The organism is Pseudomaricurvus sp., from assembly GCF_965662505.1.
GTDB lineage: Bacteria > Pseudomonadota > Gammaproteobacteria > Pseudomonadales > Cellvibrionaceae > Pseudomaricurvus.
In genome coordinates, this window is record NZ_CBFIHX010000011.1 from 1 (window position 1) to 48,700 (window position 48,700).

Below are 48,700 nucleotides of genomic sequence, written 5' to 3' on the forward strand. Positions count from 1 at the left end.
TGAACCAACCAGGCTTTTGGAACCCCGTCTTTATTTAACACCTCTCTGCCAGGCTCAGCTTGCCTGGACACCAGATCTGGCGAGGGCTTTGGATCAGGTTCAGCTTTTGGTTTTGGCTCTACCGCAGCAACAGTCTCGGCAGGAACGCTCTGCTCCCGAGCTTCGTCTTCGGGAAGCAGTTGGTATTGTTGGTCGGCCTGTTTTATCGGCTGAATATCGGGATTTCGAACAGGTTCGTTCACCTGCATCGGTTCAATTTGCGGAGCCGCTGGAATTTGAGAGGTGCGATCCACGGTCGGGCGATTCTCCGGCTCGAACAAAATGGGCACAAACAGAACCCCCAGCGCCAGCAATACCAGCGCCCCGACCAATCGTTGCTTTAAACCATCGTCCACGAATCAACCTTTCCCTTGTTAAGAATCAGCATTAGAATCTAGGTCTAACTGCCTTATTTTATTACAAATCCAAAACCTATTAATCAGCCACAGACAACACAGCAACTTTACGCGCCACCCGCCAGTACAGACAATGCCTCAGCCACCGTAAAAAAGGAACCCATAATCACCACCCGATCAGTCGGCCCGATTCTGGAGGCCAACTGAGTCAAGGCCGCCGTAACGCTGGGATGAACCTCTGCATCACAACCCAACTGCCTCAAGTCATCTTGTAATAAGGCACTGCTTGCCGCTCGGGGATTATCACTCAAATCGGTCACATGCCACTGCCAGACCTCTGATGTTAAGGCCGAGAATACCCCCAGGCGATCTTTATCCTTCATCATGGCAACCAAACCGTAGGTCACGCCTTCACAAGGATTTGCCGCCAGCCGCCCGGCCAGCAACTCTGCCGCTGCCGGATTGTGAGCAACATCCAGCAGATAGTGCCCGCCGTTATAAACAACTTTCTGAGCCCTTCCTGACAAGCGAAGGCTGGTTAACAATGAGGATAAGCTGCCGGGTATCCTCTCGCCTAGCAACACAAACCCTTGCAGAGCCGCAGCGACACTGGGCAGAGGTAACTGGGGCAACGGCAGCTCTGAGCAGTGCAGCAATTCACCCTCTTCTGTGACGCCTTGCCAATCCCATTGTTCCCCACTGTCTGCGACTGTGACATTCAATGACATCCCCATAGACACCCAATAAGCACCTATGTCATGAGCATAATCAGCAACGGTAGCTGGAGCCTGCGGGTCCGCGCAAATGGCCCAACGGTCAGAACGGTAAATACCGGCTTTTTCATGCCCAATAACACCGATATCGGAACCCAGCCAATCCTGATGATCCAGTGCGATGGATGTCACAATGGCTACATCCGCATCCATAATGTTCACCGCATCCAAACGACCACCCAAACCGACTTCCAGCGCCATCACATCGACGCCTTTCTGTTGGAAAATATCAATGGCTGCGAGGGTGCCGAATTCAAAATAGGTCAATGAGATCCCCCCTCGAGCTTGGTCTATACGCTCAAAGGATTCACAAATACATGAATCTGCAACTTCCTGGCCGTTTACCCGGATGCGTTCGTTATAGCGCAACAGATGGGGGGAGGTAAAAGCGCCGACAGTCAAACCCTGAGACAGGCACAAAGCCTCCAGAGTGGCGACACAAGATCCTTTACCATTGGTTCCTGCGACCGAGATCACTCTGGCTTTGGGCTGAAGCAGCCCCATTTTCTCTGCCACAGCACGGACCCGCTCCAGCCCCATATCAATTTCGGAGCTATGCAAGCCTTCTTGCCAGCGCAACCAATCACTTAATTCTGTGTATCTCATTAAACCTTCCGTACCCGGTGCAACCCAAACATAAAAATCGAGGCCAATAAAAAAGCCCCTGGGAAGGGGCTAGTTTAATACGTTTCACGAAGAATTAACGCCTTCTTGCTCAACAGACCTGTCTGAAGAAACCGGGGCTGTTGAGCTTTCAGCTTATGCTGCAGGGACAAGTTTATGCCGCAGGACGCTGCATAAACTTGGCCAGCAGACCACCCACCTTTTCACGCATATCGTGACGTGAAATGATCATATCGATAGCGCCATGCTCCAACAGGAACTCGCTGCGCTGAAACCCTTTGGGTAATTTCTGGCGAATGGTTTGCTCAATGATGTTAGGGCCAGCAAACCCCGCACGGGCACCGGGTTCAGCAGCATTGATATCACCCAGCAGAGCCAGGCTGGCAGAAACACCACCATACACAGGATCGGTCATGATGGAGATATAAGGTGTTCCCTGCTGCTTGAGGCGTTCAATTACGGCACTGGTTTTGGCCATCTGCATCAGAGAAATCAAAGCTTCCTGCATGCGCGCCCCACCCGTTGCAGAAAAGCAAACCAGTGGAATATCTTCAGTCAGAGCCAATTGAGCCGCGCGGGTAAATTTCTCACCCACCGCGTACCCCATAGAACCGCCGTGAAAGGCAAATTCGAAGGCTACTGCCACCACAGGCTGACCATTCAACTCACCGCGCATAGCGACCAGAGCATCTTTTTCGCCGGTAGTCTTCTGAGCAGCCGTCAGTCGATCTTTGTACTTTTTAATGTCTTTAAATTTCAGACGATCAATGGGCTCAACATCCACTGCCAGCTCTTCACGATTTTCCTCGTCCAGGAAAATATCCAGACGCTTACGAGCACCGATACGCATGTGGTGATCACATTTCGGGCAGACGTCCAGATTGCGCTCAAGCTCAGGACGATACAGGACCGAACTGCATTTAACGCACTTTTTCCACAAGCCTTCAGGTACTTTACTTTGACCGCGTGAACGCGATGAGCGCACTACATTAGGAACAATCTTATCTAACCAACTCATAATGTCGGGTCCCTTAATTTTAGATAATCTTAGGTGTGTGTTCTTATTTAGCTAACAGTGTCTTGAGCCTAAACCAGTGTCTTGGGCCTAAACCAGTCTTGAACTAAACTAGCGTCATCAGCCCAATCCGTTAAGACAACTCATCCAGCCCTGCACGAATCGGTGCAATCAATTCGACAACAGCTGCGGCTATATTTTCAGGTGACTCATCAGCCATGGCGCCCATTTGTTCCACTAACAAGCTCCCAACCACAGCGCCATCGGCGTACTGACCGATCAGTTTTGCTGTCGCCGCATCTTTAATGCCAAAACCAACACAGATGGGCAGATCGGTTAATTCACGCAACTCTGTCAGCTTGGACTCAACAGACGCAACATCTAAATGCCCTGCGCCCGTCACGCCTTTCAGTGACACGTAATACAAAAAGCCACTGGCCAAATCAATAATGCTCTGGGCTCTTTCGCGATTTGTGGTCGGCGCCAGTAAAAAGATATTTTCAATGCCACACTTTTTCAGTTCTATATTGAGTGTTGCCGCTTCTTCCGGGGGTAAATCCACCGTCAGCAAGCCATCAACACCGGCTTCACTAGCCTGTATAGCGAAGGACTCATAGCCCATCCGTTCTACCGGATTGGCGTACCCCATCAATACCACTGGCGTGTCATTATTCGTTTCGCGAAACGCCTTGACCACGGCCATTGTAGACTTCAGTGAGGTCTTATTAGCCAGAGCCCGCTCGTGCCCGAGCGCAATAACCGGACCTTCCGCCATGGGGTCCGAAAACGGCACACCCAACTCAATAATATCAACACCTGCAGCAACCATGGCGTGCATAGTTGTCAGTGTAGCATCCGGCACCGGATCACCATTGACAATATAAGTCACGAGCGCTTTGCGCCCCTTTTGCTTGGCTTCAGCCAAACGCGCTGTTATACGATTCATCAATTTTTACACCTTAATGCCGTCGATCGCTGCAACCGTCAAAATATCCTTATCACCACGTCCAGACAGATTCACCACAATCACCTGATCTTTATCCATGGTAGGAGCCAATTTAGCCGCGTACGCCAGCGCATGACTGGTTTCCAGAGCAGGCATGATACCTTCAACACGGGTCAACTCACGGAAAGCTGCCATCGCCTCACCATCATTGATCGCCACATAGTTCGCGCGACCAATATCTTTTAACCATGCATGCTCAGGCCCCACGCCCGGATAATCCAAACCTGCAGATACCGAATGCGTCTCAATAATCTGACCGTTCTCGTCTTCCATCAAATACGTTCGATTACCGTGCAGAACACCTGGTATACCATCATTTAATGGCGCAGCATGCTTACCTGTTTCGACGCCATGGCCACCGGCTTCAACACCGTATATTTTGACATCTTCGTCCTCCAGGAAGGGGTGAAACAAACCAATCGCGTTGGAACCTCCACCGACACAGGCCACCAGAGCATCGGGCAACTTGCCAGCCTGAGCCAAACACTGTTCGCGCGCCTCACGTCCAATCACACACTGAAAATCACGTACTAATTTCGGGTAAGGATGAGGTCCGGCAACAGTGCCAATAATGTAAAAGGTATCGTCAACATTGGTCACCCAGTCACGCATGGCTTCGTTCATCGCGTCTTTCAGTGTACGAGAGCCAGACTCCACGGGATGAACAGTAGCGCCCAACAGCTTCATACGGTAAACGTTCAACGATTGACGCTGAACATCCTCTGCGCCCATATACACTTCGCATTTCAAACCCAGACGGGCAGCTACCGTCGCAGACGCTACGCCATGCTGTCCCGCGCCAGTCTCAGCAATAATACGGCTCTTACCGCTGTATTTTGCCAACAAAGCCTGACCGATGGTGTTATTGACCTTGTGAGCACCGGTGTGGTTTAAATCCTCACGCTTAAGGTAAATTTGTGCACCACCCAACCGATTACTCCAACGCTCAGCGTGATACAGCGGGGATGGACGTCCAACATAGTGGGCCAAATCTTTATCAAACTCGGCCTGAAAGTCCGGATCGTCTTTTAAGTGGTTGTACATTTTCTCCAGCTCATCCAGAGCAGGCATCAATGTCTCAGACACAAAGCGTCCACCGTATACGCCAAAGTGCCCTTTTGAATCTGGAAATTGGGAATAGTTTACAGCCGATTTTTTCTCTACATCACTCACTGCTTATCTCCGCTTCGCATGGCGAACAAACGCCAACATTTTTTCGGTGTCTTTTTTGCCCGGCGACGCTTCTACGCCACCGCTGACATCGACACCATAGACCTGTGTGGACTCAACAGCTGTTGCAACATTCTCCGGGTTGAGCCCTCCCGCGAGCACCACCGGCATAGAGCTCTGAGTGGGTACACGCTGCCAATCAAAGGTTTCCCCTGTTCCTCCGGGAACACCTGGGCGGTAAGCATCCAGTAAAACACCTACCGCAGAAGTGAACTTCGCCATCGCTTTTGGTACATCAAGATCATCCTTCATACGTAATGCTTTTAAATACGGACGTTGAAACTGCTGACAATATTCTTCACTTTCATCGCCGTGGAATTGCAACACATGGAGCGGTACGTGGTTAAGTACATCGGTGACAAATTCAGTCTCTGCATTCACAAACAGCCCCACAACCGTGACGAAAGGCCCGACCTCACGGGCAATTTCCGCTGCCTGCTCCACGGTGACCGCTCTCGGACTCTTGCGGTAAAAAACCAGGCCAATAGCATCCGCACCCGCACTAACAGCTGCCTCGGCATCGGCTGTCGAAGTGATGCCACAAATTTTGACACGAACCTGAGAATGCATAGTCTACCTTACGTCTCCGTGTTCAGCAGCGCTGTTGAACACCGGGTATACAAGCCTGCCAGCTGAGCTTTCAACTCGCTAATGCCTTTAAATAACAACTCGCTACCGCTTTTAAACAAAGAGGTGGATATTACCAGATGCGGCCTGAAAATACTGTATTCAAGCCTCTTGAGCCCGAAATTCACCGAGCCTTTCACCAAAGAAACAAGGTCCCGGCAAGGTCACCGGCAAATCAAAATGCCCTGGATAGTCGATGTCCACCAAGTGCAGGCCATTGGGCTTCGCTGTCACGCCAGCCTTGCGACGATCACGAGCAGCTAACACCTCTGCCGCCCACTCTACCGGCTGATCGCCCACACCAATCGACAACAACACACCCATGATGTTCCGAACCATATGATGCAGAAACGCATTGGCCTGAATCTCCACCACGATCAGATCTCCCCTGCGGGCGATATCCAGGTAGTGAATATGACGGACCGGACTGTGAGCCTGGCATTGAGAAGCCCGGTATGAGGTAAAATCATGCTTCCCCACCAAAGCCTGTGCCGCTCGCCACATCGATAATTCATCGACAGCTTCACGCACCCAGGTCATTTGCTCATACCCTAGAGCCGGGCGTGAAGGTGTGTTGGCAATGATGTAGCGATAAGTGCGAAAACGGGCACTGAAGCGGGCATGGAAATAAGGAGTCACTTTTTGCGCCCACTTTACACTGACACTGTTTGGCAGAAGTGCATTTACTCCACGAGTCCAGGCCTTTAAAGGTCGAACAGCGACCGTATCGAAGTGCACTACCTGATTGGTGCCGTGCACTCCTGTATCAGTGCGCCCGGCGCACACCAGCGTAACAATCTCATCAGCGACCTGTGATAAGGCGGCCTCAAGCCTGGCTTGCACCGTATCCACACCAGTCGGTTGCTTTTGAAAACCATGGAACGACGCTCCATTATATTCAATGCACAACGCTACCCGCTGCATACCTTCCGGAAACACCCCTTCTTCCAGAATTTCTGCATTGCGCGAATAAGGTTTTTGTCGAGGAGGGTAGATTTCTGACATTCTTGGAAAACACAACCAATGAGTAAACAACAGTTATAAAGGGCGCAATTTAAGCCCTTACCAATCAAAAAGGTTAAACCCCTGACAATGAAAAAGGCCTTGTGTACATTGTACACAAGGCCTGACTGTCATCGATAATTACTACAAGATATTATTACGAGGTAATTAGCCGATACGGGTCAAAAGCTCTTCAGCTTCTTTTTTCTGCACATCATTACCTTCAACAACTACCTCACCCAAGATATCTTTGGCGCCATCCTGATCACCCATATCGATATAGGCACGGGCTAAATCAAGCTTGGTTGCCGCTTCATCGGTGTCGGCCAGGAAATCCAGCTCAGCATCAAAGTCTTCATCGCTCATGTCGCCATCCATCACATCTTCAGGCGTTGGCAAATCAGACATAGCTTCGGTGAATACATCGTCTTCAGAGGCATCTGACTCTGCGAAATCATCCGCATCAAGCCCGAGGTCAGCCGCCAAATCGAACTCTTCACTTTCATTGGCATCTTCAGAAACAGCCGCCGACTCTACAGCCTCGTCTTCGAGGGTGGGAACATCGTCCAGAGAGAGCTCAGAGGCATCATCTTCAGAAGATACCAGCTCATCGGTAACGGCTTCCGAATCCAGGCTTTCCAGCTCAGAATCCAACCCTTCCAACTGCAGATCAAAGTCGCTATCCGCTCCCTTGCCGCCATCTTCCAGATCGGCATCAAAATCCAGGGTATCTAAAGTCAGCTCTGAATCTTCGGTACTGCTAGCACCAGCCAAGCTCTCGGTCTCTTCCAGCTTCCCGGAATCATCCAGCCCTTCGATATCCCCTAACTCCAGAGAAAGCTCGTCACCCTCTGCACTATCAAACTCCAGGGTGCTGGCATCAAAGTCACTGCTTTCAACATCTTCAAGGCTTAGCTCATCACCTTCAAGGTTCAGGGCATCGCCCTCCCCTGAAGCATCATCAGAACCAAACTCTTCTCCGGCAAAATCCATATTCTCTGAGAGAGCACTAACCTCTTCATCCAAAGCCGCGAGATCCATATCGTCCATATCCAGATCAAACGCGTCTCCATCATCATCAGAAGAATCCAATTCCAGATCCAGCTCATCAGCTGCCAACTCATCGTCGCCTTCCGGCAAGTCCAGAGTCAAAGGCTCGGAATCGTCTTCCGCCAGATCAAAAGTCAGCTCTTCGCTGTCAGCATCTTCATTAGTGGAGTCTGCTGTAGAATCGGATAGGAAATTGGTACCCTCTGGCGCATCAGACAACTCAAGCTCAAGAGAGTCCTCTCCTGACGCCCCTTCGTCTAACTCCAGATCAAAACTCTCGTCACTCAGAGACTCGGTATCATCAAAGTCCAACACAAACTCATCGTCGGACTCATCGGACTCATCGGACATAGTGTCACGATCTGTTGAGGTCAGTTCTGACTCAAAGCTCAGACTAAAGTCCTCTCCAATCGAGAACTCTGAATCGCCAGTTTCGCTCTCTAGAGGATTTTCAGCCTCATCTGACAAGCTAAGAAGTTCCTCATCAGATCCAACCTCGGAATCACCGACTTCCGCATCATTGAGGTCCAACTCAAACTCTTCGTTGCCCAGCGAGAAATCATTACCGGTATCTTCAGTGTACGCCGGAGCGTCCGCAAACTGCTCTCTCAGGTCGTCAGCTCTCGCAATAGCTGAGGCATCCCCCAGCGCACTGACTTCACTATATTGCTGATCAAATTTATCAAGATCCTGAGTCTCGAGATAAACCTCCATCAACTTCAGACGAGCCGCGGTATTATTCGAATCTTGCTCCAGAGCGTTTTGCAACATCTCTTCAGCCTGATCGAACTTGCCATAAGCGATATAAATGTCTGCCTCACCCACAGCATCCCCAGTTTGGGATTCCGTAGGGGCAGCCGTCATCAGCTCATCCTCTTCAGACAGGTCAACGTCTTCGTTGTCCATATCAAAGTCGTCTGCAACACCGGATTCAATTGCCGCATCAATATCAGCTTCGGGCTCTTCTGGTTGAGCGACAGGCGCTGACGGGGTATAACCTTCGGCCTCTTCATCTTCGTTGCTACGACGACGCAAGAGCAAGAACAAACCAGCCAGAATTGCAACAATAGCGCCGCCGATATACAGGATATTGTCCATGACCATATCCATAAACGAAGGCTCTTTCGGCTTAGCTGAACGAACAACCTTCGAAGAATCTACCGGCTTAGTGGCCTGCGGCTTAGTTTCTGCGGCTGGAGCTTTACTTTGCTCTACCGATTGCGGTGCCGCAGCCTGGGAATCGGCAGACTGTTGAGCAATATCTTGCTGGTCTTCAGACGAACTGGACGCGGCCTGCTGCTGTAAAGCCTGGAGCTCTTCACTGGAAACTTCCAGCAAGCGCTCCATGGTCTCAATCTGATCTTCCATTTCCGCCACGCGATCTTTCAATTCCGCGTTTTCACGACGAGAACGGTCCAATTCTTCCTGGGAGATGGCCAGCTCATTTTGAAGGGAGGCAGTGTCACCACCCACTTCACCCGCAGCTCGTCCAGCCTGCATGGATTCAGAAGTATCCGCACCGGCAACCGTCAAACGGCCGGAGACACCTTCCTGCTGACTGCCTGAGGTAGATTGTTGACGCTTGCTGCCTTCCAGTTGCGGCCCACCGGCATAACCGGACCACTCGGAATTTTGCTGAGCAACTTCGCTGACAGCTTGTCGAGCCTGGATATTATCAATATCGTTGCCAGTAGGAACTCGCAGCACCTGACCTTTGCGCAAAAGATTAATATTGCCGTTGATAAAAGCTTCGGGGTTTAAGCGCTGAATGGCCAACATGGTCTGCTGAACCGAATACTGCCGATTGGGGCGAACCTTTAAAGCGATCTCCCACAAGGTGTCACTTGAACCTACCGGACCATAGACATCTCCCTGATAGGCGGGAGCGCTGCTGCGGGACGATGCTCCGGAGGAAGGTTGCTGCCCAGCTGGCGGTGTATTCCGAGCTGGTGTCGAACGGCTTGAAGTAGTACCGGAGGAAGAACGCGCACTCTGAACCGGAGCAGCCTTCTGGTCAGAAAACGTTGGCAAATCCATCAACAGGGTATATTCCCTGAGGATACGCCCGTTTGGCCACTGGCTCTCTAACAGGAAATTCAAATAGGGTTCTTTAACCGGCTTTTTGCTGGTCACCCGGATAACAGGCCCCGATGGCGAATTAAGATCAATTTCAAAACGCAGATCGGTCAGAAAAAAGACCCGGTCAATTCCGGCTCGCTGAAAGTCATCGTTAGAGGCAAGATCGACCAGAATCTCACTTTTTGTCAGATCACGAACCTGTAACAGCTTAATTTCTGCAGTCAGAGGTTCATTCAGTCTGGACTGTAACCTTATTTCACCCAAACCAAGTGCGCTGGCCAATTGGGCACCCATAGTACCTGCAAGACCTACTGCTAACGCCAGCTTACGAAGACGCATAGAACGTTCCTTTTATTATCTCCCTGGCCCCCAAGTGCCACCCCATTATTTGTTCCGATATCCGTATCGGCATGGCTCAGGTGAACCCGACTACGACTCTGTTGACGATTTCTTGAGACTCAGGCAACACCCAAACCTCGAACAGATCTTCACTAATGGTCGTAAGTATTCATTATAAATAGCTTTTTATCAACAACACGCCCAGCCTCCCGCCATTCATGGCTAGCGCTTTGCACTCATAACTTGACGCACACCTCATTTTTCCAAGCAGGCATCTTGACAGCAAGCAGGGGGAATTGATCACAAATAGCACTTTCAGCGTCAGGATAAAACAAAAGCACTGCCGGGCAAAGGGCTTTATGACGAACGGGACACAGAAGAAGAGCAGGAGAGGAAACAGCGAATATCAACGACCAGAGGGCAGGATGTAACAGTACTCCGCAGGGCAAAACACCCTGCCGGAGTAAAGATCAGACAAGCTTAAGCTTCGATCAGGATACGCAACATACGGCGCAGAGGCTCTGCGGCCCCCCAAAGCAGCTGATCACCAACGGTAAAGGCATTCAGGTACTCAGGACCCATATTCATTTTACGCAAACGACCAACGGGTACAGACAAAGTGCCTGTAACCTTGGTAGGCGTCAGCTCACGCAGAGTAGCATCGCGGTCATTGGGTACAAACTTGGCCCATTCATTACCTTCCGACAGGATCGACTCAACCTCAATCAAAGGAACGTCTTGCTTCAGCTTGATAGTCAGAGCCTGGCTGTGGCAGCGCATGGCACCAATACGCACACACGTGCCATCGATAGGAATTATGGAGTCACTGCGCCCCAGAATCTTGTTGGTTTCAGCCTGCGCCTTCCACTCTTCACGACTCTGGCCATTATCCAGCTGAGTGTCGATAAATGGCAGCAAACTGCCGGCGAGCGGATGACCAAACTGATCTGTGGGGAAACCGTCACTGCGCATGGTGTCCGCAATTTTACGATCGATCTCCAGAATAGCGCTGGCTGGATCAGCCAATTCAGGTGCCACTGAGTCACGCAAAGCACCCATCTGCGAGATCAACTCACGCATATTCTGAGCACCGGCACCACTGGCAGCCTGATACGTCATAGCGGAAACCCACTCGATCATATCGGCTTTAAACAAACCACCCAGCCCCATCAGCATCAAGCTGACGGTACAGTTTCCGCCAATGAAGTTTTTTACCCCGTTGGTCAGTCCGTCTTTAATCACGTTCTGATTGACTGGATCCAGAACAATGATGGCATCATTGGCCATCCGCAGACTGGAGGCCGCGTCAATCCAGTAACCCTTCCAGCCACTGGCACGCAGATCTGCAAAAACAGATTTGGTGTAATCGCCCCCCTGACAGGACACAATCGCATCCATGGCAGCCAATTCTTTAATGTCGCGCGCGTCTTTCAGAGCAGGAATATCCTTACCAATGGCAGGCCCCTGCCCTCCTACATTAGAAGTCGTAAAGAATATTGGCTCGATATCAGCAAAATCGTTTTCTGCCAACATCCGCTCCATCAATACGGAGCCAACCATGCCACGCCAACCTACAAAACCTACACGCATCGTACCCTCTCAATTACGTCTGAAAGTGGAAAAATAAGAAGTAAAATAATAACACACCTGAGAAAAGAATGCCGGAGCAGCCTGGATCCGACCCTGGCAAGACAGCCAAAGCCTCGGCCACTCCGACTTCCGGAGTTGATTTAAAGTTGTCGCTCTCATGAAGCAACTACCGAAAAATCAACTCTCTGCCAGCAATGCCTTAACCACGGCGTCACCCATTTCAGCGGTAGAGACCTGTGTCATGCCTTCCGACATAATATCTCCGGTGCGCAACCCCTGATCCAGCACCTGGGACACAGCAGCTTCCACACGATTAGCCGACTCACCCGCTCCAATTGAGTATCGCAACAACATGGCCGCGGACATGATGGTGGCTAACGGGTTAGCGACACCCTGCCCGGCAATATCCGGTGCGGAGCCATGGGATGGCTCATAAAAGCCCTGACTGCCTTCATTCAGAGAAGCTGATGGCAGCATGCCTATCGAGCCGGTCAGCATGGAAGCTTCATCCGACAGGATGTCCCCAAACAGGTTGCCAGTTACCATAACGTCGAACTGCTTGGGATTCACAACCAACTGCATGGCCGCGTTATCCACATACATGTGACTCAACTCGACATCCGGATAATCTTTGGCCACCTCTTCCATGATTTCGCGCCACAACACTGACACTTCCATGACGTTGGCTTTATCAACAGAGCAAACCTTCTTGCCACGTTTCTGCGCCGCATCGAACGCGACCTTACCAATTCGACGAATTTCAGATTCGCTGTAAACATCGGTATTGAAACCCTGACGCTCACCATTTTCCAGAGTGCGGACACCGCGCGGGCCACCGAAATAGATACCGCCCGTCAGCTCACGCACGATAAGGATATCCAAACCGGCAACCAGCTCAGGTTTCAGTGGCGACGCATCCGCCAACTGCTCAAACGTAATGGCCGGACGCAGATTGGCGAACAGATCCAGATCGGAACGAATGTCCAGCAAGCCAGCCTCGGGACGCAGATGACGCTCAGTTTTGCCATCCCACTGAGGACCACCGACAGAACCAAACAGAATCGCGTCTGCTGCGCGCGCTTTTTCACGGGTCTCCTCGGGGTAAGGATGGCCATGCTTGTCGTATGCGCGGCCACCCAGCATGCCCTCCACAAAATCCAGACCCAGTCCGTCTTTGTCATTCACCGCTTCCAGCACTTTGCGGGCTTCAGCGATAATCTCAGGGCCGATACCGTCCCCTTCCATGATCAGTACATTCTTACTCATCTCAATTCCTCTTATGCGGGCTTGATGGCCCCAAACAGCCATGGAGCTTGCTGCTTGCGTTTTACTTCATAGGCGCGTATCGCATCGGCGTCTTCTAACGTCAAACCGATATCATCCAGACCATTTAACAGGCAGTGCTTGCGGAACTCGTCAATTTCAAAACTGAAAGTTTCACCAGACGGGGTTTTCACCACTTGCTCGGCCAAATCAATGGATAATTCGTAACCTTCGGTGGCGTACATTTCCTGAAACAACTGCTCAACCACTTCGGCGGGCAAAATGATCGGCAACAACCCGTTTTTGAAGGAGTTATTAAAGAAAATATCCGCGAAACTCGGCGCAATAATCGCTCGGAAACCATAGTCATCCAGAGCCCAGGGCGCGTGCTCGCGACTGGAACCACAGCCAAAATTTTCACGAGCCAACAGGACTTTTGCCCCTTGATAGCGCGGAAAGTTCAGCGGAAACTCTTCATTCAGCGGACGACCGCTGCAATCCTGATCCGGCAAACCTTCATCCAGATAGCGCAACTCATCAAACAGGTTTTTACCAAAACCGGTACGCTTGATGGACTTCAAAAAGTTCTTCGGAATAATCATGTCCGTGTCGACATTGGCGCGATCCATAGGAGCGGCAACGCCAGTGACCTGAGTAAAGCTTTTCATCAGTTTGCTCCTTATGCCTGAGCCGTGAGATCACGGACATCGATAAAGTGACCGGCAACCGCCGCAGCCGCAGCCATGGCCGGGCTCACCAAGTGGGTACGACCGCCGTAGCCCTGACGACCTTCAAAGTTACGGTTCGACGTGGACGCACAGTGTTCACCATTGCCCAGTTTATCGGCATTCATGGCCAAACACATGGAACATCCCGGCTCACGCCATTCAAAACCGGCCTCCACCAGAATTTTATCCAGCCCTTCCGCCTCTGCCTGAGCTTTTACCTGGCCTGAACCGGGCACCACCATGGCCTGAATCACTGAACTGGCAACCTGACGGCCTTTGGCCACTTCCGCAGCTGCACGAATGTCTTCAATGCGGGAGTTAGTGCAGGAACCGATAAATACGCGATCCACGGAGATGTCAGTAATTTTCTGACCCGCCGTTAATCCCATGTATTGCAGCGCACGCTCGATACCGGACTTTTTCACGGGATCCGCTTCTTTAACCGGATCTGGAACACAGGCATCCACTGGCAACACCATCTCCGGCGACGTACCCCAGCTGACTTGTGGCTTTATGCTGGCGCCATCGATCTCAACAACCTTATCGAATTCAGCATCGGCATCGCTGACCAATTCTTTCCAGTTGGCGATGGCCTCTTCCCACTGAGCTTCGTTAGGCGCAAAGGTACGACCCTTGACGTAATCAATGGTCGTATCATCCACGGCCACCATGCCGGCGCGGGCGCCAGCCTCAATGGCCATATTACAAACGGTCATGCGACCTTCCATCGACATGTCGCGGAACACCTGACCACCAAACTCCATGGCGTAGCCGGTACCGCCTGCGGTACCAATTTCAGCAATAATAGCCAACACCACGTCTTTGGAAGTAACGCCCGGAGCCAACTGACCATCAACCTTGATCAGCAGGTTTTTCATTTTCTTGGCCACCAAACACTGGGTTGCCATCACATGCTCTACTTCGGAGGTCCCAATACCGTGGGCCAAAGCTCCTAAAGCACCATTGGTGGCAGTGTGAGAATCGCCACAAACAACGGTCATACCCGGCAAACAGGCACCACTTTCAGGTCCGATCACGTGCACGATACCCTGACGGTTGTCGTTGATTTTGAACTCAACAATCCCGAATTCATCACAGTTATCATCGAGGGTCTGAACCTGAATGCGGGACACAGGATCTTCAATTCCCTCCACCCCGGAGGCGCGCTCAACGATGGTGGTGGGCACGTTGTGATCCGGAGTCGCCAGGATGCTGTCCACACGCCACGGTTTGCGACCAGCCAGACGCAGACCTTCAAATGCCTGAGGTGTCGTCACTTCGTGAATAATGTGGCGATCGATATAAATTAACGCCGAGCCATCATCCCGTTCTTTCACGAGATGGGCATCCCAAAGCATGTCGTAGAGGGTTTTACCCGCCATTGGAAACCTCACTTGTACTATCAACGATTGTTTTGAACTGAATTAACTGTTTTGAGCCGAATCAACGGCTGTATTGGACCGGTACTTTTTGGCTTGAGCCAAACATCCGGCCTCGTATTCATACTGTCCTGGACATTTTACTAACCAGTCTCAAATAAGACAAATTCATCTTTTTTATAAATTGCATTCCTTAAAGGAATGACTTTAAATGCCATCTATGGAGACCCAACACCTGAAAGCCTTTATCACAGTTGCTCGTCTGGAGTCCTTTACGGAAGCCGCTGAACAGCTACACCTGACTCAGCCAGCCATCAGCAAACGCATCTCGTCACTGGAGCAGCAATTGAACTGTCGCCTGTTTGACCGCATCGGCCGGAAGATTGCTCTCACTGAGGCTGGTCGAGCCCTGTATCCGAAGGCCGATAAAATCCTGCAGGACGTCAGTGATACCGAACTGGCACTGTCTAACCTGTCTGGGAGTGTAAGCGGAAGTCTAAGGTTAGCCACCAGCCACCACATTGGCCTGCATTACCTGCCGCAGGTGTTAAAACCCTACACGCAACGCTATCCGGAGGTCTTGCTGGAGCTGGATTTTATGGATTCGGAAAAGGCTTACGCGGCAATCAATCGCGGAGAAATCGAACTGGCTATCATCACACTATCTTACGACCAGCCAATGAATATTGAAGCCATACCGTTGTGGGAAGACCCGCTGTCGTGTGTGGTTGCGCCCGATCATCCTCTGGCATCTGCCGTCGCGCCGACATTAACGCAACTAAGCCAATATCCAGCCATTCTTCCGGATCCGACCACACACACTACACAGCTGGTAAAACAAATTTTTGAGCGCAACCATTGTGAACTCAGAATTAGCATGCCAACCAACTACCTGGAAACCATCAAAATGATGGTGTCCATTGGACTCGGCTGGAGCGCCCTGCCCAACACCATGGTCGATGATCAACTTTGCCCCGTCGTCGTCGAGCAGGTGTCACTGACCCGACAGCTGGGCTGTATTCATCACAAAGACAGAACTTTAAGCAATGCCGCCAACGCGTTTTTGCAGGCATTGCGATAGAGCCAGAAAGACATAGTTAACGTAAAAAAGACAGACGAAACGAATTATTTACCGGCCAACCACAGGGCTTCCGACTGTTTTCGAGCCAACTGGGCTGCCTCCTCATCATCATCCATCAGAGCCATCAACCCGGCCTGATACCATCGAGCCGCTGCTCTCTGACGGTAAAACGCCAATACCTTGTCACTGCTTCCGCCCTCTCGCTTCCACTGCAACAGTTTTGAAGAATATTCCGCTGACAATCGCCACAGCTCCGCCGACAATTCAGTGTCATTATTTCGGCGCTCAGCATCCGCAGATAAAGCCTGACTGTCACTGGCATTTCGCAACAATTTCTGAGCCAAGGCCCGCTTAACGGCTAACTGATCTTCCGGAGTGTCCGCTAAGGACTGCCATAAGCTTTCTGCTTCCGCAGCAGACTTTTTCGCATCTTCAATATCGCGATCAACCAGTGATTTATAGAGCGCCTCTCGCCTCTTATCATCTGCACGAGCATCGTAATAATCACTCAAACTGGCCGCCAACTGATAGAGCTGATGCCGCCCTTTAGCTTCACGTTTACGCTGTGACAGAGCCCCAAGCCAATCACCTTTATCCTGCAGAGACTTCGCCAGAGTATTCGCTTCCCTTACAGCCCAGGACAACAACTGACCCCTTTCGATGGTAGATTTTTCGTCAGCAATGGGCTGATCGTCCATCTTGCCCAGCAGTAACTCCACCGATCCGACATTGATACCGGACACTCGACAAACCCCGACTCCGGCACCATCTGCACACGATTTTTTGAGCTGCTGCTCTTCTTTGCGACACTCGTTGGACCAGGCTTTATCCGGGATGGATTCACAGTTGCAAGATATTTGAGGGCAGGATGTTTCTGCTCCAGCCGTTAAAGACCAGACACACAACAAACCGCCAATAAGACTCCTTGACACAGACACTCTCCTGAAAACTTCTTTTATTTTTAGAATTTATCTATTTTATACAGCGTGCTTTTATAGAACGTGAATCGTTATTTTTATAGTTTAATACGGATACATTGATTACGACTCACACTCTTCCAGTCAGCGGCATTGATTAACAACCAATCTGGAAAACGGCAATTCACCTATCACTGTGAGGCTATTCCGTACGTATTGAAAGTAATTTTTACATTCTTCTCAAACACTTTTCAACTGTATCGCCTCTAACACCCCAGAACACCAGAGCAAACGCGAGTACCGCAGACAATGTACTAAAAGCAAATGAGGCTACCGGACTGGCGCTCCAGACCCATCCACTTAACAAGGCTCCCACGGCTCCACCAGCCCCAAAACTCACCGCGCTGTACAAAGCCTGCCCTTGCCCTTGATTCCCACCTTGAAAAAAGCGCCTGATAAATTCAATAGACACCGCATGCGCCGTACCAAAAGCAAAAGCGTGCAGTAATTGTGCAAAAATCAACACGCCAGGATTATCAGGGTAACAACCTATTAGCCACCAGCGTACTGCCGTAGCAAACAGGGTCAACAACATAATCTGCCGCAGACCAAAGCGATTCATAAAGTGATGCATAAACCAGAACACCACCACTTCAGCTACTACCCCCAACCCCCACAACAAACCAATAGCCGTGCGGCTGTAATGCAGCCCCTCGAGGTACACACTGTAAAAAGTGTAATAACTGCCGAAACTGACTTGCAGCAAAAAGGAAGCTAGCAGGAAACTGAGAACCGACTTTGACAAACAAATCTGCCAAAAGCCCTTTTCTAAATGATGCTCGGCTAAAGGCGTTTTCTGCTCACGAACGGTCAGTGAGCTGATCCAGATGAAAAACAGAAACGCCAAAGCGGCAACCGGCATATACGCTACGGACAAACTGTCGAATACATACCCAAGCACCACAACGGCAACGATAAACCCAACTGAACCCCACAGCCTGATACGACCATAGTAATGAGTCATGCCGTCGAGAAAGTTCAAAGTCACCACTTCAAACTGGGCAAGCACCGCATTCCAGAAAAAACTGTAGGCAGCGATGATTGCGGCTATCCACAGGAAACCCTGTTTCCATAACATAAAAGAAAAACTGGCACACGCCAGGAAGGAGCCCAATCGGATAATGGATAGCCGGCGCCCGGTATGGTCAGCCAGCCACCCCCAGATATTGGGAGCCACAATACGGGTGGCCATCATCACGGCAAAGATTTGACCGATTTCGGTCGGAGAATAATCGAGGGACTGCAGATACAGCCCCAGAAAAGGCACTATGGTGCCCAGCAGAGCAAAATAGAAAAAGTAAAAACCGGAAAGACGCCAATAGGGAATCTTCCGGCCTGATATGCCTTTAAAAGACACCAACTTGACTAGGATTCGCTCTCGGGCGCAGCCGCGGGAATTACCGGAAAATTATGCTCCACACCGCCGTTCTGACCGCGATGACGCAACAGGTGATCCATAATCACTAATGCCATCATGGCTTCAGCAATAGGCGTTGCGCGAATACCGACACAGGGGTCGTGGCGCCCTTTGGTGACTACCTCAACTGACTCACCGTGCACATTGACACTGCGGCCAGGCAAATGCAGGCTGGAAGTTGGCTTCAACGCGAGGCTGGCCAACAGATCCTGACCGGTGGAAATCCCACCCAGAACACCGCCCGCCTGATTCGACAAAAAGCCTTCCGGGGTGATTTCATCGCGATGCTCGGTCCCTTTCTGCTCAACACAATCAAAGCCCGCACCGATCTCAACCCCTTTCACTGCATTAATGCTCATCAGAGCGTGGGCCAGATCCGCATCGAGACGATCAAAAATCGGCTCACCCAACCCCGGAGGCATACCGGTGGCAGCTACCGAGATCTTGGCACCCACAGAATTACCCTCTTTATTGAGGGCCTGCATATAGGTTTCCATCTCCGCGACCTTACTGGCATCAGGACAGAAAAACGGGTTGTTGTGGATTTCATTCCAATCAACCGTGTCGATTTTAATCGGTCCCAGTTGAGACAGATAACCCTTCACTTCAATACCGTGAAACTCTTTCAGGTATTTCTTCGCAATCGCGCCAGCAGCTACCCGCATGGCAGTCTCACGAGCGGAGGAGCGGCCACCGCCGCGATAATCCCGCACACCGTATTTCTGCATGTAGGGATAATCCGCGTGGGCAGGACGGTACTGATCTTTAATATTGGAATAGTCCTTGGAACGCTGATCGGTATTTTCAATCAACAAACCAATGGGGGTTCCTGTCGTTTTCCCCTCGAACACACCGGACAGGATTTTGACCTGATCCGCCTCGCGACGTTGAGTGGTGTAACGGGACTGCCCGGGTTTGCGACGATCAAGATCGTGCTGCAGGTCTTCTGCTGTCAGTGACAGGCCCGGAGGGCAACCATCAACAATGCAGCCCAAAGCCAGGCCGTGGCTCTCGCCAAAGGAGGTCACTGTGAATAGCTTGCCAAAGGTATTACCGGACATATCAAACTCGTTCTTTTGGTCGTTTTAGGTAATCGACTGTTTTGTTTACATCGAAAACTTGGATAAATGGGGCGTTTATAACGCAGAGCATGGATTATACGCACTTTCTGTGAAAGCTGCTCACTCGGGAGATCCAGCTCATACAAGCGTGAATAGTCGCCAGAGGAACAGACGCTAGAATTCTGTCTGAAACTGATCCAATTGCTCCGCGGTCAACACAAAGATACCGTGCCCGCCCTGCTCAAATTCCAACCAGGTAAAAGGTACACCTGGGAACTCAGCTTCCAGAGTCGGCCAACTGTTACCCACTTCCACCACCAGCAACCCCTGATCCGACAAATAAGTTCGGGCTTCTTTCAGCAGACGGCGAGTAAAATCCAGACCATCGTCACCACTGCCCAGCGCAATTTCCGGCTCGGCTTGAAACTCTGCAGGCATCGCCGACAGATCTTCAGAGTTCACATACGGAGGGTTGGTGACAATCAAATCAAACTCCTGTCCCTGCAGTCCAGAGAACAGATCAGACTCCACTGCGGTCACTTGATCCTCCAGACGGTGTAGCTGGATATTGGACCGGGCAACCTCAATAGCATCGGGCGAAATATCACTCAGCACAACCTCAGCATCCGTAAAGGTGTCCGCGCAAGCGATACCAATACAGCCGCTGCCTGTACACAGATCCAGAATCCTCGCTGGGTACACGCTCAACCAGGGCTCAAAACCCTGCGCAATACTTTCCGCCAGCGGGGATCTTGGTACCAACACCCGCTCATCCACATTGAATTCCAGCCCCGCAAACCAGGCTTTCCCAGTTAAGTAAGCTGCCGGAATGCGCTCTTCGATGCGCCGCTCAATCAAATCAATCAGCAGGCGTCGCTCCGCCAGCGTCAATCGAGCATGAAGCAGATGTGGCGGACTGTCCCACGACAGATGCAGACTGGGCATAATCAACTGAACAGCTTCATCCCAGGCGTTATCAGTCCCATGCCCAAAAAACAGCCCGGCGGCGTTAAAGCGGCTGGTTGCCCAGCGTAAATAGTCGCGAATGGACAACAGCTCCTGAATGGGAGATTCACGTTTTTCAATCAAGGTATCAGCCTCTGAAAATAGTCAATAAACACGCGGGTTAGCCATGTGCTTTTAGCGATGCAGCACTGATGCGGCACTGATGCAACACTACAGGCAGTCAACATAGAACCCGGTACGCCTAGAAGCCCAGTGCTTAGAAATACAGCGCTTAGAAATACAGTGTCTCGAAATACAGCGTCTAGAAATACAGGGCTGCTGCACTGGCGCATAGTGTCATTACAAACAAGAACCACTTAAGCGCCTTCTGGCTGATATTCAAAGCCATGCCAACGCCCAGCTGTGCCCCAGTCATGGTTCCGACCGCCAGAATCAAGCCTGGAACCCAAGCCACCTGCCCCTGCCAAATAAACACAGCCAATGCGACGGCCGTGAACGCTGCTGAGCAGAGAAGCTTTAACGCATTGGCTCGAACCAGATCATAACGCAGTACGCCCGCTAGCGCGGCAATTAACACAAACCCCACGCCGGCCTGTACAAAACCGCCATAAAAACCGGCCAGCAGCAAGGCTACCCAGGCTTTGGGGTTTCCTTTCACCTGGCCAGCCAGCTCCTCCGCACTTGGCATCACGGAAGACGGCTTCAACAAAATCAGCAGTGCCATAACGACCATGGTCCCCAGCAACACGGGCTTCAGCAAGGATACCGGTAAAAATGACGCCGACAGACCTCCCAGCAGCCCACCCAAGAGCGTTGGAATCAGAATGCCTTTGAGGTCTGTACGCTCCAGCTTGCCATGGCGATCAAAGCCTTTGAGGCCCACGACACACTGGCAAAAAACACCCACGCGGTTAGTGGCGTTGGCCACATCGGCTGGCAACCCCATCATCATCAGAGCCGGCAAAGTCAGATTCGAACCACCGCCTGCCAGGGTATTTATCACACCAGCAATCAAGTCCGTCCCCAGAAGCAGAGCAACAAAGCCCGGCGTCAATTCAAACATGGACTATTCCACAACACATAAACTGCTCCAAAGCATATGACCGACTACCGCTCTACACCATAAATTGCACTTCTGAGGCGAGAACGAGGCGAGAATAAGGACACCATTCGCCTATTGCCCCAGTAAAAACCGGCACAGTCTACCCTTTTTCTCTAAAATCACCAGAGAACGGCCTGCAAAGGCCGATTGAAGCCATTTTCGAAGGAGTTTGGCGCATGAATCAATATGAAAAAATACTTTACCGTCGCATAGGCTTCACGTAGGGTACAGCCCCCACAAGGCTCGCCAGAGCACCACACCCCTGCCGCTCTTCCGGTAAACACCTACCGGACGGGATGACACCCGTTGAGACTATATTAAGGGGGGATATATGAACAAAAGATCCCTTGAGGAATCCCGATGAAAGAGCAATACGCCAACATCATTCGTGCCATAGGTGAAGACCTCAATCGCCCAGGTCTACAGGACACGCCCAAACGCGCCGCCAAGGCCATGAAGTTTCTGACTCAGGGCTATCAACAGTCGATCGATGAGGTCGTGAATGGCGCCCTGTTCCCATCCGACTCGAGCGAGATGATCATCGTGAAGGATATTGAGCTGTATTCCATGTGCGAACACCACATGCTGCCCTTTATTGGCAAAGCTCATGTGGGCTATATTCCTACCGGAAAAGTGGTGGGGCTGTCTAAAATAGCGCGCATCGTGGATATGTTTGCCCGTCGCCTGCAGATCCAGGAACAACTGACAGTTCAGATCGCTGAAACCATTCAGGATGTGACCGAAGCGGCGGGTGTCGGTGTCATTATTGAAGCCAAGCACATGTGCATGATGATGCGTGGGGTTGAGAAGCAGAACTCATCCATGAAAACCTCATCCATGCTGGGCTGTTTCAGAGACGATGCGGCTACCCGTACGGAGTTTCTCTCCCTTATCCGATAACTGAATACCAGCTCTTCAACTCTCCCCAAAGGCAAGGCTCTGGCGACCGCTACCCTTGCCTTTTACCCTTTTGTTTTCAGGTATTAGCCCTCAGGTACTATCTTCACCAGGTTCACACTGGTTTCCCGGTCATCGGGGATGGAGTTGGGAGCCAGACCGCCAACACCGTAAGCACGTAACTTATCCTCTGAAATACCACCCTCAACCAGCTGTTTGAGAACCCTTGTGGCAGATTCCAGAGATCGCGCCTGCTGCTGCTCAATTGTCCCAGCCGCGACATCAAGTCCGACAATGCCGATATACCAGCTGCGCTGGACTCTCAGAGCATTAACCACAGCCTCAAGTTGTTCCGGTTCAAGTTGACCGTCCGTCAACTCAGGCAACCTGAACTCCCGTCCGCCGCGCAACCGCTCAGTGACCACCTCTGAACTACTGAACAGGTTGATTCGATTTGACGTGGTCAGAATATCCACCTGCACATAACTGCGACCCGTGCCTCGGCGCACAGCGTAGAGAGCGATGTATGCCTGCTGACCGTCCTTAAGATTAATAGCCAACGCTGAGTAATGTTGGTACTGATCCAGACCGTAGAGCTGTTTGATATCAAATCGCTGATTCGCCCAGGTACCACTGCTGCCGCAGCGACGGGATTCACACAGGAACAACTCCTGGCCGCCCATTTTCAGCGCCTGATCACGATAGAATTCAAAAGCCTCCTCCTCTGAGCGTCTCTCCTCCAACTCTTGTGTCAAACGACTGAGCTGACCGCTTAAACGCTGTTCACGTTCTGCACGCCAACGGCCATCCACCTTTTTTAGGGTCCCCAGCGTCAGAATATAATCTGTTACCTCACTCTGACTCTCAAACATCACAGAGGCCCGCTCAAAATGCGCAAGAGAAAATGCAGAAACGCTCGCCCCCCAGAGGGTGAATAAAGACGTAATACATAGCAAAGGCAAAAACTTCATAGGCATTGGTATTCTTCTGTATTATTTGTTGTGTGCATTCAATATCGCTATTTGTCGTATACAGTCTAGCAACCCAGGAATCGGTTGAGTATCCCTGCAATGTCTTCAGCCTGCTCCTCCATGTGGAAGTGATGATTGCCCGGCAAGTTTTCTATCGACCAATTCTCGGGCACCGAAAGCACTTGCGCAAAACGGGTCAATAGCCCTTTTTCAGCCAGTAAGAGCTTGGCCGGCGCCTGAACACGCCCCACAAACGCTGCAATCTGCTCAGTAGAAAGCTTCAATGCAGAAGCCGTACTCAGACGAGGATCACTTCGCCAGCAGTAACCGCCTTCCACTTCCTGAACACCCCGTTCAACCAGAGCCGAAGCAGCCTCTGGAGATAAAGCCCACAAGCCAATCATTCGGGCTCGCTCCATCAATTTTCGCTCTTTATACACCCCGTGAGCCTTAACCTGCTGGTTCTCAATGATGGATTGCGCCAACTGCTCCGGAGCTTTTTCCAGCGCTATTGGCTGAGGCATAAAGCCATCCAGCAATCCCAGATGAGTGATTCGCTCTGGGAAGGTACCTGCACACAACGTGCTGATGATGGCTCCCCGTGAATGTCCCAACAGCGCAAAACGCTCCCACCCCAGCTCGTCGGCAATAGCAAACACCTCACCCACATCCTGCCAGATATTGTACGGCCCCTGATGCTGACGATGATCACTGAAACCGTGCCCCGCGGTGTCGAGGGCTACCACATAATGGTCACTCAGAAAGGGCGCCAAGCGATAGAAGCTCGCACTGTTATCCAGCCAGCCATGCAATGCGAGAACCGGTGGATTTAAAGGATCACCCCAGGCTTGAGCGGCAAAGGTCATACCCTGCGCACTGATACTGAGTTGGTTAGGCTGTGTGGCTGTGTGAGGCTGTGTATCGGGGGTAGTGGTAGTCATATTATTGAAAAGCCCTTAACGACTAAAAACGCTGCCTTTGAAAGAACAGCAGTCATAGAGAGAACAGCAGTCATAGAAAGAAAGCGGCCATTGAGAGGAAACCGGTTAATGAAAAATAGACGGTCGTTGAACAAGACAGTCACTGGGACATGCCAGGCTGCCTAAGTGATAGCAAAGAACCACAAGCACCAGCAACGATTTCGGCTTCCACATGAGCCAATGCACTGGTACCCATTACTTGACGACCTGGTGACAAACCACAGAGCCAATTAACCAGCTCACCAACCAATGGCTGATGGCTGACCAATAACGGAATATCGTGATTCACAGAATCCAACAACTGGGCGACCTGAGGCAAACGGCCCTCCGGAACCAGCAGATCCGAGGTTTCTACCGGTAAAGACAACAGCTTTGAGGCCAAAGACGCTGTTTGCTGTGCCCGCACATAGGGACTGGCAATGATGCGGGTCACGGCCTTTAATTCGGCCTGTGACTCCGACAAAATGTCCAAGGTTTGCTGATAGCCGACGGAGGTGAGTGCCCTCTCCGGGTCACTGTCGGCAAACAATTGGGCTTCACCGTGCCGCAGGATAAAGGCTTGCATGTTACTGCTCCAGCTTGCTCTCCAGAGGTGAATGTTTGGCGTGTAGAAAGGCCTGGCCCTTCATGCCCTGCGATCTACCGCAGGTGGTAGTTCTGGTAGTTCTGGTAGCTCTAGTAGTTCTAGTAGCTCTGGTAGTTCGACTGCACTTCTGTCACTTCGACTCCGGCCAGTCCTGAAACGGGTAAGGCTTCTCTTCGCTGTTATAACTCAGGAACTGCCATGTCTGGAAAATAAAGACGGAGAGAGAATGTCCCAACCTTCTAAGGTTGTCATTATTCTGCCCGGTAAAAAGGGAAAACAGGAATTGCAGAATCACCACAACCCACATCACCGCAGCCGCCACTTGCAAAATCACAGCAAACAGCACCATAAACACCAGCCGTAACCAGTGCGTACTGGACAACAGGTTAGACTTCATTTTTTCGTCCATTCAATTACCCTTACAACTTGAAAACTCATCAACCGCTTCAAATTTTGGCTTAACTCTTACCAGAGTATTCCACATCATCGTTCTGCTCACCCATCATCAGACCTTGAGCCACTTCAGCCAGAGGACGCTGTTCAAATAAAATATCATACATGCCACTCACCAGCGGCATGTAAACACCTAATTCGTCAGCTTTGTGCTTAACGATCCGAACTGTATTGACCCCTTCGGCCACCTGTCCGATTTCCTCAATAGCCTTCTCCAGGGTTTTTCCCTGCCCCAAGGCCTGACCGATTCGGTAATTACGACTCAAATCCGACGTACAGGTTAAAATCAGATCGCCAACCCCGGCCAACCCCAAAAAGGTCATCGGGTCTGCGCCCATTTCATGGGCGAAACGGCCCATTTCAGCCAGGCTGCGAGTCAGTAACATGGCCTGAGTGTTTTTCCCTGACCCCACGGCCACTGCCAATCCTGAAACGATCGCATAAATATTCTTCAGGGCTCCGCCCAACTCAACGCCATAGCGGTCTTTGTTGGCATAGACTCTGAACGTGGGTGAACAGAGAATATCCTGAATACATTTGATAACACTGTCGTCGTCACTCGCGATCACTGAGCCAGTCTGTTGCTGCTGGACAATTTCCTTGGCAAAGTTTGGCCCGCTTAATACACCGATATGAGCATTCGGCAATTCTTGCTCAAGAATCTGACTCATCAAGGTGAAGTTTTCTGATTCAATCCCCTTGGTAGTACTGATGACAATAGCTTCAGACTTCAGAAGAGGCGCTACCTGCCGAGTCACATCACGAAAGGACTGGCTGGGTACAGAAATAAAAACCACATCACTGTTGGTTACAGCCTGCGTCAAATCGGCTGTCATGGTGAGATTGTCATCCAGCGGATAACCCGGCAGATATTCGGGGTTTTCCCGTGATGCCTGACTGCGAGCAGCTCGTTCTGCATCGCGCATCCAAAGATAAGTGTGATGACCATTGACCGCGATAATGTTGGCGATCGCGGTGCCAAAACTGCCACCACCCAGTACCGCAATGGTTAATTCATTCGACATTAATGATTCTGCCCGATTGTGTGACGCACGTTTTGCTTGGTAACGAATGATGTTTAACAGCAATCACCGTTAACCATGTGCAGAGAAAAGAACACATGGAGGGAAGCTTCCAGCTCAGAAACGACCAACCATAGCGCTATTATAGAGAAGCAAGCCTGTATTACACAAAGATAGTTGTATTACACAAAGAATAAGACCCGACGCCATGCTCTCAAAGTGCCAAGCACAAGAGAATACGGCGCCAAATATGGCGCCGTATATCTCTGCGTTGCTTAAGCGGTAAAGCGAATGTCAGATCAACCGAATCAGTTGCTCAGTTCGAGCAGCAACTTGTTCAGCTTCGCGACATAAGCCGCTGGATCTTCCAAAGTGCCGCCTTCCGCCAGACACGCCTGATCAAACAGGACATTGGCTAAATCAGCAAAGCGATCCTCATCAGATTCGTGATCCAGCTTGTCCACCAATGGATGTTCCGGATTGATTTCAAAAATCGGCTTGGAATCCGGCACAGCCTGACCCGCCTGCTCCAGCAGACGACGCATCTGTGCGCCCATATCGTGCTCACCGACGACCAGACAACCCGGGGATCCTGTCAGACGGTTCGTGACACGCACATCGTCAACACGACTTTCCAGCACATCTTTCACACGTTTAACCAGATCTTCGTGTTGTTTGGCGCTCTCTTCCTGAGCCTTTTTATCTTCTTCAGTATCCAGTTCACCCAGATCCAGCTGGCCTTTACCAACATCCTGGAAGTGCTTCTCTTTGTACTCCATCAGGTGGCCCATGAGCCACTCATCGACACGGTCAGATAGCAGCAACACTTCGATATTCTTTTTACGCAGCGCTTCAAGGTGTGGGCTGTTCTTGGCAGTATTAAAGTTTTCTGCAGCGACGTAGTAGATCTTGTCCTGCCCTTCTTTCATGCGCTCAATGTACTGATCCAGCGACTGATCCTGCTCAGACTTGTCCGTGTGCGTCGTGGAGAAGCGCAGCAGAGAAGCGATCTTTTCACGATTAGTGAAATCTTCAGCAGGGCCTTCTTTCAGAACATCACCAAAGGCGTTCCAGAAAGTGGTGTAGTCCTCAGGCTTGTTTTTAGCCATCTTGGTCAACATATCCAGTACACGTTTGGTCAGTGCACTGCGCATGGCATCAATATTGGGATCTTTCTGCAGGATCTCACGAGACACGTTCAGGGAGAGATCGTTGGAGTCCACCACACCTTTGATAAAACGCAGGTACATGGGCAGAAACTGCTCTGCGTCGTCCATGATAAACGTGCGCTGTACGTAGAGTTTCAGTCCACGAGAGGCTTCACGATTGTACAGGTCATAAGGAGCAGTTGCCGGGATATACAGCAGGCTGGTGTAATCCAGCTTGCCTTCAACGCGGTTGTGGCTCCAGCTCAGAGGATCCTGAAAGTCATGAGACACATGCTTGTAAAACTCTTTATATTCATCATCACTGACATCTGAACGGGAGCGAGTCCACAGTGCCGTCGCACTGTTGATGGTTTCATCTTCTGGCTCCTGCTTTTCCTCTTCTTCGCCCACGGCTTCTTTCTGCATGATCACCGGCAGAGAGATATGGTCAGAGTACTTTTTGATGATGGAGCGCAGACGCCAGCCATCGGCAAACTCTTCCGCATCCTTCTTCAAGTGCAGAACAATCTTGGTACCGCGAGACGCTTTCTCAACGGTTTCAACGGTAAATTCTGCCTCACCGGTACACTCCCAATGAACACCTTCAGCAGTAGGCGTGCCGGCACGACGAGTAAAGACCTCAACCCGGTCGGCAACAATGAATGCAGAATAGAAACCCACCCCGAACTGACCAATCAACTGGGAGTCTTTCTTCTCATCGCCGGAAAGGTTTTCCAGAAATTGTGCTGTACCGGATTTGGCAATGGTACCCAGATGCTCAACCACATCATCCCGGGTCATACCAATACCGTTATCGCTGATGGTAACGGTTTTAGCGTCTTTATCGAATTCGATGCGGATGGCTAGTTCCGAGTCATTTTCATACAGGCTGTCATCCGTAAGGGCTTTAAAACGCAGCTTGTCTGCGGCGTCCGAAGCATTAGACACCAGTTCCCGCAGGAAAATCTCTTTGTTGGAGTAAAGAGAGTGAATCATCAAATGCAGTAATTGCTACGCTTCGGTCTGAAAACCGCGAGTTTCTTTTTGCGCTTCCACAGTCATTTTTCAAAGGCTCCTGAACGTCTGTGTTTGGGAATAAATTGTATGACTGTTGAGATGGGGGTTGGTGATGGGATTTCAAGGGGGAAATGGAGATTGTCGGTAGATTAGCCAATAAGCTGAAAAAGGACCTATTGGCTAACAGGCAGGATCTAGTCAATCAAAAATTGTGCTCTGGCTCTAGCCACCAGATTCTCGGTATCGTCCTGCCAGCAATCGATACCCACATTGACCAATTTACGGCCAAAACGAACAATCTCACATCGCGCATAGGTGTCTTTGAAATGCCCGGGGCGTAAATAATCGATGCTGAAATCCACCACTTTCGGCACTTTGAGCACCTCCATCGACATCATCAGGTGCAAAATGGCCGACATCTCCATAAAGCCTCCCAGGGCTCCGCCGTGAAGCGCAGGCAGTGTTGGATTACCGATATTACTGGCTTTGGGGGGCAGGCAGAAAACACCAGCCTCCTCTCCCAGTTTAATTCCCAGCAGTTTGGCGTATGGGATTGCGTCAACGCACTCGCTCCAGTCGCCGGTTTCCTGAGCTCGCTGAACCAGCTGTGCAATCTGACTCATGCTTTGCCTCCTACTATCTCATCATAAGCCGCCAACATGGTGTCTCGAAACTCCGTAAACGTTCCTGTCTCCATACGGGTGAAGTTGCCCACAGCCTGGGCAACGGGTCGGTTTACATCGCCCTGATGGGCAATGGCACGGGTAAAAATCACGTAGCGCGACAACCTATACACCTCACCGACGGCATAAATCGGTTTGTGCGGCTCTGCTGGCCCCAAGTGATCGATACGCAAATCGATGGTGGGCGTCAGGGCCAGCTCTTCTAGCACCGTACTGGCCGAGAACCCGCAGCAGCTGTCCAGCAAGGCAGTCAGTACACCGCCATGAATGACACCCGTCTCCGGATTGCCAACAATCTCTTCTGAATAGCCAATCTCCATGGTGACACTGCCCCGCTGAATATCCGTAACCTTGATACCCAGAGCGTGAAAGTGATCCCCCTGATTCGCAATCATCAGCAGTTCGCACATCTTGCGAACCTCATCCAAATCTACAGCCATAGCGTCGTCCAACTTGTTATACTCACTGCCATCCGGCAAGACGCAGTATTATAGACCAATTGCTCTGGTCAACAGTGGCCAAATCCACCGAGCTTGGTAGCCGCTCCGTTCTGCAATAACCTGTTAAACAGGCTACAAGTACGTAAAATAGCCCGAATCGGCCAAGCCTGTGCTAATCTTCTTTTATCACGTTTTAATCTATAAACAAGGACGCTGACTATGCTAAAGCCCTATCACTTTTTCCCCTTTGCGGCTGCTCTTCTCGCTGGATGCGGTATGCAGAGCGCCGAAGAAACCGCTGTTGCCAAAATGTCACAGTGTGAAAAAGTCATGGCCCTGGTAGATGCTCACCCAGGCAAGTTCGAAAACATTCGGAAAAACCTGCAATCGACCCGTAAAATTACCGTCTGGGATGCCCGCTATCATCTGGTCGGAAAGAACTGTCAAGTTTGGGCCTGGGGAAGCGGTAAAACAGATTACATGTGCAGCCTGACGGCTCCCAACAAGGAAACCGCTCAAGAGAGCTTTAACAAGGCTAAAGACTTGACCCAGTCCTGCCTGGGAAGTAACTGGCAACTGTCTGAAGCTCCCCGCAAAGTCGGCAACGGGATCAAGGCCACCTTCACACGCCCCAACAGCGATACGGTAGTCGCATTACACGCGGTTGAAACCCGTGGCGTCATCAAAGATGAGTGGACCACCTACTTCTTTGTCGGTGATGCCAGCGACGAACTCTAAGCGACACTAACTGGCCTGTAGTAAAACGGGCCTGTATGTAGCAAACGGGCAAACTGAGATGTGGCTAACTGAGATATAACTAACCCATCGCTGCAAATTAAAAACAATCGTCCACAAAAAAAGGCTGCATTAATTGCAGCCTTTTTTTGAACTGATGCCCTTTTACGGGCATAGACCAGAACTTACCAGCCAGTCAGTTCCTTCAGTGCATCACCGATACCCGCCAAAGAGCGAACGGTTTTAACACCTGCATCTTCCAATGCTGCAAACTTCTCGTCAGCAGTACCTTTACCACCAGAGATAATCGCACCGGCGTGGCCCATGCGCTTACCAGCAGGAGCAGTAACACCCGCAATGTAAGAAACAACAGGCTTGGTTACGTTAGCTTTGATGTATGCAGCAGCTTCTTCTTCAGCAGACCCACCGATTTCACCGATCATAACGATGGCTTCAGTCTTAGGATCGTTCTCGAACATTTCCAGAACGTCGATGAAGTTAGTGCCTGGGATTGGGTCACCACCAATACCTACACAAGTGGACTGGCCAAAACCAGCATCTGTGGTTTGCTTAACCGCTTCGTAGGTCAAAGTACCTGAACGGGAAACAATACCCACTTTACCCGGCAAGTGAATGTGGCCTGGCATGATACCAATCTTACACTCGCCCGGAGTGATCACACCTGGGCAGTTAGGACCGATCAGACGAACACCCAGCTCATCACACTTCACTTTACATTCCAGCATATCCATCACAGGAATGTGCTCAGTGATACAAACAACCAGCTTGATACCAGCATTAGCTGCTTCCAGGATAGAATCCTTACAGAATGGCGCTGGTACGTAAATAACGGAAGCGTCCGCACCGGTAGCCTCAACAGCTTCAGCAACTGTGTTAAATACTGGCAGGCCCAGGTGAGTAGTGCCACCTTTTCCTGGCGTTACACCGCCGACCATTTGAGTACCATAGGCAATGGATTGCTCGGAGTGCATAGTACCCTGAGAACCAGTGAAACCCTGGCAGATTACTTTTGTATCTTTGTTAATTAATACGCTCATTTGCTCGCCCCTTATTAACCTTTAGCCGCTTTAACAACTTGCTCTGCAGCATCGGTCAAGCTGGTTGCAGCAATAATATTCAGACCGCTGTCAGCCAGTACCTTGGCACCTACATCAGCATTGTTACCTTCAAGGCGAACAACAACAGGTACTTTCACACCAACTTCTTCAACAGCGCCGATAACGCCTTCAGCGATCAGGTCACAGCGAACGATACCACCGAAAATGTTGATCAATACGGCTTCAACATTGGTATCAGACAGAATGATTTTGAATGCTTCGATAACGCGCTCTTTGGTAGCACCGCCGCCCACGTCCAGGAAGTTAGCTGGGTTGCCACCGTGCAGCTTAACGATATCCATGGTACCCATGGCCAGGCCTGCGCCGTTAACCATGCAACCAATGTTACCGTCGAGAGCTACGTAGTTCAGATCCCACTTAGCCGCATTGGCTTCGCGCTCATCTTCCTGAGTCGGATCGTTCATCGCGCTCAGTTCCGGGTGACGGTACAGAGCATTGCTGTCCAGAACGATTTTAGCGTCCAGACAATGCAGATCGTCAGCAGGCGTAATGACCAGCGGGTTGATTTCCAGCAGAGCCAGATCTTTTTCTTCAAACATCTTGGCCAGACCCAGGAAAATTTGGGTAAACTGCTTGATTTGCTTGCCTTCCAGACCCAGTTTGAAAGCCAGATCACGAGCCTGATATGGCTGAGCGCCAGTCAGAGGATCAATGGTCGCTTTCAGAATTTTTTCAGGAGTCTCTTCAGCAACTTTCTCGATTTCAACACCACCTTCAGTGGAAGCCATGAAAACGATACGACGGCTTGAACGGTCAACTACAGCACCCAGGTACAGCTCCTGAGCGATGTCAGTGCAGGGCTCAACCAGGATGCGGCTTACAGGCTGACCATTTTCGTCAGTCTGATAAGTCACCAGGCGGTTACCCAACCACTTTTTGGAAAACTCTTCGATTTCAGCTTTGCTGCTCACCAGTTTCACACCGCCCGCTTTACCGCGGCCGCCAGCGTGCACCTGAGCTTTTACAACAAATTTATCACCACCGATGATATCGGCAGCGGCGACGGCTTCTGCTGATGTCGCAGCAGCGACACCTTTGGAAACAGGCAGGCCGTATTCGGCGAACAGCTGCTTACCTTGATACTCATGCAAGTTCATGTCTACTTTCCATCCACTCGCGCCATTGTCGCTCGATTATTTCTATTATGACCAGAGCAATACTGGCCGTCAGGACTGAAGCTCTCAGCTGCAGACTGCGGAAGTACTCAGTAATGAGCATTCCGCAAGCTTCACCAGCTGTGAAACTTCCCCTAGTGCGCATTTGTGTTTTTATTTACGCTTTTTACGGTTCGGCATGTGAATAGCATGGCCATTCACTGCCAAGGCAGCTTCCTTAACAGCTTCCGAGAATGTTGGGTGACCATGGACGGTCATACCAATATCCTCAGCAGTGGAGCCAAATTCCATGGCAATAGCTACCTGCTGCACTAAATCGGATGCGCTCGGGCCTACAATATGACAGCCCAATACACGATCAGTCTTCGCATCGGCAATGATTTTGACGAGACCTTCAGCTTCATTCGCCGCTACGGCACGACCAACAGCGACAAATGGGAAGGTTCCCACATTGTAATCTTCACCGTCTGCTTTCACCTGTTCTTCGGTGCGACCAACTGACGCGACCTCAGGGTGGGTGTAAATAACGTTGGGGATAATATCATAGTTCATCAACGGCTTCTGACCCGCGATGCGTTCGGCGACCATCACCCCTTCTTCTGAACCTTTATGCGCCAACATAGGGCCACGGACGACATCACCCACAGCCCACACGCCTGGGGCGTTCGTGGAACACAGGTCGTTGACGTAGATAAATCCGCGCTCATCCAGATTCACGCCACTGTCAGCAGACAACAGCCCTTCGGTATAAGGGCGACGTCCGACACAGACAATTAGTTTGTCGAAGGTTTCTTTCTGCTCGTTGCCGTCTTTGTCAGTGTAGGTAACTTCAACTTCTTTACCCTTCACCTCAGATCCGGTCACACGACAGCTCAAACGAATATCCAGGCCCTGCTTGGTCAAAATCTTCTTGGTTTCTTTGGAAATTTGCTGATCCATCATGGCCAGAAAATCGTCCATAGCCTCCAGACAGACAACGTCGGAACCCAGGCGGCTCCATACACTGCCCAACTCCAGGCCAATCACACCAGCGCCAATAACACCCAGACGCTTAGGTACTTCCTGAAATTCCAGAGCGCCGGTTGAGTCGACAATGACGTCGTTATCAACTGGAGCGACAGGAATATTCACGGGCACGGAACCAGACGCCAAAATCACATTCTCGGCTTCCAAAGTCTCTACTTTGCCGTCGTTGTCAGTAAACTCAACTTTGCGGCCAGCCAGCAATTTGCCTGAGCCGTAAAGTGAAGTCACTTTATTGGCCTGGAACAACCCGGTGATGCCGCCAGACATCTGCTTAACAACCTGAGCTTTGCGCTTGATCATGGTAGGAACGTCGATGGTGACATCCCCTGTACCAATACCATGTACCTCATAAGACGCCTTCGCATCATGATATTTATGAGAGCTGTCCAGCAAAGCTTTAGAGGGAATACAGCCAACATTCAGGCAAGTACCACCATTGACCCCTTTGCCCTTGTCGTCTTTCCACTTTTCGATACAGGCTGTTTTCAATCCCAACTGAGCGGCGCGAATGGCAGCAACATAACCCGCGGGGCCAGAGCCAATGACAATTACATCGTACTTATCCGACATAGAAGTGGTGTCCTAATGTAAAAATGTGCATAAATTCATAGCGGCTTTCGATGACAGATCAATGAACGTAGCTTTTGAAAATAGCGTTCAAGAACCATCATCCGTAACCGCTAAAGCGATTAATTCTGTTTTGAAACGATCTATAAAACGCAAACTGCGTTTACAGCTCTAGCAAAAAATAGCTTACAGCTCCAACAGAATACGTGCCGGGTCTTCGATCATATCTTTAATAGCAACCAGGAACTGTACCGCATCCTTACCATCGATCAGACGGTGGTCGTAAGACAACGCCAGGTACATCATTGGCAGGATTTTCACTTCACCATCAACCGCCATTGGACGCTCTTTGATTGAGTGCATTCCCAGAATAGCTGCTTGAGGTTGATTTAGAATAGGCGTCGACATCAAGGAGCCGAATACACCGCCATTGGTAATCGAGAAAGTACCGCCGGTCATCTCTTCCATGGTCAGCTTGCCAGCTTGAGCACGCATTCCGAAATCACGGATGGTGTTTTCAACAGTCGCCAGGCTCATGTTCTCAGCATTACGCAGAACCGGAACGACCAGTCCTTTATCGGTGGATACCGCTACACTGACGTCCTGATAACCGTGATACACGATATCGTCACCATCGATAGAAGCGTTAACTGCCGGGAAACGACGCAGAGCTTCTACCGCAGCTTTCACGAAAAAGCCCATGAACCCCAAACGGGTGCCATCGTGTGACTTTTCGAACTGAGCTTTGTACTTGTTACGCAACTCCATCACTGGCGCCATGTTCACTTCGTTGAACGTGGTCAGCATCGCAGTGCCTTGGCAGGTATCCATCAGACGTTCTGCGATGCGCTTACGCATACGGGTCATGGGAACGCGCTTTTCAATACGCTCGCCGGTCACAGCAACACCAGCGGCTGCCGCAGCAGCAGTGATTGACTGAGCAGACTGAGGAGCTGCAGCCGGTGCCGCTTGCGGCGCGGCAGGAGCTGATGAACCTGCAGGAGCGTTAACCACGTCTTCTTTGGTGATACGCCCGTCTTTACCGGAGCCTTTAACAGCACTCAGATCAACACCCTTCTCTTCAGCCAACTTACGAGCTGAAGGACTGGCAACCGCTGCATTTGCAGATGTCTCTACTGCCTGATCAGCTTCTGCCGCAGTGTGGGCTTCAGTGGATGCAGCGACTTCGCCTGCAGCAAATTTAGCAATCACTTCGTTGCTTAAAATAGTTTCGCCTTCGCCTTTAATGATCTCGGACAGAGAGCCATCGGCTGGAGCAACCACTTCCAGAACCACTTTATCGGTTTCGATATCGACAATCAGTTCATCACGGGAAACCGCTTCACCCGGCTGCTTGTGCCAGGTAGCAATGGTGCCATCCTGTACAGATTCTGGAAAAGTTGGCGCTTTGATTTCAATAGTCATTCTTTGATCCTTTAGCGTTTCGCTAACAATATGCCTAGCTGAGCCCGACCTGCGGGTCTCTGTGTCAAAAAGTTCACCTGTTTAACACGCGTATATTTAAGCCAGTACGTCAGCCAGTGCGCAGTTTGCAGGTACTCGTTATAACCTTACGTTTCTCGACGGCCCATTAACTGACCGTCAGAGCCTCACTGATAAAGCGATTTTGCTCTTCCATATGGATGGACATATAACCTGCTGCAGGGGCTGCAGACGCGCTGCGACCTACATAACTCAGGTACAAATCCGGATCCAGATCGAACAAAACACGACGCATGTGGTGCTGACTGCTGTACCAGGCCCCTTGGTTCATGGGCTCTTCCTGACACCACACCACCTCTTTGAGGTTGGTAAACGGTGCCAAAGCAGCCATCAACTCTTCTTCCGGGAATGGGTACAGCTGCTCCAGGCGAACCAAAGCAACGTCATCCTGACCACCTTCCATACGAGCTTCGAGCAGGTGGTAATAAACTTTACCGCTACACAGAACGACTCGTTTAACCTTCTCAGGCTCCAGCTCGTGCTCGCCGATCACGTTCTGGAACGTACCCGTAGCCAGCTCTTCCAAAGACGAAGTCGCCAGTTTGTGACGCAGAATCCACTTGGGACTCATAACCACCAGAGGACGGCGCATCGGACGAATCGCCTGACGACGCAGCATGTGGAACACCTGAGCAGGCGTTGTCGGGATACACACCTGAATGTTGTGCTCGGCACACAACTGCATAAACCGCTCAAGACGCGCAGAGGAGTGCTCTGGGCCCTGGCCTTCATACCCGTGTGGCAACAACATTGTCAGGCCGCAGAGGCGCCCCCACTTGTGTTCACCACTGGTAATGAACTGGTCAATAACCACCTGAGCACCGTTGGCAAAATCACCAAACTGAGCTTCCCAGATAACGAGAGCATTCGGTGTGGTGGTTGCATAGCCATACTCAAACGCGAGTACGGCTTCTTCCGACAGCAGGGAATCGTAAATATCAAAATCCGGCTGATCGTCTTTCAGATGGCTTAACGGACGGTAGGCCTTACCATCCTTTTGATTGTGAACAACCGCATGGCGGTGTGAGAAAGTACCACGTCCCACATCCTGACCGGTCAGACGAACGCGCATTCCCTGATCGAGAATGGTCGCGTAGGCCAGAGTTTCTGCCATACCCCAGTTAATAGGCATTGCACCACTGGCCATTTTACGTCGGTCGTCATAAATCTTCTTAACCTGACGCTGAACCTGAATGCCATCAGGAATGTCGCACATCTTTTGTGCCAAATCCTGCAGAGCTTTCAGATCGTAACCAGTATCCGCCGGTGTTTTCCAGTGGTGGCCAATGTACGGTTCCCAGTTAACAAATAAAGACTTGTCCGGCTCACTGACCAGACCTTTGGCCACGTGCTCACCACGATCCAGAGCCGCACGGTACTCATTCGTCATTTCATCGGCTTCAGCCTGAGTCACAACCCCGGCTGCGACCATTTTTTCGGCCAGCAGTGTGCGCGTGGTTTTGAGTTTACGAATGTGTTGATACATCAATGGCTGCGTTGAAGAAGGCTCGTCGGTTTCGTTGTGACCGCGACGACGGTAGCACACCAAATCGATAACAACGTCTTTCTTGAACTCGTAACGGTAGTCCATCGCCAGCAGAGTCACGAACATGACGGCTTCGGGATCATCCGCGTTAACGTGGAAGATCGGGGCTTCAATCACCTTGGCAACGTCCGTACAGTACTCTGTAGAACGGGCATCTTCACGACGACTGGTGGTGAAGCCAACCTGGTTATTGATCACGATGTGCAGAGTACCACCGGTATGATAAGCACGTGTCTGGGACATTTGGAAAGTTTCCATGACCACGCCCTGACCGGCAAATGCCGCATCACCGTGCACAGAAATCGGTACCACTTTATTGCCCAGAGCATCGTCTCGACGATCCTGACGCGCGCGAACAGAACCCTCAACCACCGGAGACACAATTTCCAGGTGGGATGGGTTAAATGACATCGCCAGATGCATTTCACCGCCTGGGGTCATCACGTTTGAAGAGAAACCCTGGTGGTATTTCACATCACCGGAACTGTCAATCAGACGCTTGCCTTCAAATTCGTCGAACAGGTCGGAAGGGTTTTTACCCAGTGTATTCACCAGGGTATTGAGACGACCACGGTGAGCCATTCCCAAAACGATTTCTTTCGCCCCGTGTTCGCCGGCACGACGAATCAGACCATCCAACAGTGGAATAAAGCTTTCACCACCTTCCAGACCGAAACGCTTAGTCCCTGGGTATTTACTGTCCAGATGACGTTCAAGGCCTTCAGCAGCAGTCAGTCGCTCGAGGATATGCTTGCGGAAATCGGTTTCAAATGCGGGCTGGGAACGCACACTTTCCAGACGCTGCTGTAACCACTGCTTCTCTGCAAAATTGGTGATATGCATGATCTCTGGACCCACAGAGCCACAGTAGGTCTGTTCCAGAGCATCAATGATTTCACGCAGAGGGGCTTCGGTCTTGCCGAAGAAGGTATTAGCAGTCTGAAAAACGGTATCCAGATCAGCATCGGTCAGGCCATGGAATCTCAAATCCAGATCGGGAACAGTCTCGCGCTCCATCAATCCGAGGGGATCCAATTTGGCTTTTTGATGTCCGCGAAAACGGTAAGAGCTGATCAGTTGAACAACTTTAACTTGTTTAAGTTCGTGTTCAACATTAGAACTGCCTGAACCCGGCGCTGCCAACGGACGAGCACGGTTCTTACCCAACAGTTCAAAGTATTCACGAATTACGGAGTGAGGAGTATCCTGAGAAACGACCCCTTCGACACGAGGTAGCTGGTCGAAATAGTTACGCCACTCTTCTGGAACAGCGTTCGGGTCATGTAAATAGGTATCGTAGAGATCTTCAACATAGGACGCATTCCCACCGGATAAATAGGAAGTGCTCCACTGCTTCTCCATGATGCTTTCTTGCATTTGTGCCCACCTTTAAACAGGGCAGTGCCTACCGCGCAAGCAAATACAACGTGACAACCTATCTGACACGGCTTCACCATCTATAACCCCGCCGATGAGACCACCTTCCGGCTGACAGATTACATCAGAATACTTTTAATTCTGGCGACAAGGCCAGAATCAAAAGGTGCGTGAACCCCGTGAGAAACAAGCAGACATTGCTTATCTACCTCACACAGTTAGCTCGGGAGCCCAATGTTATCAGGCCACCCGATTACCCCTGCTATGACTAGCGATTAGCTAACAGTTAAAACCCTATCTTGTGGATAGTGTTTCGCTCTTTTTATGGGTGAACCGATTCAATATGAACCACTTCCCCCTGTTTTTACTTTCATTAAGCCTTGCCTCTGACACCTGTCTTTTAAACAAGTCATTCAGAGATTGGCTTGGGTCTCTGCACTAAATTTGGATCAAGCTTTTGAGATGCCGCCTCTGTGGGCGGCTATCATCATTATGTTGCGCTTTGCAGCAACATATTACGAATGTGACCGATAGCCCGAGTCGGGTTCAGCCCTTTCGGACAAACAGATACACAGTTTTGGATACCGTGACAACGGAACACACTGAACGGATCATCCAGATTAGCCAGACGTGCTTCAGTTGCAGTATCACGGCTATCGGCCAAGAAGCGATAAGCTTGAAGCAAACCCGCCGGACCAATGAACTTATCGGGGTTCCACCAGAAAGAAGGACAGCTGGTTGAACAACATGCACACAGAATACACTCGTACAAACCGTCCAGCTTGGCGCGATCTTCTGGTGATTGCAGACGCTCAATGGCAGGAGCAGGTGTATCGTTCTGCAAGTAAGGCTCAATCTTTTTGTACTGTGCGTAGAACTGGCTCATATCAATTACCAGATCACGAATTACAGGCAGACCAGGCAAAGGACGCAGCACCAGGGTGTTATTTTTCACACACTCTGAAAGAGGCTTGACACAGGCCAGACCATTTTTACCATTGATGTTCATGCCATCTGAACCGCACACCCCTTCACGGCATGAGCGACGGAAAGCCAGGCTTGAATCCTGTGCTTTCAACATTTCCAGTACTTCAAGAACCATCAGATCTTTACCCTGAGTATCCAGCTCATACTTTTGCATGTACGGCGCAGAATCAGTCTCAGGGTTATAACGATAAATTTCTACTTTCAACATTATCCTGTTCTCCCCAATCAGTAGGTACGAATCTTCGGCTCAAAAGCGTCCATGGTCTTCGGTGCGAAGTTAACCGCACGCTTGCCAACACGCTTTTCGCCTGGGAAGTACATTGAGTGACACAACCAGTTCTCGTCATCACGATCCTGGAAGTCATCACGCGCGTGAGCACCGCGAGATTCTTTACGCTCTTCTGCAGCGATAGCGGTAGCTTCAGCCACTTCCAGCAGGTTCTGCAGTTCAAGCGCTTCAACCCGAGCGGTGTTGAAAGCATTGGACTTGTCGTCCAGCTTAACATTTTCAATGCGCTCACGCAGATCGGCCAACTTCTTGATGCCTTCCTGCATGAATTCGCCTTTGCGGAATACACCGAAATGGTTCTGCATAACGCCCTGCAGCTCTTTACGCAGAGCAGAGGCATTTTCGCCATTGTTGGTGTTATTCACCTTGTTCAGGCGAGACATGGCGGCTTCAATATCAGATTCAGAAGCTTCGCGATGTTCAATACCTTCTCGCAGAGCTTTCTCGATAAACAGACCAGAGGCACGACCAAACACCACCAGATCCAGCAGCGAGTTACCGCCCAGACGGTTAGCGCCGTGCACGGACACACAAGCAACCTCACCACAAGCGTAGAAGCCTTCAACAACCTGATCGTTGCCATTGGCATCTTGAGTCAGAGCCTGGCCATCAACGTTAGTCGGGATACCACCCATCATGTAGTGACAGGTTGGAACCACTGGAATTGGCTCCTTAACAGGATCTGCGTGTGCAAATGTACGGGACAATTCAAGAATGCCTGGCAACTTGGCGTTTAAGGTTTCTTCACCCAAGTGATCCAGCTTCAGGAATACGTGATCTCCATCCGGACCACAACCGCGGCCATCCAGAATCTCCAGAACCATGGAGCGAGCAACAACGTCACGACCCGCAAGATCTTTGGCGTTAGGAGCATAACGCTCCATGAAACGCTCGCCGTCCTTGTTGACCAGATAGCCACCTTCACCACGACAACCTTCGGTTACCAGCACCCCTGCACCGGCAATACCGGTTGGGTGGAACTGCCACATCTCGATATCCTGCACAGGGAAACCTGCACGCAGAGCCATACCGATACCGTCACCGGTATTGATGTGAGCATTGGTGGTAGAAGCGTAAATTCGACCTGCGCCACCAGTAGCCAGAACAGTGGCCTTGGACTTAACGTAAACCACTTCGCCGTCTTCGATGTTCATGGCAATAACGCCAGTCACAACACCGTCCTGGTTTTTCACCAGATCAACTGCGAACCACTCATTCAGGAAAACCGTGTCGTTCTTGACGTTACCCTGATACAGGGTGTGCAGCAGTGCGTGACCAGTACGGTCAGCCGCAGCACAAGTACGAGCAGCCTGACCACCACGACCGAAGTCTTTGGACTGTCCACCGAAAGGACGCTGATAAATACGACCTTGCTCAGTACGGGAGAAAGGCATCCCCATGTGATCCAGCTCATAAACAGCTTCAGGACCGACATTACACATGTACTCGATAGCGTCCTGGTCACCGATGTAATCGGAACCCTTAACGGTATCGTACATGTGCCAACGCCAATCATCATTGGGGTCATCACTGGCGATCGCACAGGTAATACCGCCCTGAGCGGATACTGTATGCGAGCGAGTTGGAAATACTTTAGTAATTACTGCAGTCTTGTAGCCGGACTGAGCCAGCTGAAGTGCGGCGCGCATACCTGCACCACCGCCACCAATAACAATACCGTCGAAAGAAATCGTACGCATGTTAGACATTACTTAAAACCCCCACAAAATTTCGACACCCCAAACGGTGTAAGTCACAGTGACTACACCCAGCACAACTTGTGCTATAACCCGCAACACGGTCGCCTTGGCGCCCATCATGCGATTAGTCAGGTAATCGGTTAACACAGCCCACAGACCAATCCAGGCGTGCGCTGCCAGGGATAGCAAAGTGATCAAACTGAAAATACGCATCCAAAGCTGGCTATACAGCTCTTTCCACTGCTCATAGCCCAGATCAGGAGTACACAAAATGAAACCAACCAGAAAAATGGTATAAGCAGCCATTGCAATAGCACTTACACGCTGAATCATCCAGTCGTACAGGCCGCTACGGCCAAAACTTGTTACTGCGGTTACCATACCCAAACCCCCGCTAAAATAATCAGTACAGCGGCAACAACCAGAGCGATCTTCGCGCCCAGCTGCCCACCTTCGAGACTTTCACCAATCCCACAATCCATAATCAGGTGACGAATACCTGCAATCATGTGATAGCCCAGCGCAGCCAGAGTACCCCAGATAAGGAATTGATAGATTGGATTCTGCAACCCTTCTTTTAATGCAGCAAAGCTCTCTTCAGATTCGAGGCTTGCATCCAGCATACACAGCAGGATGGCAACACCGGCAAACAGGATAACTCCTGATACACGATGCAGAATGGAAACATAGGCGGTTATAGGAAGTTTTATTGTGGCAAGGTCAAGATTGACAGGTCTGTTCTTGTTCACGGTTAAGTCACACCTTTTCTCGCCTGCGAACAGGCATTTGTTGTCTACAGCTTTGGCTGCACATATCTCCCAAGCATAGGCATTCAACACAATAGTGCCAGCCCACCACCTGCAAGACGCGCAAAATTATAGAGATCCCCTTGTAAAAAAACAACAAAATAAAGCTTTTTCAGAGACTTACCCCTGCACCAAAACCACCAAACCGGCACAACCAAGGCGCATATTTCATCAAATCGAACAAGCATCAAACACCGCACCAAAGTGACACCGACCGCACCAGAAAAGGACATACACGCAATTTCATCCCTAAAGTGGCAATTATTGGGCTATGTTTATGTATGTCTCGCATTTTGTAGGCTTTTTTCAATTGACAATCATCTCCGGCGGCTTATAGTGTGCCCCGCCTCACATTCCGTTTTCGGCGTCTCCTCGCGGCAATTTTAACGCCCTGGCGACATCAGATGCGGAGCTGTATACCAATTTATTTACTACAGGAGTCCGTACATGACTGATAAGAAAGCGCACCTTTCGGTCGACGGTTTGGATGAATCCATCGAATTACCGATCTACTCTGGTAGCACCGGCCCCGACGTTATCGACGTTACCAGCCTGACCAGTAAAGGTTACTTCACTTATGATCCGGGCTTTATGTCTACCGCAGCCTGCGAGTCCGAACTGACCTATATTGATGGTGGGAAAGGCGTGCTACTGCACGGTGGCTACCCTATCGAGCAACTGGCCAAGAACTCGGACTACCTGGAAACCTGTTACTTGCTGCTTAACGGCGAACTGCCAAATAAAGAGCAAAAAGCAGAATTTGTTGAAATCATTACCAATCACACCATGGTCCACGAGAACATCGCCCGTTTCTTCCGCGGCTTCCGTAGCGATGCTCACCCAATGGCCATAATGTGTGGCGTTGTAGGGGCTCTGTCCTCTTTCTACCACGACTCCCTGGACATCACTAACGAACAGCACCGCCAGATCTCTGCGCACCGCCTGATCGCCAAGATGCCTACCCTTGCAGCGATGTGCTACAAGCATCATATTGGTCAGCCGTTCATGTACCCGAACAACAAGCTCTCTTATTCAGAGAACTTCTTGCACATGATGTTCGGCACTCCTTGTGATGATCCTGAAGTGAACCCTGTTCTGGCTCGCGCCATGGACAAGATCTTCCTGCTGCACGCTGATCATGAGCAAAACGCCTCAACCTCCACGGTTCGTCTGGCAGGCTCTTCTGGTGCCAACCCGTTTGCCTGTATTGCTGCTGGTATTGCCACTCTGTGGGGCCCGGCTCACGGCGGCGCTAACGAAGCCGTTCTGACCATGCTGCAAGAAATCGGCTCTGTCGACAACATCGACAAGTTCGTTGCCAAAGCCAAAGACAAGAACGATCCGTTCCGTCTGATGGGCTTCGGTCACCGGGTTTACAAGAACTTCGACCCTCGCGCCAAGGTTATGAAAGAAACCTGCGACGAAGTCCTGAAAGAACTGGGCCTGGAAAACGATCCTCTGCTGGCTATCGCCAAGCGTCTGGAGCAAATCGCTCTGGAAGACGATTACTTCATCGAGAAGAAACTCTATCCGAACGTCGACTTCTACTCCGGCATCATCATGAAGGCTATCGGTATTCCTACCGATATGTTCACCGTGATTTTCGCTACTGGTCGTACGGTTGGCTGGATTGCACACTGGCACGAAATGATCTCCAACCCGTACAAGATTGGCCGTCCACGTCAACTGTACACTGGCTACACGCCACGGGACTTCGTACCACTGGAAGAGCGTTAATCGCTCCGACAGACATGAAAAAGGCCGCTATGCGGCCTTTTTTTATACTTAAATCTTTCCCAGCTCACTCACCCAGATCTAAAACACCAACTTACCGATCTGTCAGAGCATCAATTCCACCGCAATCCGCTCATTCAGACTCTTCCATTGGGGCAAACTCTTCCCGCTATTTGGTAACTTGCGCTCCCTGAATTTGGCCAACCACAGCCCCTCGGCATTAAAACTGTAGATAGGCACCAGATCGTTCCTCTGAGAAGCAGGCAGTATGGTTTTATTGATGTTATCGAGGATCAACGGCTCAGCCTCAGGCGTTGGGTAATACGCCAATACCATATGCGCCTGGTTATAATCCAGGGCCTTCACATAAGTAATCCGAAGCTTCTCATTATCGACACCCGACTCATTCAAGGTAAAGTACTTGGCGACCGAAAAGTCCTCGCAATCTCCCCCATTAGTGGCCAGCATCTCCAGAGGAGTCGCCCAATAATCCTTCTTTCCCCAGTGCTCCAGATCATCGACCCACTCGAGTTTATTGAAAAAATCGTTAGCCAGCTCGGCCCTGTCAAGATCAGAGCTTTCTTTATTTGCACTCGCCTCGATCATCAACCTGTGCCAGGCCTCCACCCGAAGACGAGCAGCCTTGTCGTACCTCTGCTCAACCATGAGGAAAACCTTCTTGCTCATATCGAGAAATTGCGCTGACGCAAAAGCGGCACAACTGCCAATCAGCAGTCCAGCCAAGATTGCCCACAGAGGAGAAGACTTCATTCCTTTCATATCCTCCAGCGAGTCATGTGACAGACCTCAAGTATAGGTACGGTGTGATACAAAATCTCCTGTTCTTCACAATAGCGCGGCCCACAAACGTGTATTTCACAACCCCGGATTTCACAAACGTTCTCCCAGCCAAACTTATCGGCCCAAACTCAGAAAAATTGAGGGCCGCAGTACCTCTGAGGACAAGTGCAGCTGCTCGCCCCAATAGCATATTCAGTATACAATTCCGCCTTGCAGAACAGTAAGGTCCATCAATGAGCCATATGCCCGATAATACCCACAAAGGCGTCGCATTCGCACTCGCTACAGCCGTCGTGGGCAGTTCTGCTGGTGCAGCCGGCAAGTTGATCGCCGAAGACCTCGCTGCCCCCATGATTGTGTTTGTCCAGTTCGCCATCTGCCTGATCATTATGCTTCCAAGCATGCTGAAGCTGGGCGTCCGCAGCCTCCACAGCCCGCACTGGAAAAAGCACCTCGTACGCGGCCTCGGTGGGTGGATCAGCTTTTTTGCCTTTTACCAGGCATTGGGCCAGATTCCTCTTGTGGATGCCACTCTGCTGCGCAACACCGCCCCCCTTTTCGTGCCGCTGGTGATCTGGCTGTGGGCCGGAGTCTTTGTGCCTTCAAATCGATGGCCGCCACTGATCATAGGCTTTATCGGCATTGCGATTATTTTGCGCCCTCAATCCGGGGCTCAGGATTTGAATATTGCCTATCTTGTAGGCCTGGCTTCGGGGCTGCTGCTCGCGGTTTCAATGGTTGGAACGCGCCTGCTTTCCCAATACGAAACCAGTGGTAAAATCATGTTTTACTATTTTGCGCTGTCTTTTGTTCTGAGCCTGCCACTGGCCTTATTCAATTGGCAGACCATACCCCCAAAAAGCTGGCCTTATTTGATCTATATTGGCTTATCCATCTTTATCGCCATGTGGCTCTACACCAAGGCTTACAGCTACGCCAGCCCAAGTATCGTCTCGCCCATCAGCTACTTTTCAGTGGTATTTGCAGGGCTGCTTGGCTGGATAGTGTGGGGACACCTGCCCAGCGCACTCTCATTTGCCGGCATCGCGATCGTTGTCGTCGCCGGGATTTACACTGTTTACCTAGGCAGTCTTACAAACAAGCAAACTACTGCCCCTGAAGAAAGGAAAGCCACATGACTGTTCATCAACCTCTTGAACCCGCCTTCAATAAATTTTTAGGCATCAAAGTTGACGAGTGGGAGGAAGGCCACGTTCGCATCAGCGCTGAGGTAAAGCCTGAGCACAGCAACTCTCACGGCATCCCCCATGGTGGTTTTATTTGCAGCTTACTGGACGTTGCCTGTTCATTGCCGGGCATGTACTGCCCCTCACCTGACCGGATCCGCAGAGCCTTTACGCTCTCACTGAACACCAGTTTTGTTGGGCAAGCTCAAACCAATCAACTTTACGCTGTCGGAAAAATTACCAGCGCTGGCTACAAGATTTTTCACTCTTCTGCGGAAGTCTACGATTCAAACGATACATTGTTAGCCACCGGCCAATCAATTCTAAAATACCGTAAAGGCTGTGAAGACCCAGAGGGCATGCCGCTGGAGCAGTGGCATCAACTGGTCAATAAGTAATAACCCAACACTCCGATCACAAAGGAATAAGCTGTGCTGGACATTCCAGGCCTACCCCGCAATAAAGGTGAAGAGACGGACCGCAAATTTATCGAGGCGCTGGCTCGCGGTCTGGATGTACTACGTGCTTTCTTGCCGGGGGATGGTTTTCTCGGTAATCAGGAAATCGCACAACGCACTGGCTTGCCTAAATCCAGCGTATCGAGACTGACCTATACCCTGACTCAACTGGGATATCTCACCTATTCGGAGCGCATGGAGAAATATCAGCTGGGTAGCGGCGTACTGGCTTTGGGTTATGCCTTCGTTTCAAACCTGGCCATCAGACAAATCGCCAAGCCTATGATGCAGGAACTGGCGAATAATACTGGCACATCAGTGGGACTGGCTGATCGAGATCGTCTCAAGATGATCTATGTAGAGTACTGCTCTCCCACCAACGTGATGGCGTTTCGCCACGAAGTTGGGGACCGGGTTCCTCTCCCCACAGGCTCCGCAGGACGTGCCTATCTGGCGGCCCTGTCAGACGAAGAACGCGAGTTTTTCTTCAACCACATTGAAAAGAAACAACCGGATGAGTGGCCGACTATTAAATCCGGCATCCTGGACAGCCTGCAGAATTATCGAGAAAAAGGATTTTGCCATTCCTATGGAGACTGGGACCCAGACGTCAACGGCATTTCTGTACCGCTGACTCTGGGTAAGAACACCATCTACTGTTTTAACGCAGGTGGACCAGCCTATCGCTTGTCTCGTGACTTTTTGGAGAATGAGGTCGCCCCTCAATTGAAAAACATGGTGCGCAATATTGAAGCCACGCTGATTCGATATTGAGGTCAGGAGCGCAATACTCCGCCTCTCAGGCTTACCCTACCCGCTGGCATAGCTATTTGTGAACTCAGAAGCTTACCTGCCGGCAACACTTCTTGTCCCGGAATTAGTCATATGCCGCACTATCCAGACGTCAGCTATTGGATGTCCTCACTAGAGTCCGACACCCCGACAGTACGCCCCGCCCTCGACCAAAACCTGGACGTCGATGTCGCCATTATCGGTGCAGGTTACAGCGGCCTTTGGACAGCCTATTACCTGAAGCAACAAGCTCCACATTTGAGCATTGCCATTCTGGAAGCGAATACCGTGGGTTTTGGGGCTTCCGGTCGCAATGGCGGCTGGTTGATGGGATCAGTGGAAGGAGAGGATAAACTTTTATCGGGTCTCGACAACACCCGAAAACACACGGCTCACCAATTCATTTACGGTATTGTGGATGAGGCAAAGCGTGTATTCGAACTGGAATCTATCGACTGTGACTTTGCTCATGGCGGCTGGATCAGCACCGCAGCCCGATACCCTGAACAGTTACCTATGCTTCAGGACACTCTCAAATCACTTCGCGCGGAAGGCCACGGTGAAGATGCCTATCGCTGGCTGGATCGAGACGAGTTGAAAGCCAGACTCAATGTGAAGAACAGCTACGGCGGTATTTTCAGTCCGCATACAGCCCGAATTCAACCGGCTAAACTGGCCCTCGGGCTCGCCCTCGCCGTTGAGCGGCTGGGAGTGACTATTTTTGAAAGCACGCCGGTTGAGCGCATTGATACATCCAAACAGGGAAGCAATGTACTGATCACCCAGGGCGGTCGGATAAAAGCTGACATTACCCTGCCCTGCGTGGAGGGATTCAGTTATCAGATGGAAGCTCAGCGCCAATACATTTTGCCCATCCAAAGCCTGATCGTCGCCACAGAACCTTTGAGCGATTCTCAATGGCAGGACATTGGCTTGCACAACCATGAAGTCTTCAGCGATGCCTGCCGCCTGATTACCTACGCACAACGATCCGCCGACAACCGACTGATTTTTGGATCCAGAGGCACCTATCAATT

42 protein-coding genes and 1 pseudogene are annotated in these 48,700 nt (G+C 50.8%); 8 read left to right on the forward strand and 35 right to left on the reverse strand.

Annotated features, from left to right (window positions below):
• From ACTG33_RS02595 to leuC, 12 genes and pseudogenes are all read right to left on the reverse strand, one after another.
• Positions 1–395: pseudogene (locus ACTG33_RS02595) on the reverse strand (hypothetical protein); the annotation flags it as partial.
• A gap of 107 nt (positions 396–502) precedes the next feature.
• Complete coding sequence (gene folC / locus ACTG33_RS02600) at positions 503–1,774, reverse strand: bifunctional tetrahydrofolate synthase/dihydrofolate synthase (protein WP_439133622.1); 1,272 nt, start codon at positions 1,772–1,774, stop codon at positions 503–505.
• A gap of 172 nt (positions 1,775–1,946) precedes the next feature.
• A complete protein-coding gene (gene accD, locus ACTG33_RS02605) occupies positions 1,947–2,810 on the reverse strand; it encodes an acetyl-CoA carboxylase, carboxyltransferase subunit beta (RefSeq protein ID WP_439133623.1) in 864 nt (287 codons plus the stop codon).
• A 130-nt stretch (positions 2,811–2,940) separates the two neighbouring features.
• The gene (gene trpA / locus ACTG33_RS02610; protein ID WP_439133624.1) at positions 2,941–3,753 is read right to left on the reverse strand and encodes a tryptophan synthase subunit alpha; all 813 of its coding nucleotides are present in this window, start codon (positions 3,751–3,753) and stop codon (positions 2,941–2,943) included.
• Positions 3,754–3,759: 6 nt separating this feature from the next.
• Positions 3,760–4,986, reverse strand: a complete 1,227-nt coding sequence (trpB, locus tag ACTG33_RS02615; RefSeq protein ID WP_439133625.1) for a tryptophan synthase subunit beta — start codon at positions 4,984–4,986, stop codon at positions 3,760–3,762.
• A gap of 3 nt (positions 4,987–4,989) precedes the next feature.
• Positions 4,990–5,613, reverse strand: coding sequence for a phosphoribosylanthranilate isomerase (locus tag ACTG33_RS02620; RefSeq protein ID WP_439133626.1), 624 nt, complete (start codon positions 5,611–5,613; stop codon positions 4,990–4,992).
• A 159-nt stretch (positions 5,614–5,772) separates the two neighbouring features.
• Positions 5,773–6,675: a tRNA pseudouridine(38-40) synthase TruA gene (gene truA, locus ACTG33_RS02625; RefSeq protein ID WP_439133627.1), complete on the reverse strand. Its 903-nt coding sequence runs from the start codon at positions 6,673–6,675 to the stop codon at positions 5,773–5,775.
• Between the two features lie 165 nt (positions 6,676–6,840).
• Positions 6,841–10,140, reverse strand: a complete 3,300-nt coding sequence (locus tag ACTG33_RS02630; protein WP_439133628.1) for a FimV/HubP family polar landmark protein — start codon at positions 10,138–10,140, stop codon at positions 6,841–6,843.
• Positions 10,141–10,620: 480 nt separating this feature from the next.
• Entirely contained in the window at positions 10,621–11,730 is a 1,110-nt protein-coding gene (gene asd / locus ACTG33_RS02635) for an aspartate-semialdehyde dehydrogenase (RefSeq protein ID WP_439133629.1), read from the reverse strand.
• A 177-nt stretch (positions 11,731–11,907) separates the two neighbouring features.
• Positions 11,908–12,996 carry a 3-isopropylmalate dehydrogenase gene (gene leuB, locus ACTG33_RS02640; protein WP_439133630.1) on the reverse strand — a complete coding sequence of 363 codons (1,089 nt, stop codon included), beginning with the start codon at positions 12,994–12,996 and terminating at the stop codon, positions 11,908–11,910.
• An 11-nt stretch (positions 12,997–13,007) separates the two neighbouring features.
• Complete coding sequence (gene leuD, locus ACTG33_RS02645; RefSeq protein WP_439133632.1) at positions 13,008–13,661, reverse strand: 3-isopropylmalate dehydratase small subunit; 654 nt, start codon at positions 13,659–13,661, stop codon at positions 13,008–13,010.
• Positions 13,662–13,672: 11 nt separating this feature from the next.
• Positions 13,673–15,103 (reverse strand): 3-isopropylmalate dehydratase large subunit, encoded by a 1,431-nt coding sequence (gene leuC, locus ACTG33_RS02650; RefSeq protein ID WP_439133633.1) that lies wholly within the window; start codon positions 15,101–15,103, stop codon positions 13,673–13,675.
• 208 nt (positions 15,104–15,311) lie between these two features.
• Between leuC and ACTG33_RS02655 the strand changes: the two genes are divergently transcribed.
• Positions 15,312–16,181, forward strand: a complete 870-nt coding sequence (locus tag ACTG33_RS02655) for a LysR family transcriptional regulator (RefSeq protein ID WP_439133635.1) — start codon at positions 15,312–15,314, stop codon at positions 16,179–16,181.
• A 44-nt stretch (positions 16,182–16,225) separates the two neighbouring features.
• On the opposite strand, the gene ACTG33_RS02660 is transcribed toward ACTG33_RS02655, so the two are convergent.
• The 5 genes from ACTG33_RS02660 to ACTG33_RS02680 all read right to left on the reverse strand — a co-directional run bounded on the left by ACTG33_RS02660 (position 16,226) and on the right by ACTG33_RS02680 (position 21,665).
• Positions 16,226–17,113, reverse strand: a complete 888-nt coding sequence (locus ACTG33_RS02660; RefSeq protein ID WP_439133636.1) for a hypothetical protein — start codon at positions 17,111–17,113, stop codon at positions 16,226–16,228.
• A gap of 214 nt (positions 17,114–17,327) precedes the next feature.
• Positions 17,328–18,515, reverse strand: coding sequence for an MFS transporter (locus tag ACTG33_RS02665; protein ID WP_439133637.1), 1,188 nt, complete (start codon positions 18,513–18,515; stop codon positions 17,328–17,330).
• A gap of 8 nt (positions 18,516–18,523) precedes the next feature.
• Positions 18,524–19,636: a chorismate synthase gene (gene aroC, locus ACTG33_RS02670; RefSeq protein WP_439133638.1), complete on the reverse strand. Its 1,113-nt coding sequence runs from the start codon at positions 19,634–19,636 to the stop codon at positions 18,524–18,526.
• A gap of 174 nt (positions 19,637–19,810) precedes the next feature.
• Positions 19,811–20,725 carry a 50S ribosomal protein L3 N(5)-glutamine methyltransferase gene (gene prmB / locus ACTG33_RS02675; RefSeq protein ID WP_439133639.1) on the reverse strand — a complete coding sequence of 305 codons (915 nt, stop codon included), beginning with the start codon at positions 20,723–20,725 and terminating at the stop codon, positions 19,811–19,813.
• Between the two features lie 178 nt (positions 20,726–20,903).
• Positions 20,904–21,665, reverse strand: coding sequence for a sulfite exporter TauE/SafE family protein (locus tag ACTG33_RS02680; protein ID WP_439133640.1), 762 nt, complete (start codon positions 21,663–21,665; stop codon positions 20,904–20,906).
• Positions 21,666–22,064: 399 nt separating this feature from the next.
• Between ACTG33_RS02680 and folE the strand changes: the two genes are divergently transcribed.
• Complete coding sequence (folE, locus tag ACTG33_RS02685) at positions 22,065–22,604, forward strand: GTP cyclohydrolase I FolE (RefSeq protein WP_439133641.1); 540 nt, start codon at positions 22,065–22,067, stop codon at positions 22,602–22,604.
• A gap of 83 nt (positions 22,605–22,687) precedes the next feature.
• Here the strand turns inward: folE and ACTG33_RS02690 are convergent, their stop codons facing one another.
• The 8 genes from ACTG33_RS02690 to ACTG33_RS02725 form a co-directional block, all read right to left on the reverse strand.
• Positions 22,688–23,578 (reverse strand): DUF4892 domain-containing protein, encoded by an 891-nt coding sequence (locus tag ACTG33_RS02690; RefSeq protein ID WP_439133642.1) that lies wholly within the window; start codon positions 23,576–23,578, stop codon positions 22,688–22,690.
• A gap of 59 nt (positions 23,579–23,637) precedes the next feature.
• Complete coding sequence (locus ACTG33_RS02695; RefSeq protein ID WP_439133643.1) at positions 23,638–24,513, reverse strand: alpha/beta fold hydrolase; 876 nt, start codon at positions 24,511–24,513, stop codon at positions 23,638–23,640.
• Between the two features lie 139 nt (positions 24,514–24,652).
• Entirely contained in the window at positions 24,653–25,117 is a 465-nt protein-coding gene (gene sixA, locus ACTG33_RS02700; protein WP_439133644.1) for a phosphohistidine phosphatase SixA, read from the reverse strand.
• 151 nt (positions 25,118–25,268) lie between these two features.
• The gene (locus tag ACTG33_RS02705; protein WP_439133645.1) at positions 25,269–25,547 is read right to left on the reverse strand and encodes a DUF4389 domain-containing protein; all 279 of its coding nucleotides are present in this window, start codon (positions 25,545–25,547) and stop codon (positions 25,269–25,271) included.
• 49 nt (positions 25,548–25,596) lie between these two features.
• Positions 25,597–26,616: an NAD(P)H-dependent glycerol-3-phosphate dehydrogenase gene (locus tag ACTG33_RS02710; RefSeq protein WP_439133646.1), complete on the reverse strand. Its 1,020-nt coding sequence runs from the start codon at positions 26,614–26,616 to the stop codon at positions 25,597–25,599.
• 305 nt (positions 26,617–26,921) lie between these two features.
• Entirely contained in the window at positions 26,922–28,766 is a 1,845-nt protein-coding gene (gene htpG / locus ACTG33_RS02715) for a molecular chaperone HtpG (RefSeq protein WP_439133665.1), read from the reverse strand.
• A gap of 206 nt (positions 28,767–28,972) precedes the next feature.
• Complete coding sequence (locus ACTG33_RS02720; protein WP_439133647.1) at positions 28,973–29,401, reverse strand: PaaI family thioesterase; 429 nt, start codon at positions 29,399–29,401, stop codon at positions 28,973–28,975.
• On the reverse strand, positions 29,398–29,901 hold the full coding sequence (locus ACTG33_RS02725) for a PaaI family thioesterase (protein WP_439133648.1): 504 nt from the start codon (positions 29,899–29,901) through the stop codon (positions 29,398–29,400). Before ACTG33_RS02725 ends, ACTG33_RS02720 begins: the two co-directional genes overlap by 4 nt.
• 219 nt (positions 29,902–30,120) lie before the next feature.
• Between ACTG33_RS02725 and ACTG33_RS02730 the strand changes: the two genes are divergently transcribed.
• Positions 30,121–30,639, forward strand: a complete 519-nt coding sequence (locus tag ACTG33_RS02730; protein ID WP_439133649.1) for a hypothetical protein — start codon at positions 30,121–30,123, stop codon at positions 30,637–30,639.
• A gap of 182 nt (positions 30,640–30,821) precedes the next feature.
• Here the strand turns inward: ACTG33_RS02730 and sucD are convergent, their stop codons facing one another.
• The 9 genes from sucD to sdhC form a co-directional block, all read right to left on the reverse strand.
• The gene (gene sucD, locus ACTG33_RS02735; RefSeq protein ID WP_439133650.1) at positions 30,822–31,694 is read right to left on the reverse strand and encodes a succinate--CoA ligase subunit alpha; all 873 of its coding nucleotides are present in this window, start codon (positions 31,692–31,694) and stop codon (positions 30,822–30,824) included.
• Positions 31,695–31,708: 14 nt separating this feature from the next.
• On the reverse strand, positions 31,709–32,872 hold the full coding sequence (gene sucC / locus ACTG33_RS02740) for an ADP-forming succinate--CoA ligase subunit beta (protein ID WP_439133651.1): 1,164 nt from the start codon (positions 32,870–32,872) through the stop codon (positions 31,709–31,711).
• Positions 32,873–33,043: 171 nt separating this feature from the next.
• A complete protein-coding gene (gene lpdA / locus ACTG33_RS02745; RefSeq protein ID WP_439133652.1) occupies positions 33,044–34,486 on the reverse strand; it encodes a dihydrolipoyl dehydrogenase in 1,443 nt (480 codons plus the stop codon).
• 183 nt (positions 34,487–34,669) lie between these two features.
• Positions 34,670–35,908, reverse strand: a complete 1,239-nt coding sequence (gene odhB, locus ACTG33_RS02750; RefSeq protein WP_439133653.1) for a 2-oxoglutarate dehydrogenase complex dihydrolipoyllysine-residue succinyltransferase — start codon at positions 35,906–35,908, stop codon at positions 34,670–34,672.
• A 166-nt stretch (positions 35,909–36,074) separates the two neighbouring features.
• Positions 36,075–38,909, reverse strand: coding sequence for a 2-oxoglutarate dehydrogenase E1 component (locus tag ACTG33_RS02755; RefSeq protein WP_439133654.1), 2,835 nt, complete (start codon positions 38,907–38,909; stop codon positions 36,075–36,077).
• Between the two features lie 490 nt (positions 38,910–39,399).
• Positions 39,400–40,104, reverse strand: coding sequence for a succinate dehydrogenase iron-sulfur subunit (locus tag ACTG33_RS02760; protein WP_439133655.1), 705 nt, complete (start codon positions 40,102–40,104; stop codon positions 39,400–39,402).
• A gap of 17 nt (positions 40,105–40,121) precedes the next feature.
• Entirely contained in the window at positions 40,122–41,894 is a 1,773-nt protein-coding gene (gene sdhA / locus ACTG33_RS02765; RefSeq protein WP_439133656.1) for a succinate dehydrogenase flavoprotein subunit, read from the reverse strand.
• A 3-nt stretch (positions 41,895–41,897) separates the two neighbouring features.
• Positions 41,898–42,266, reverse strand: a complete 369-nt coding sequence (sdhD, locus tag ACTG33_RS02770) for a succinate dehydrogenase, hydrophobic membrane anchor protein (protein ID WP_439133657.1) — start codon at positions 42,264–42,266, stop codon at positions 41,898–41,900.
• Positions 42,260–42,634, reverse strand: a complete 375-nt coding sequence (sdhC, locus tag ACTG33_RS02775) for a succinate dehydrogenase, cytochrome b556 subunit (RefSeq protein WP_439133658.1) — start codon at positions 42,632–42,634, stop codon at positions 42,260–42,262. The genes sdhD and sdhC overlap by 7 nt, the downstream gene beginning before the upstream one ends.
• A 504-nt stretch (positions 42,635–43,138) precedes the next feature.
• Between sdhC and gltA the strand changes: the two genes are divergently transcribed.
• A complete protein-coding gene (gene gltA, locus ACTG33_RS02780; RefSeq protein WP_439133659.1) occupies positions 43,139–44,428 on the forward strand; it encodes a citrate synthase in 1,290 nt (429 codons plus the stop codon).
• Between the two features lie 102 nt (positions 44,429–44,530).
• Here gltA and ACTG33_RS02785 read toward each other — a convergent pair whose 3' ends face one another.
• Positions 44,531–45,196 carry a transglutaminase-like cysteine peptidase gene (locus ACTG33_RS02785; RefSeq protein WP_439133660.1) on the reverse strand — a complete coding sequence of 222 codons (666 nt, stop codon included), beginning with the start codon at positions 45,194–45,196 and terminating at the stop codon, positions 44,531–44,533.
• A 263-nt stretch (positions 45,197–45,459) separates the two neighbouring features.
• On the opposite strand from ACTG33_RS02785, the gene ACTG33_RS02790 reads away from it, so the two are divergent.
• The 4 genes from ACTG33_RS02790 to ACTG33_RS02805 all read left to right on the forward strand — a co-directional run.
• Positions 45,460–46,365: a DMT family transporter gene (locus ACTG33_RS02790; protein WP_439133661.1), complete on the forward strand. Its 906-nt coding sequence runs from the start codon at positions 45,460–45,462 to the stop codon at positions 46,363–46,365.
• Complete coding sequence (locus ACTG33_RS02795; RefSeq protein ID WP_439133662.1) at positions 46,362–46,811, forward strand: PaaI family thioesterase; 450 nt, start codon at positions 46,362–46,364, stop codon at positions 46,809–46,811. The genes ACTG33_RS02790 and ACTG33_RS02795 overlap by 4 nt, the downstream gene beginning before the upstream one ends.
• A 33-nt stretch (positions 46,812–46,844) precedes the next feature.
• A complete protein-coding gene (locus tag ACTG33_RS02800; RefSeq protein WP_439133663.1) occupies positions 46,845–47,645 on the forward strand; it encodes an IclR family transcriptional regulator in 801 nt (266 codons plus the stop codon).
• A gap of 111 nt (positions 47,646–47,756) precedes the next feature.
• A partial coding sequence (locus ACTG33_RS02805; protein WP_439133664.1) for an NAD(P)/FAD-dependent oxidoreductase occupies positions 47,757–48,700 on the forward strand: 944 nt, incomplete at its 3' end.

Bases quoted from the DNA above. Each gene is read 5' to 3' on its own strand.
- folC (WP_439133622.1), bottom strand. From the start codon at position 1,774: ATGAGATACACAGAATTAAGTGATTGGTTGCGCTGGCAAGAAGGCTTG.
- accD (WP_439133623.1), bottom strand. From the start codon at position 2,810: ATGAGTTGGTTAGATAAGATTGTTCCTAATGTAGTGCGCTCATCGCGT.
- trpA (WP_439133624.1), bottom strand. From the start codon at position 3,753: ATGAATCGTATAACAGCGCGTTTGGCTGAAGCCAAGCAAAAGGGGCGC.
- ACTG33_RS02620 (WP_439133626.1), bottom strand. From the start codon at position 5,613: ATGCATTCTCAGGTTCGTGTCAAAATTTGTGGCATCACTTCGACAGCC.
- truA (WP_439133627.1), bottom strand. From the start codon at position 6,675: ATGTCAGAAATCTACCCTCCTCGACAAAAACCTTATTCGCGCAATGCA.
- ACTG33_RS02630 (WP_439133628.1), bottom strand. From the start codon at position 10,140: ATGCGTCTTCGTAAGCTGGCGTTAGCAGTAGGTCTTGCAGGTACTATG.
- asd (WP_439133629.1), bottom strand. From the start codon at position 11,730: ATGCGTGTAGGTTTTGTAGGTTGGCGTGGCATGGTTGGCTCCGTATTG.
- leuB (WP_439133630.1), bottom strand. From the start codon at position 12,996: ATGAGTAAGAATGTACTGATCATGGAAGGGGACGGTATCGGCCCTGAG.
- leuD (WP_439133632.1), bottom strand. From the start codon at position 13,661: ATGAAAAGCTTTACTCAGGTCACTGGCGTTGCCGCTCCTATGGATCGC.
- leuC (WP_439133633.1), bottom strand. From the start codon at position 15,103: ATGGCGGGTAAAACCCTCTACGACATGCTTTGGGATGCCCATCTCGTG.
- ACTG33_RS02655 (WP_439133635.1), top strand. From the start codon at position 15,312: ATGCCATCTATGGAGACCCAACACCTGAAAGCCTTTATCACAGTTGCT.
- aroC (WP_439133638.1), bottom strand. From the start codon at position 19,636: ATGTCCGGTAATACCTTTGGCAAGCTATTCACAGTGACCTCCTTTGGC.
- ACTG33_RS02680 (WP_439133640.1), bottom strand. From the start codon at position 21,665: ATGTTTGAATTGACGCCGGGCTTTGTTGCTCTGCTTCTGGGGACGGAC.
- folE (WP_439133641.1), top strand. From the start codon at position 22,065: ATGAAAGAGCAATACGCCAACATCATTCGTGCCATAGGTGAAGACCTC.
- ACTG33_RS02690 (WP_439133642.1), bottom strand. From the start codon at position 23,578: ATGCCTATGAAGTTTTTGCCTTTGCTATGTATTACGTCTTTATTCACC.
- ACTG33_RS02695 (WP_439133643.1), bottom strand. From the start codon at position 24,513: ATGACTACCACTACCCCCGATACACAGCCTCACACAGCCACACAGCCT.
- sixA (WP_439133644.1), bottom strand. From the start codon at position 25,117: ATGCAAGCCTTTATCCTGCGGCACGGTGAAGCCCAATTGTTTGCCGAC.
- ACTG33_RS02705 (WP_439133645.1), bottom strand. From the start codon at position 25,547: ATGGACGAAAAAATGAAGTCTAACCTGTTGTCCAGTACGCACTGGTTA.
- ACTG33_RS02710 (WP_439133646.1), bottom strand. From the start codon at position 26,616: ATGTCGAATGAATTAACCATTGCGGTACTGGGTGGTGGCAGTTTTGGC.
- ACTG33_RS02720 (WP_439133647.1), bottom strand. From the start codon at position 29,401: ATGAGTCAGATTGCACAGCTGGTTCAGCGAGCTCAGGAAACCGGCGAC.
- ACTG33_RS02725 (WP_439133648.1), bottom strand. From the start codon at position 29,901: ATGGCTGTAGATTTGGATGAGGTTCGCAAGATGTGCGAACTGCTGATG.
- ACTG33_RS02730 (WP_439133649.1), top strand. From the start codon at position 30,121: ATGCTAAAGCCCTATCACTTTTTCCCCTTTGCGGCTGCTCTTCTCGCT.
- sucD (WP_439133650.1), bottom strand. From the start codon at position 31,694: ATGAGCGTATTAATTAACAAAGATACAAAAGTAATCTGCCAGGGTTTC.
- sucC (WP_439133651.1), bottom strand. From the start codon at position 32,872: ATGAACTTGCATGAGTATCAAGGTAAGCAGCTGTTCGCCGAATACGGC.
- lpdA (WP_439133652.1), bottom strand. From the start codon at position 34,486: ATGTCGGATAAGTACGATGTAATTGTCATTGGCTCTGGCCCCGCGGGT.
- odhB (WP_439133653.1), bottom strand. From the start codon at position 35,908: ATGACTATTGAAATCAAAGCGCCAACTTTTCCAGAATCTGTACAGGAT.
- ACTG33_RS02755 (WP_439133654.1), bottom strand. From the start codon at position 38,909: ATGCAAGAAAGCATCATGGAGAAGCAGTGGAGCACTTCCTATTTATCC.
- ACTG33_RS02760 (WP_439133655.1), bottom strand. From the start codon at position 40,104: ATGTTGAAAGTAGAAATTTATCGTTATAACCCTGAGACTGATTCTGCG.
- sdhA (WP_439133656.1), bottom strand. From the start codon at position 41,894: ATGTCTAACATGCGTACGATTTCTTTCGACGGTATTGTTATTGGTGGC.
- sdhD (WP_439133657.1), bottom strand. From the start codon at position 42,266: ATGGTAACCGCAGTAACAAGTTTTGGCCGTAGCGGCCTGTACGACTGG.
- gltA (WP_439133659.1), top strand. From the start codon at position 43,139: ATGACTGATAAGAAAGCGCACCTTTCGGTCGACGGTTTGGATGAATCC.
- ACTG33_RS02785 (WP_439133660.1), bottom strand. From the start codon at position 45,196: ATGAAGTCTTCTCCTCTGTGGGCAATCTTGGCTGGACTGCTGATTGGC.
- ACTG33_RS02790 (WP_439133661.1), top strand. From the start codon at position 45,460: ATGAGCCATATGCCCGATAATACCCACAAAGGCGTCGCATTCGCACTC.
- ACTG33_RS02795 (WP_439133662.1), top strand. From the start codon at position 46,362: ATGACTGTTCATCAACCTCTTGAACCCGCCTTCAATAAATTTTTAGGC.